A 57,671-nucleotide genomic window follows, 5' to 3' on the forward strand; every position below is an offset into this window, starting at 1 on the left:
GTTTTTGTAGTTTCAACCTTTAGCTTGTAACAGCTACATTAGGCTCTAGTAACTGGAAATTCGGCCAATTGCTCTTTGATCATTTGTTGGTGTAATTCTTCAGCTGTATCGATATCGTTCTTTTCTTCTGTGGATAATGTTTTCTTTTCTATATCAGCCATGTTATTTTCTCCTCGTTTCTATTAATCGTGATAAACGCCTTCCGCCCATTTTTCAGTTTCTTCATCAAGGAAATGAGGGTTATCTTTTTGATCTGGATTTGGTGTCGCGATATGATCAATTTTATCGATTAATTTTTTATTCTCAGGAGTTGGCTTATACTCTGAATTCAAAAATACCGAAACAATATCTTCACAAAGATGCTCGCCAACTGTGGCACCGCCAAAGCCGATTACATTGGCATTTAGCTCTTCTTTTGCATACTTTGCGGCAACCAGATTTGGTGCTAACGCTGCCCGAATCCCTTCGTTTTTATCTGCTGCTACCTGAATTCCAATGCCAGTTCCACAGAGGACAACACCTAAGTCTGCTCGCCCATCAGCAACATCTTCAGCCACACGTTTGCCGTAAATTGGGTAGTGGGTCCGGGTTGTATCATAAGTTCCTTCATCAATAACCGCATAACCGTTTGCCTTTAAAAAATTTGATAATTGAATTTTTGTTTGAGTCACAATGTGATCATTGCCAATTGAAATAATCATGCGTAATACCCTCCTTGAAGTTAATCTTGACTCTTGAATTGATTCTATTTGTGAACTATTGTTTCTCGTTTTATGCCTATTGTATTTTCTAGATCATTTTATTCAGCATATCTAACCGTACCTGATGACGGCCACCCGCATACTCTGTATCCAAATAGTACTGAACAATGTTACATGCTAGCTTTTCACCAACCACGCCGCTACCAATCGCAATCGCTTTTGCACCATTGTGCATAGCCGTCATATGAGCTGTATTTTCTTCGACCACGTTTGCCGTTACCATACCTTTTACCTTGCTGCTTGCCAACGCAGAACCCACACCATATTCATCAAACATCACAGCCTTATCAGCATCACCATTCAAAACTTCTTTAGTGACTGCAAGCGAGGAATCAACAAAATCATCTGCTGGTTTTTCACTAACGTCAATGACTTGATAACTGTGATTCAATAAATATTTTTTTACCAACTCTTTTAAAACAAAGCCTTTTTTATCCGATCCAATTGCAACTTTCATGGTTATCTCTCCTTACATTTTATTTAGCGATCTGTGCAAAATATTCTAAAGTACGAATCAACTGTGCTGTAAATGACATTTCGTTATCGTACCAAGCAACTGTTTTGACCAACTGATAATCGCCAGATGCTGTTATTTCAGTTTGTGTCGCATCAAAAATAGATCCGTGGGTATCACCGACAATGTCACTAGAAACAATTTCGTCTTCGTTATACGCAAAGCTTTCATTTACGGCCGCTTTCATAGCATCATTCACTTGTTGCACCGTCACTTTTTTATCCAAGATCGTAACTAGTTCTGCTAAAGAACCAGTTGGGGTCGCCACACGTTGGGCATGACCTTGCAACTTACCCTTTAACTCTGGTAAAACTAACCCAATCGCCTTAGCGGCACCCGATGTGGACCATCAAGTAACATTTGATCACTTGTATAACTGTGAATTGTCGTCATAGTTCCAACTTCAATACCAAATTGTTTGTTCAAAACATTTGCCATCGGTGCTAGACAATTTGTGGTACATGACCCTGGAGAAATGACAGTTTCTTCACCAGTTAAAGTCTCGTGATTGACGTTATATACGATCGTTTTGACATCATTACCACCAGGAGCAGTAATAATAACTTTCTTAGCACCACCATTTTTATGCAGATGTTTTTCTGCTTTTTTTCGAGTAGCAAAAAAGCCAGTAGCTTCAAGCACTATATCAACACCAGAACTCGCCCAGTCAATTTTTTCTGGATCTTTTTCTTGTGTAACTTTGACAAACCTGCCATCCACTAAGAAACCATCTTCTTTGACCTCAATCGTGCCATTAAATCGTCCCTGTGTTGAATCATACTTGAGTAGATGAGCAAGCATTGCTGGATCAGTTAATCGTTCACTTGAACAATTTGAACACCAGCAACATTTTGTGCACGTCGAAATGCTAATCTACCAATCCGACCAAATCCGTTAATACCAACTTTGCCAACCATTCTTGTTACCTCCTATTAATAATATTTCATAGTTAGAGCTATCCAAGCTAATTCTATAGTTGAAGCTATGTACAACTTTCGAAAAATATCGGTTTTATCTGGGTGATGTCGATTTTTTATTTAAAAAGAATAGTGATAAAACAACTAATAAACCGCCTACTACCAATTGAATTGAAAATTTATCATGCAAACCAAGCACTGAAAAAATCGTGGAGAAAAGTGGGACTAGGAACAGATAGCCACTCGTTGTTGTAGCACCTTTTTGTCGTAAACTGTAAAACCAAAGGCCGAACGAACCGACACTTGCGGGAATAATCAACCATACGAACCAGATCCATCCCCATGCGCTAATATTCATGGGATCATAGTTTTCATGCATAAATCCGGCTAAAATCAACATAAATATGCCGCCTAGAAAAAGTTGCCAAGCTGTAAACAACCACGGACCTTTATCAAACGGAACTTTTTTAGTAATGACGGTATTAACCGACCAGCACAATGAGCCAAGCAAGGCGAAGAATAAGCCAATCCCTACGCCACTACTGTCTAATCCTAAACAAATAATGACTCCAGAAATTCCCAAAACGAGTGAAATAACTTTCCAGCGATTTAATTTATCATTTAACAGAAAATGGGCCATAATGGCTAACCATAAGGGATTTGTAAACAAAATAATGGAAGACATCGACGACGAAACTCCAGCTGCCATCGAAAGATTTAGAAATCCCATCGTTCCTGTTGTTTGTAATAATCCAATTGCTGCAACTAATACAAAGCCTTTTTTCTTGTTTCCAGCACTCTCTGGAATAAGTGCTTTGAAACCATGTGTCATTAAAGTCCAAAGTAACATCAAGAAACCCGCTATTAAGAATCGCCAACCACCCATTAAAAAAGGCGGCACATGTTCAAGTGATATCAAAAATTTGCCTGTCGGAAATGAGGAACCCATAAAAATTGTGGTTAATATGATTGCAATCAAAAAATTACTATCATTTTTCTTAGTTTGATCCATACTCGTTCTCCCTTTCTGTACCCATTTTTAAATATCTTCAATGTGCATCAAATATTCCCCTCTTTCGTGAAGTGGACTTAAAAATATGGTATAGTTGTCTTAATTCAGAGGCAAAAGATATATTAGGTATAATGTTTGTCTCTAATAGAAGCGATAGTACTGTTTAGGAGGAAAGTCAATTGAAAATTTCATCAGGTTGGGAACAATCTATCTACGTATTGCTGATATTATCAAGATTACCTGAAAAAAAAGCGCTTAATTCATTAGCGCTTAGCGAAAGATTAGATGTGTCCCACTCTTATTTAAAAAAAATCATTAAAACTTTGGTAAATGAAGGCCTGGTAAAATCTTCACCCGGTAAATCTGGAGGCTTCTCATTAGCCACTTCACTGGACCAAATTGATTTTTATAAAATTTTTATTGCCATCGAGGGTCGAGGAAGAGTTTTTGCAAGTCAACAACTTTTAGCAAAGGTGCTAAATATTGATAAATCACAAGTTGAAAATTGTGCGGTATCTCAAGCGATGGATAGTATCGAAAATTCTTTAAAGTCCACAATGTCTTCCATAAAATTAGACTCAATGTTAAAACAATTGGAAGGTACTGACGATTTTACAGATCTGGATAATTGGATTAAGGCCCACGTTTAGTAAGGAGTAAAATAAGTATAATTACTTGTTGAACACAAAAAAGCACTTTCGAAACTATCGAAAGTACTTTTACTGTATATTTAAATATCTACCTAAAACGTTAAGCTCTAGTAACTGGAAATTCGGCCAATTGCTCTTTGATCATTTGTTGGTGTAATTCTTCAGCTGTATCAATTTCGTTCTTTTCTTCTGTGGATAATGTTTTCTTTTCTGTGTCAGCCATTTCTATCTACCTCTTTATTTTTGAATTGGCTTAATGTCGATTAATTTACCTTTGACACCAGGTAAGATTCCCTGTGCAATTTTATCTTTTCGAACAGCATGTGCCATCTGAAATTTGTTTTGTTTAACAATCATCTTATTCGTTGCTTTAAAGCCATCTGGTAAAGGTTGATTAGTGCCTTGTAAAACCATGACAATTGCCTTAAAACCGCCGTCATCCACTTTACATGGACTGTAATGCAGTGTATCACTGTACATTTCAAAAACAGTACCACGAGGGACAAAGAATAGTTTGGCATGCTCTTCAGCATTATACTCATAATCATGAATATCTTGGCGTTTACCCAAAACCATCACCACATCTGTAAACGTGATGTTGACTTCACTTCCCTGATGAAATTCAATGGCAGAAAATGAAGTACTTTGGCCCACACAAGGACCTGCAGAGATAGGCATTCCTGCATAAACATCAGCCGCAATTTGCTTGATGGCAGCATCATTTTCAATGTTTTCATCATCAGGAATATAGTCATTATGATCACTTGGAATCTCGATTTTAGAATCCATGTAATTTGTGACTTTACTCAAATCATATTGTTTATAAACTAGTCCAAAATCAGCAAATTCATCACTATTGATATCGTAGATGGTTTTGTCTGGATTGGCCTTTTTAATCTCATCAAAACTACTCATAAATTATCTCCATTTTTAGAAAACAAACTAAAATCACTGTATCAAACAAGAAAAATCCACTGGATTCCGGAACGGATTAGGCTTAGCAGTGAAATTATTGTTAGTGTTTTAACACTTACAATAAGGCCAAGTTTTGAGACAATTCATTAGCTCAAAAATTGTGCCCACTGCGTTCCAGCCCAGTTCCCGTGGAGGAATCCAGTGGAATTTTCTATACATAATATTTCAGTTTATTTAAAGTAAAATCAATTATTTTTGAACCTTGTCAAACCATGAACTTGCAGTTGAGAACAAAACCTTGTTCAATGATTCAATGTTTTCACGGCCTTGTGATTGTAACCATTTACGGCCAGATGCTTCACTTTCACCAGCAAATGGTTCTACAGAATGACGCCAAGTTGCACGGCCACAAAGGACACCGTTGAATTTTGAGCCTGCTTCTTTAGCAAACTTCAATTCGTCTTGGAATAATTCAGCAGAAACACCAGCACTTAAGAAGATAAATGGTAAGTCTGTAGCATCACTTTGTTCTTTGTAATACTTCAAAGCTTCGTCACGTGTATAAACAACGTCATCAGAGCTCTTAGCAAATCCTTCAACGTATGCTTGGTTTACAGGAACTTCAAGCTTCAATACATCAACACCATATTGAGGTTTTGAAAATTCTTTTGTCATTGCAATGACTTTACCTGGTTTTACCTTAGCGTAATCTTTACCAGTTGCATCGTCGTTGTTAGCATCATATGATACTAATTCCAAGAACAATGGCATATCTTCGCCTTTGCATTCGCTACCTAAACGTTCGATAAAGACTTGTTTGCGATGGTTAATATCGCCGCCTTCGTCTGGATCGTAGTAGAGCAAGAACTTGATAGCGTCAGCGCCTTGTTCTTTCAAACGACGAACTGACCAATCATCCAAAATGTCTGGGAAACGGCCAGGCTCAGTAGCGTCATAACCGGTGCGTTCGTATGCAAGCAATAAGCCAGCACCGTCTGCACGAGCTTTTGAAGCTGGAAGTCCGTATTGAGGATCCAACAAGATACCTGTTGAGTATGGTGTTAATTCGCTTGATACAGCAACTTTGAAGTCTTCAATTTCTTTTTGTGAAGCTTCTTTGCCACTAGCAGCACCAATCATTTTTTTCAATGATCCACGTTGGTCAATAGCTAAAGCATCAATGACGCCATCTTTATTTGATAAAGCTTTGATTCCTTTTTCCTTACCTGGTGTTAATTTCAACATAAAATGATTACCCCTTTTTTGTTTTTCATGATTTCTCATGAGTTATTTCAAGAACGCTTTCATTATAAAACGCTTGTCAAGATTTCACAACTAATCGTGATAAACTCCTTCAGCCCACTTTTCATTCTCTTCATCAAAGAAATGTGGGTTGTCTTTTTGTTCTGGGTTTGGAGTTGCAATGTTGTTGATTTTGTCAATCAACTTCTTGTTTTCTGGTGTTTCTTTATATTCAGAATCTAAGAATACAGAGATGATATCTTCGCAAAGATGTTCACCAACCGTTGCGCCACCAAAACCAATGACATTGGCGTTTAATTCTTCTTTTGCGTAACGAGCACCAACTAAGTTTGAAACTAAGGCTGCACGAACACCTTCGTTTTTGTCTGCAGCAGTACTGATACCAATACCAGTTCCACAAAGGACAACACCTAAGTCAGCACGACCATCAGCAACATCTTCAGCCACACGTTTGCCGTAAATTGGGTAGTGGGTCCGGGTTGTATCATAAGTTCCTTCATCAATTACTGTGTGTCCTTGTGCTTTTAAAAAGTTTGAAAGTTGAATCTTTACATCTGTAACAATATGGTCATTACCAATAGAAATAATCATTCGTAATTCCTCCTTGAAGTTAATATTTAGTCTTGAATCGATTCTATCTGTGATATGTTGTTTCTCGTTTTCGTTCTCTAATCTCTTTATGCCTATTGTGTTTTCCAGACTGGATTGAAGCTACTCCGAAAAGTTGCTTCGTTCACTCTAAGTCAATAACCGCACTTTCTAGATCATTTTTTCCAACATATCCAAACGAACTTGGTGACGGCCACCTGCATATTCTGTGTCCAAATAGTACTGAACAATGTTATATGCTAATTTTTCAGCAACAACACCACTACCAATTGCAATTGCCTTTGCACCATTATGCATAGCAGTCATATGGGCGGTATTTTCTTCAACAACATTAGCAGTAACCATTCCTTTAACCTTGTTACTTGCCATTGCTGAACCAACACCATACTCATCAAACATAACAGCCTTATCAGCATCACCGTTCAAAACTTCTTTTGTAACGGCAAGTGATGATTCTACAAAGTCTTCTGCAGGTTTTTCACTGACATCAATAACTTCATAACTATGATCTAACAAGTATTTCTTAACTTGTTCCTTTAAATTAAATCCTTTTTTGTCTGAGCCAATTACGACTTTCATGCAAATCTCTCCTTTTGTTTTGTGTTTGCGTCCGTATAGACGTGCGTTATTTTCTGATACCTATCCAGAACTTGTTTTTCACCACCCTGATCGGTGATTAATCCATCCACTTTATCCAAATGGTAAAAGGTATAGAAATCATTGCGATCGAGTTTGGAATGATCTGCCACCACAAATTTTTGTTGTGACTGATCTAACGCAATGCTCTGTGTTTGGCCTTCATCAGAATTAGCGTTCATAATACTGTTACCATTAATTCCGTTGACACCCACAAATGCTTTATGCATTTTGATGTTCGCAAGAAGCTCGTTAGCCAGGCTTCCTATAAATGCACCACTTCGTTCACGGTATGTTCCACCGACAAGGCATAGTTCGTAATCACTGTGCTTATCTCTAAACTGTTCAAACACTGGCAAGCTATTCGTCACAATTCTCAAGTTTGCCAAGTTCAAATAACTCGCAACAAGCTCGTTGGTAGTTCCCGGCCCTAAAAAAACGGTTTCATTTTCATCAATCATACTTGCTACTTGCTTAGCGATGTCCGTTTTCTCTGTCACATTCAGCTTTCGTTTCTGTATATAGGAAGCTTCTTGTTTATCAGGGAAATGAATACTCTGTGCGCCACCATGAATGCGAACAATTCTCCGTTCTTGTTCTAGTTCATCCAAATCGCGTCTAATGGTCATGGATGAAACTTTCAAATCGTTCACTAATTCTTGGATGGTAACAACACCTGATTGATTGACCGTGCTCAAAATGGTAGCAACTCGTTCATTTTTCAGCACTGGCCTCCCTCCTTTACATAATTTAAGAACAAAAAATGTTCGTTTTTGTTTATTTATGTTTCGATTTATAGAATAGACGGGCTTCCGCTAAAAGTCAATAGGCACGCAACATTTTTTTGCTTTAAATTTTTTGTTGACATTTGGAAGCGCTTCTATATAATTAGATTTGTAAACGAATTCAAACAAAAGTTAACATTATTTAACATTTGTGATTGAGGTGGTGAATATATATGTCAGATAAGATAGCAGAAACTTCTCTTTTTGATAGAGACACAGTATATGTGAGTGATGCAACCTCACGAGCTGATGTTTTTAAGGAAGTTGCCAATGATCTTTACAAGAAAGGTCATGTCACTGAGGACTTTCTGAAGAACCTAAACGAACGAGAAGATAAGTATCCAACTGGAATTGACTTGTCAGTGGTTTCACCAGAATACCCTAACGTTGCCATTCCACATACGGAATCTGAATTTGTTAAAGAACGTAAAGTTGTTCCTATTAAGTTAAAACATCCGATCGCCTTTAACAATATGATTGATCCAAGTCAAGAATTTGAAGTTAGCTTCTTATTCATGATTTTGAATGACGATCCAGAAGGTCAGTCAAATGTCCTCGCACAGATTATGGATTTCATTAATAAGACTCCGCAAAATCAGTTGATGACCTTTTTCAAGAGTACTTCTGAGGATGCAATTTATTCATTCTTGAAATCCAAGTTTTAGTTGTTTGCTTCATTAATTTATGGTAATAAAATTTTAAAAATTTCTAAGGAGGAATTTTACTATGATTAAAATGTTAACTGCTTGTGGTGCTGGTGTTAACTCAAGTCACCAAATTAAGGATGCTGTTGAAGCTGAAATGAAGAAACGTGGTTACCAAGTTCACGTTGAAGCCATTCAGATCAAGGACCTCAACCCTGAAACCATGAAGGGAATTCAAGTCTTTCTTCCTATCAATAAACCAGACTTGAGTTTCGACATTACAGTTCCAGAAATTGATGCTGGTGCTATTCTTTACAGAATGCCTGCTATGGCTGCTCCAGTGTACGATAAAATTGAAGACGCTATCAAAAAGAATCATTTAAGTTAATACGTTCGAAGAGAGTTTACTCTCTTCACATACATATTTTCTTTATGCGTCTTCTTAAACTATTGGTAACAAAATTTAAAAAACTCAAAGGAGTTGAACAAAATGCAGACCATTATCCATTTTGCCAACGTGGTGTTCAAACCAATTATTGATTTGGGTGCTGCGCCAGTTATGTTAATTGTTCTAACCTTGATTGCCTGGGCCTTAGGAGTTAAATTCTTCCGAGCCCTCGAAGGTGGTATTCGTTTAGCGATCGCTTTGACTGGTATTAGTGCTATTATTAATATTCTTACTACTACTTATCAACCAGCCTTAACAGCTTTCGTTAAGTCAACAGGTATCCAACTTTCCATTACCGATGTTGGTTGGGCACCTCTAGCAACTATTACTTGGGGATCTCCATACACCCTATTCTTCTTGCTAATTATGGTTCTATTGAACGTCGGTATGTTGCTCCTCAAATGGACCAACACGTTGGATGTTGATATTTTCGATATTTGGCACATTTCATTTACAGCTTTGATGGCAATTTACTTCGGAGCTAATTTCTGGGTAGCTACAGCACTTATTATCTTGATTGGTGCATTGAAGATCGTTAACTCAGACTTGATGAAACCAACTTTTGATGATTTACTGGAAAATCATGATAACCCAATGACAACTACTCATTTGAATTATATGATGAACCCCGTAATCATGGTATTGAACAAGATTTATGATTTATTATTCCGTTGGTTAGACCGTTTTGATTTTGATTCCGCAAAATTGAATGAAAAAATTGGATTCTGGGGAAGCAATTTCGCTATTGGATGTTATTTAGGTATTTTCATTGGTTTAGTTGGACAACAAGGTATTGAATCAATCTTTACATTGTCATTTACTGGTGGTGTCTGCTTGCAGTTATTCTCACTTATCGGTTCATGGTTCATCAAAGCTGTTGAACCATTATCACAAGGTGTTACTGACTTAGCTACCAAACACTTAAAGGGTCGTAAGTTGAACATTGGTCTTGACTGGCCATTTATTGCTGGCCGTTCCGAAATGTGGGCAGCTGCAAACGTCCTTGCACCTATTCTTTTACTCGAATCATTAGTTCTTCCTGGCAACCATATCCTTCCTTTAGGTGGAATCATTGCTATGGGTGTTACACCAGCTCTCTTGGTTGTAACTCGTGGACGTATCATTCGTATGATCGTTATTGGTACTGTTGAAATTCCTATCTTCCTTTGGGCTGGTACATTGAGTGCTCCATTTGTTACATCTGTTGCAAAACAAGTTGGTGCATTCCCTGCCGGTGTTAAAAGTGGCACAATGATTGCTGAGTCAACTAAGGAAGGTCCTATTGAACAATTCTTAGCTTACGCTGTAGGTAAATCATCTACTGGTGAAATCAAATTTATTCTTTACGCGGTCATTGGACTTGCTGCATATTGCTTAGTATTCTGGTGGTACGCTCGTCAAATGAAGAAACGTAATGCTATCTATGCTAAGGAATTGGCTGCTGATAAAGACTAAGTAATAGTACGGAAATTTAAAACTCTGACTTTGTAAAGGAGGTCAATAAAATGAACGAAAGACCAGAATTGAACGATAAACAAAAAAGGGAAAAGATTACAAAGACAATGCTGTGGGCAGTAGTTGTTATCATCGCTGCTGTAATTGCATCAGCCGCACACCACAATCCTTGGGTTACCCTTGGTCAGCTCATCGTTACCTTCTTTGCTCTCCGAGAAGTTTTAAAGATCTAAACAATTGATGTGTAAATAAAAGAAAACCAATCCTTCCTCCCAAGGATTGTTTTTTTTGTGTTTTGACTAGAATTTGAAACAGCTTTGATTTTACTTGTTGCCTTCAATTACAATGCTTCCTCGGTGCTCAGTAGGAATTGAAATCCGTTTATGACCAATTATGAGTGTTCCTCCTGCTTTTGTCGCATCTATCGTCAACATCCTATCTTTTACCTCTAATGCAATATAATCGCCTTCTGCACTGATTGGAAACTTTCCCTTAAAATTGCCCAGTAACGCCAATTGAGGGTGTATCTCGAACGTTTTATAGCCAGGTTGAGTTGGTTTTAAACCAATTAAATAACGCCCAATTAAATAAATTGGACTTGATCCCCATGCGTGACAAAGACTTTTTCCATATTTATCACCGTACATCGCAAAACGTTCATTACCTTTTTCAGCAGGATCAAAGTATTCCCAAAACGTAGTTGCCCCATTGTCTAGCATCCCACCCCAATAGGTTTTAATCACATCTAGCACTTTTTGATAATAACCAGCTTTAGCAAAAGCTTCAAGTTCCCAAAATTTAAAGTAAGGTGTATTTATTTGAGGAATTTCGTCGTTTAGTAAAACATGCTTAAATATGCTTTCCATTCTTTGCGAATCCACATAATCAAACAAAATTGCAAATATATTGGCATGCCGACTCACTCGTTGTTTGCCAGACTCATAACTATCAACGTAAGCATGCTTTTGATCATCCCAATAATACTTATCGATATTTTTTCTGAGTTTTTGAAAATGTCGCTCATATTTTTGCGAATCTTTATTTAACAGTTTAGATACCTTAATCACACTTTGCAAAGCACGTGCTAATACCATCTGCTCTGCACATAGTGGACCTTGGTGATCAAAGTCAGCCCAATCAATGTAGATCCAATCACCTTTACGTTCATGAATAAACCCATTATCATCGGTAGCCTCTAGGGAAAAATCAATGAGCTTCTTTAATTTGGGATAGACGGCCTTCAAAAAATGCTTATCTGCAAAAGTTTCGTAGTAAAGCTCTATCCCAATTAGCCAATACATAGAATAATCAACAATGGTATCCAAATGCTGTTTAATATTCAGTTCGCCACGCAAGCCTAGAATAGTGCGTTCTACAATTTCTTTGTCAAAAAAATCATATCGATTCATATAAAAACATTGAAAGGCATCTCCAGCCCACACCCATCGGTCCCTTTTAATACCATCAATAAAGAAAATTCCTGAACACAGGCGTAAAGTGCGATCTGCAACCTGCCAAATCTTGGTTAATTTTGAATCTGAAAAAGTAAATTGGCCAATTTTGGGGAATTTAATGAATTTAAAATCAACGGACAGCTCACCGAATTCTTTCGTATTTATAATGTTCGGCAAATAAATATATCGAAAAGCGCGGAGTTTGGTTGTGTAAGTTTTTGATTCAGCATCATAAATCCCAAAAGGATCGTTAATTTGTTTAATCTTATGCTTCAAATATGTATCTTTTACATCCAGTGCTTCAGTACGACTTTCGCCATAACTCAATGTTAATGGCTTAAACACCTGACTGAACCTGATCACCGTTTTAGCTGTCAGATCATGTCCAAAGTCAAATAAGAGTCCTCCCTCAACACACTCTACCTTTTGTGCGTGTCGTATGTCATGCGTGTACGAAAAATGCATTGGATTTTGATTAGCCTTTACGAAATACTTGCTAGTCCCAACAGCAATGGCATCAGCCAAAAAGTTAGAAACTTGCCAACTCTCATCACTTTGAATTACTTTTCCTTGAATATAGGCACAGGGTAAGCCAGATAGATTTGCCACATAAATTTCAATACGATAATGCCCCACTGGACATGTCACTACTTCAAGCAGTGAGAATTTTGTTTCCTCGTGGCTTTCTAAATCAACAAATTTACCGTAACCTTCCCCCTTGAACTTTGACTGTGAAAGTTTCAGGTTGTTTCAGGTAAACTTCTTTACAGAAATAAACATTGTGGTTCCATCCCGAGGTGTACCAATACGCCGGCCACTTCATACCACGCTCTTCGCGATCAAAGTTCTGTTTCATTGCATGATAAATTTCAAAATCACCATGATACCAAATCCATTTAGCCATAACGACCCTCCACTCATAATTTTTGACTCATAAATTTTATACCCTTTATACCTTTGAAAATTTGTGACAATAACATGAAAAAAACTACCTTAATTAATCACCATTAAACCAGTCCAATAACTGCTCTGTGTTGTTCATTTCGCGTTCTGGCAACCGTTTGGCGATTGTAATAAGTTTCTTATCATAAACCAGTTTCACAAACGCCTGTAGATCCTTAACTAACTGGATTGTGTGCATTTTTCCAACTGAACTTAGTACAGAATCTAAGCTCTGATCATTAGTTTCCATTACAGAAGCCTCATATAAGATCTCTAACATATTGTCATTAAGCTTTTGGGTAAGTAGATAGAATTGTTTGTTTACCTTCTGGGCATCCTTAGATACATAATGATAGGTATAGCCCTTTTCCCTAATTTCTACAATTGCTACTAAATGTTTGTACATGATAGCCTACTCCTCCTTTATCCGATTTATCCCTATACTATTCATTATGTAAGGGCTAACCAACACTGTCAAATAAAAGCATCATTCAAATATGGGAAAACAAAAAGGCCAGCTCTCCGATAAAGTTTATCGAAGACTAGCCAAATCATTCATATTCTTACTATCATTGTTTAATGAGCTTTAAAATTTCTTCTTTAGATTCTGCTGATCTCAATTCCTGTACAAACTCACTATGCATCAATAATTTTGCTGTATTAGAAAGATACTTAAGATGCGCACCACTATCATTTTCAGGAATCAAAAACGAAATAATTGTATCAACCGGTTTATCATCAAAAGTTTTCCAATCCACTGGACTTGCTAACTTGATAATCAGCATTTTAGAAGAATGGATCGTGGCATCCTGTGCATGTGGAATCGCGATTCCATCTTGCATCCCTGTTGAGCCTTCCTGCTCACGTTTCAAATACTTAGCTAATATCTTGTCGGCATTGTCAGCTAACTTGTTTTGAACGGCAAAATCTGCTAAATACTTCAAAACTTCATCCCTTGATGATGCCTTCACATTTAATTGAATATTATCAATCGTCAGGATTTCCCCAAGATCGAAATCTTCGGCGGTTTTTGAAGGAGTGGCATCTGCTACTGGCTGTTCTGGCTCAGCTTCCGCTGTTTCTCCTGTCAACACATCAATCGTCCCAACATCACTTGCAACAGCATGTTTTTTAGCCTGACGACCCGCGATAATTGCTAATAGTGCACCAGAAACTAAAGAACCAATCACAATCCAAAGAACCCACAAGAACGGATGATTGACTAAAGGTAAAATGATAAAGCCTCCATGAGGAGCTGGAACTTGGATTCGCGTTACATAGGTCAAAATAGCTGCAATTGAGGATCCCACCATAAATGAAGGAATATTCAATAATGGATTCTTAGCAGCAAACGGAATCGCCCCTTCAGTAATATGTGTAGAACCTAATAAAAAGTTTACATAACCTGCGCTTCGTTCATTACTTGAATATGCTTTAGGGTTGAACAACACAGCAAATCCTGTAGCCAAAGGCGGTGCAATACAGGCAGCCGAAACACCTGCCATGAAGTAGAAGTTTCCTTGCGCTAACAATGCTGTCCCAGTTAAATAAGCAGCTTTGTTAATTGGTCCACCGAAATCAGAAGCGGCCATCACACCAATAATGAGTCCTAACAGTACAGGACTTGTATTTTCCATTCCTTTCAAAAATGTCATCATGCCAGTATTTAAATCTTTCATTGGAAGTGAAATAAACCACATGATTATCCCTGAAATAAACACACCGAGAACTGGATAAAGGAAAATCGCTTTTAAGCCACGAAACTGCTTATCTGGTAGCGGTTTCAAAAGATGCTGTAACAAGATAATTGTATAACCAGCTAAATAACCACCAACAATAGCACCCAAAAATCCAGTTCCCATGTTAAAAGCAATCATCCCGGTTGCAAATCCTACAACTAATCCGGACCGCTTACTAATTGCTTCCGCGATGTATGCACACAATACGGGTACCATTAAGTTCATAGTGGTACTTCCGATGGTGTTTAATAGATATGCAAAGTAATTGTACTCAGCGCTTTTGGGGTCGGCTGAATTAATTCCCCAGAAAAATGAGACAGCGACTAACACACCACCAGCGACAACTAACGGTAACATGTGAGAAACACCATTCATTAATGACACATAAATTGAGTTCCAAAGGGTATCACCATTTTTGCCGCTCCCGGTTTGGCTAGAAGCAACTTTTTCTTTAACGGATCCACTTTTATATGCAGGAACCGATGCATCATTTAAAATTCGATCTACCAATTTATCAGGTTCACGAATTCCCTGAGCAACTGGTACCCGAATCAATTTTTTGCCAATAAATCTATCAGCATCTACATCAACATCAGAAGCCACGATTACACCACTCGCACCATCAATTTCTGCTTGTGTTAAGGGATCATCAACTCCGGTTTGTCCGTGTGTTTCTACCTTAATTTTCACACCAATTTTTTTAGCAGCTTGTTCTAGCGCTTCTTGTGCCATATAAGTATGTGCAATTCCCGTTGCACAACCTGTGGCCGCAATAATTTTATATTTTCCCATGACCTATTTCCCCCGTTCTTCAATTAATTGAATTTGGATTTGTGCTTCCAAGTTGGGTACATTTTTAAAATCGGTTATCCAAGACTGAAAGGCCGTATCACTACCAGCCGCAAGTGCGCGTTTCAAATTAGCGTGACCATCTAAGCCCTTAATTAAACCACCTAAAAATGCTCCTAACATAGTATCTCCTGATCCGGCAGTGTTAACGACTTCGCCTTTAGCTGCGTTACCATAAAGGATTTCGGTATCATTGATAAACAGCGCCCCTTCGGATCCTAGAGAAATCAAAACATTTCTAGCTCCTTTTTTAATCAATGTCTTACCCATATCAATTAGCTTTTCTCGATCAGGTACCTGATCAAGTCCAAACCAACTTGATAACTCATGATCATTCGGTTTAATCAAATAAGGATGATAGCGTAAAGTATCCATTACTTCGCTATAGCTGGTATCCAAAACCAATTTAACATGGTTGGTTTCAGAAATTTTTGCGATTTCTACTAAAATATCAGGCTTAATACCTTCTGAAAAACTACCAGACAACGATAAAACATCGTCTTGATTTAGTTGGCGAAGTTTAGTCAATAATTGTTCAATCTGATTGGCATCGGTCTTCGGTCCTTTATTGACTAATTTATATTCTTGATTTTCATCTTGAACTCTTGTAAACACATTAATCCGTGTTGGATCTTTTACGTGAACAAAATCATTTGCAATTTCTGCTTGATCCAAAACTTCTTCAATATAGTTTAATGTAAAGCCACCGCCAATTCCCAACGCTTTATTCTCAATACCTAAGCGTTTAAGAATGAAGGAAACGTTGACCCCCTTCCCATTTGCTTGAATATCATAACTTTCCGTCCGATTAACTACATTCGGTTGCATCGTCTTCGTATCAATAAATAAATCAATGGCTGGATTCAGCGTCAATGTGTAAATCATTTCATCACTCCTCTCTCTATCTTCATTTTAAGAATAACATTCTCAGAAATGTAAATGTTTTCAAAAAATGCTATCATGAATCTAAACTTGAAAATTCTTTTACAACTTTGGAGGCACTGCTGTGACCGAAACATTAAGTACATCGGAAAAATACCTATGGCAATATGTGCAAGAACACGCTGACGAAATCGTGAACACTTCTATAGTAGAACTCAGCGAAAAAGCTAATGTTTCAACTGCAACAATTGTCAGAACCATGAAAAAAATGGGGTATTCAGGTTACACCCCATTTCGCCAAGAAGCCATTCGAAAATTAACTAACAAAAATCAGGATTTTAAAATTTTACAGGAAACAGACCATGAAATTCGGGCGGCAATTTTAAAGAATCAATACGAGGTCGATAATACTATTGCCAATCTAAATATTGGTGTGATGGAAGATGCCATCCAGAAAGTCAATAATGCAAAGCATGTCTATATTTTTGCGCGTGGGCTATCCAAATTAATTGGAGAAGACATTCTTTTAAAGTTTGAATTACTTGGTAAAGATGCCCAGTTGCACGATGATCCCAATATAATCAAAACATTGAGCAAACAAATAAACGGTAGGGATACTGTCGTTATATTTTTAACCTTAAATGGTAATACCCCCGAGTTAGTTAAGGCTGCACAATCACTTTCTATCAACGAAGTAACCACAATTACTTTCACCTGTAACAACACGGGTGATATAATTCCATATTCTGATTTAATTTTTTTAGGCGTAAAATCTGCCGAATCTTACTTTCCAAAATACGAAATTCGTTCCCGACTGCCACTACAAATTTTGACCAGAATCTTTTTGGATGCATTTGCTATTCGAATTCAGGGTCATCAAACCTAATTTAATCAACTAAAAAAGCATGAATCAAAGCTGCCAAAAAGGCATTTTGATTTATGCTTTCTAAAATTCAATCACTTTGTTTAAGCTTGATACCGAGACTTACCGTCCAAATAGGTTTCTTTCAAGTCCATGTCATGGCTCCAAATTAAGAAGTCCGCATCCCGATCAGGAAGAATACTACCACATTGGTTACCGATTTTGCTACTAATTGCAGCAGTTTTACTTGCCATCTGAACAGCTTGCTCTGGTGTAGAAATATTCCAGTTAACTACGTTTTGAACCGCTTGTTTTAACTGAAGCACACTTCCCGCTAAACTATCCCCGTCCTTTAACCGCGCCATGCCATCTGCGACATACACAGGAAATTCTCCCAAGACATAATCGCCGTCTGGCATCAAACCAGCACGCATACAATCTGTAATCAACGCCACGTGATCAGGCTGTTTATCCTCAATTAAAATTCGAGCAGCCGCTGGTTCAACATGATGTCCATCACAGATTAGCTCATCAATCACATTATGCATGCTCATTGCTGCGCCAACCATACCAGGCGCATGATGACTTAACCCGCTCATCCCATTAAATGTATGGGTAAACACGGTTGCCCCTGCTTCAACAGATGCCCGCGCTTGTTCAAACGTCGCATCACTGTGGCCGAGCGCAACACTAACGCCCATTTGGCTAACTGCCTTGGTAAATGCAACTGCCCCATCACGTTCAGGAGCAATTGCAATCTTCTTAATCAAACCTTTAGCCGATTTTTGCCATCGTTTAAACGTCTCCACATTCGGATCACCAAAGTATTTTGGATTTTGGGCACCCTTATGTTCTGTGGTAAAAAATGGCCCTTCAAAGTAAATTCCTTGAATCTTGGCACCTTTAGCATCCTGATAATTATCACCAATTGTCTTGCAAACTGCATCTAATTGATCAGCTGAAGCAGTCAATGTTGTGGGCAACCATGAAGTGACCCCCGCCTGCAACAAGCCTTCCGACATTTCTTGGATTTTATTCCAGTCATTGTCCATCACGTCATGACCTAAGAGTCCATGAATATGAGTATCAACCAGTCCTGGTGACACATAACAGCCAGAATAATCCACAATCTTGCCAGTTGGTTTAGCACTCGTGTAAGTACCAAACTTGCCATCATCAGTGATTTCTAGGTAACCCCCATTTTCAGTTGTATTATCTAAGAAAAACTTATCTGCATGAATATAATAACTCAAGATTTTGCCCCCTAATCTAATGAATGAATTGTCACACCTTTAACCACACGATTGACTGTTCCCGTAGCAGATGGTGTGTCTGGTGTATTGCCAACCTTAACGGAAGTCATTAACGCCAAAGTTTGAGCAAACATAATGTCTGGAAAGGCCATGTAGCCATCAGGTACTTGGTCATTCCCGTTTTTAAAGGTGAATCCTTGGCCTTCATAATTAAGCTTACTAGAAACGCCAATGCCAAAGACAACGGGAGCAATTTTGTCACCTCGAACTTCATTCAAGATATCCACATCGTATTGACGTGTATAGGGGGCATTACTAATGAAGTCAAAAACCAAGGATTTTTCGTTCACAAAGGACTTAGGGCCATGCCGGAAGCCCATCGAAGAATCAAACATGGTGGCCTTTTGGCCTGCTGTTAATTCCAAAACTTTCAACTGAGCTTCGCGAGTTAACCCTGTTAAACCGCCTGAGCCCAAGTAAATGATGCGTTCAAAGTCAGTATCCACAACAGCTTGAACTTCAGCTTCACGATCGATAACCTCAGAGCCCATTTTGGCGATTTGATCGACATAACTGGCCTTTTGACTGTCTGTGTGTTTCACATCAAAGACAAACAAGGAGGTTAACATCATGCAACTAAAGCTTCCTGTCATGGCAAACCCTTTATCATTTGAACGAGCTGGCTGTAACAACACCAAATTATTGGCATCATTTTCAGCGTGTTGTGCCAATTTTCCTTCGGGGGCACAGGTAATCGTCAACTGCCAGAGATTCTTGACTAGTTTTTCTGCTAAATCAACGGTTGCCACGCTTTCTGGACTGTTCCCACTGCGCGCAAACGAAACTAATAAAGTTGGCGTTTCGGATTCTAAATAATCATATGGTGTTGATACAACCTTGGTCGTGTCAATGGCTTCAAAACGGAACTGTGAACGATCTCCATTTAATTGAAGGTATGGCACTAACGTATCACCTACATAAGCAGATGAGCCGGCCCCAACGAAGACTACTCGAACTGGTTCGCTAACGCTCTTAGTAATAGTTGCTAAGAAATCAGAAACTTTTTGTTTTGCATTTTGATAATTTGCCCAAGCTTCATGCCAAAGTTCGGGTTGTTGCTGAATTTCGCGCGTGGTAATAATCGCGCCTAATTCCTTTAGTTCTGCATCATTTTTTGAAAACATATCTTTTGAATCCCCTTTCATTTTTCCATATGCCAATCGATTAAATATTGGCGTTCTTATACCGAATGTTATAAACAAATTGATCACTGCGTGTGCTACTTAACGTAAATTCGATAATTTCATTTTGCTGATTATAGGTAGTTCGTTTGAGCATCAACCCCGGCGAACCTTGAGGGACTTTTAAGACAATGGCATCCTTATCACTGATTCTTCCTGCAGATAAAGATTCATCTGCAATGTGAAAAATCTCCCCAAAATCTTTGGCAAACACACCATATAATGAACGGTGTTTGACCTCTAGTTCATCAGCTGAAAGCCCCGCAAATTTTGCATATGGTAGATAAGTCCGATCAATCATCACTGGAACTCCGTCTGCGGACCTTAACCGTTTCAGTTTAATAATGCGATCACCTTCTGAAATCTTCAATTTGTCGGCAAAATAATCACTAGCCTGACGAATTGAATATTCCATGATTTTAGTTTCTGGTTTACGTCCCAAAGCTTTCATCTGTTTAGTGAAACTATGTTCATTACCCAAAGTAGCCGGATTATTAATTGCATTGGCTACAAACGTGCCCTTCCCATGTTGTCGAAAAATGAAGCCCAAAATTTCTAGTTCATTTAATGCCTGACGAACCGTATTCCGACTAACCGAATAATCCCGCATAATTTCACGTTCTGAAGGCAATTTATCGCTTGGCTTGTAGTCCTCTTTAATTTTGGTCTTTAGCTTACCCATGAGTTGTTCATATAATGGTTGTTTTTTATCATATTTAATTGTCATATTTATTTTTCTCCTGTGCATTATAAAAGATCTGAGTGTGACTTTATCATACCAGATCTTTCATTTTTATTAACAATCTGCGCAAAGAAATCTTTAATTATGCACAATATGATAACGACAGAGTGCCAAAATAGGTTTTAACACGTTCGATCTATTCAATTAAAGTTAATTTATGCAGCCTTTCCAATCACACCAAGTGCTGAAAGAATAACGGCAACAATAATGACAATAAAGATCGCTCGGGTCGAAGTCATCCGTTTTCTTCCTAATAACCAATAAATACCACCGACAATCAAAGCTGGAATAAGTTTTGGCATAATCATATCGATTTGGCTTTGGAAATTAACTGTCATTTTGCCTAGGTGAGCTACCCAAACAATTTGTGTATTAACCATAGTTGCAGCTAAAGCACCCACAACGTAAACCCCAAGTAACGTTGCTGCATCGGTTAAGGCACTTAGTTGTCCTTGCATGGAAGTAACTAAATTGACCCCTTGTTTATAAGCAAAACGTAACTGAATCCACCGGAACCACATAATCACAAAGTTAACTGCCATCCATAAGAAGGCACCGACTGCATTACCTTGGGTAGCCATATTGGCTGCAATAGCTCCCATAATAGCCGGAACCAATGCGGCAAACAGTGAATCACCAATTGCAGCGAAAGGACCCATTAGTCCGGCTTTTAAACCAGCAACCGTTTCTAATGATTTATAACCTTCACGCTCTTCAACGGCTAAATCAATTCCTTGAATAATCGTATTAAAGAAGTTACTAGTATTAAAGAATTGGTTTTGCATTTTCATGATACCCTTTAATTCAGGGGTATGATCCCCATACATTTTACGTAATTGTGGCATCATAATGTAGAGATAACCGGATCCCTGCATCCGTTCGTAGTTCCAACCTACTTGGTTAAAAAACAAGCTCCGAACATTAATTTGACGAAAATCTTTCGTCGTTAATTTATAAGTTACCTTTGGTGTTTCCTTAGATTTCGTCTCCATGAATTTCACCATCCTGTTCTTGTGTGTCTTGTGTTTCGGTTACTTTATTCGTGCTTTCAACACCGTTCTCTTTTTCAGTACTTCGTTTGTATTCAAGTAAGGCAAATGCAAATCCGATTAAGGCAATGGCTAACATTGACAAACTAGCAAATGTTGTTGTGAATTTAGTGTCAATTCCTGCAACAGTTGTTCCCAACAAACTAATATTTCCATACAATGTGGAGAATAGCGCGGTAATAATAAAGCCAAGAATTAAGTATGGGAAATGCTTCTTTACTGGTAAGTAATGAAGCAAAATTGCAAATCCAACGGCCGGTAACAAAGCCCCAGCAGTTGCAAGACCATTACTCAACCAAGCTAAGTTGGCATTCATGTACGAAACAGCCGTTCGAACGAATGGACCACCAAATGCTAAAGCTAGAAAAACTGGAATTCCACGGGAAAGTGTCCAAGGAAGATAGCCATAAAGGTAGTTTCGTTCAATCCCTTTGTAATTCTCTGTGTCAACCATCTTATCTACACGGTGCTGGAAGAAGGTGTTGGCAAAACGTGCGACAATATCGGTTTGAATCATCAAACTAGCAACTGGAACACCTAAAGCTGCAACCGCAACTTGTGGATCCATCCCAGCACCAATTGCGAAGGCAGTCGCCATAACTGTACCTGAGTTCGCATCGATCTTTGATGCACCACCAAAGGTCCCAACTCCCAAAACAGTTAACTGCAAACTACCACCAATAATCAATCCAGTTTTGACATCCCCCATAACTAAACCAGCAATTAATCCGGCCCAAACAGGTTGACTCAAACTGGTCTGCAATGTTAATTCATCCATGATTTGATACATGGAATAAATCGTTAAGACAATCACTTGCCATAAAGCAATACTCGTGCCCATAACTGAATCCTCCCCTATTTCTTCGGCTTAAACTTTTTCAAAATTTCCATAAAGTCTTGCGCATTATCGCCGGGAACCATTTGTGAAGTTACTTTGATTCCCTTTTCATGCAACGCGTTAAATGCGTCGACATCTGATTGAACCACATTAATTGAGTTTGTTAATTGCGTTGTATCATCTGTTTGTGACATGTTACCAACATTGATCGTGTCTAATTTGACGCCATCATTAACTAAATCCAATAGAATTTGTGGTCGTTTAACGACAATAAAAACTTTTTGTGAATCGTAACCACCACGTTTAATGTGTTCAGCGGCCGTCTTTTCAGGTAAAACACTCAAATCAATTCCTGTTGGGCGAGCCAATTTCAACCCAGATTTTTCAATGTCACTGGCAGCAACCTTGTCATCAATAACCATGATCCGAGAAACACCTAATTTTGTTGTCCATAGGTTTGCTACCTGGCCGTGAATTAACCTACCGTCAATTCGTACTGCTGTAATTGCCATTATCCATCACTCCCATAGCTTTAATAAAAATAAAATAATTGAAGAAATATTCAATCAATTCAGGTGCGCACCTGAATAACATCAACTGGTACCAACCACCTATAATAATAAAGCGTTTTCAATAAAATTCAACAAAAGGTTTTTAAATTTTACTAAACTTCTGCTTCTAGCAAAATGGTCTCCAATCCTTTTAGAGAATAATCAATTGTACCAATCCCATTAGTGTCCCATGAGCAGTGAATCGAAACATCCTTTAGATCTGAACCATTCTTTGCATGCAAAATCCAGTGTGTAAATTGGTATTGTTCTGCTAAATGTAGTTTTATTTTAGGCTGATCATCAATTGTGAAGTTTGAAAGATATACTTTAAACCCAATTTTTTGTTCTGTGACCAGTTTGACACCTGGCATTTCAACAGCAAAACTAACTTGGGTGTGTCTCTCTAAAAAGTGTTTGAATAGGCCTTCCTTAATTGAATAATACTGGGACTCCCAACCATACTTGGGATCCGTGTTCATGGGTAAGATAAAAGTACGCTCATTGATCACAGTCATCATCGGCCCGAGACACTTATGATATTCATTGTAAGCATTTGAGATAACCTCAAGTTGGGCATCCTCGGCGTACGCTAGCTGCAAGTAATCACCAGTATGCCGTAACATGGTAATTCGGGGATTTTCAATTCCATCAATTGTTTGTCCATTAGCCTGTTCAAACGACTGATAACCTGTGCGAGCCTGATACCATTCACCTTCATCAACACTCAATAATGTTTTCGCCAACTTGCGGTCGAGAAGGACCTGCACACATTCGCCATCCAAAAATACCGTATTGTCTTTTAACAATTGACTGATTTGCTCGTTATTTAAATTACGTAAAAATTGACCACTTATTGCGATTGTTTGGTCATGATACTGGGTTTTACGTGCATCTGATTGAGGAAAACTGGCAATCCCTAAACTACCAAATAAGGATAGCCAGTTGGTCTCATTGGGTAACAATTCTTCAGGATCTTTTCCCTGACTCGTATGGATTGTTTGCGCAGAATTTTGATCCATCAGCACCATGACGCCACTGAGCTGTGCCCGATTTAATCGTGTCTTTGAATCACTGACATGGTTTAGCCACGTTTTAGAATCAGACAACATCTGTGCATAGTGATAGCTTTCATCAATTCCGTTTCCCATCATGTCAAACAAGTTCAAAAAGATTCCCGATGCGCCAATTAAAACCGTGCTTTCCAGCTGAAATTGCATAAACCGATTGGATTTAGCGAATGGCGAATACATATAATTTTCCAATTCTGGATAAAATTCACTTTGTGGACTATTAGACACAAACGCAGCTGTAGTTCTGGTAAACACTTCAAAATCGCGACTATATTTCAATGGTGATACTTCGTTATAGGCCGGCAAATGGGGACGATTTACCCGCGGATGCGCACCACTGAATGCGTTAAAAAGACCGGACCAATCACGATCCTCTATAGCGTGCCAGTTAGGAAAAGAGCTCATTAACCCAATTTTGGTCCGTGGCGAAACGCGGCGGACAGCCTCAGCAATCTTTTTTGCAACCTGGATCATTTCTTGTTGGGCCGTCTCCAAATAAACCAATCTTTCCTGGGTTGGTTTTCCTTTCTGCAAAGCAAGCTTGATAAACTCTTTTCGGCTTAAATCTTTGCCAAGCTTTTGATTATAAATTTGCATGTGCCGATCGCAAAAACAGCCAAGCTTTAAGGGTGTGTGGTTATAATGGCGAAAATCATCTTCTACCCAAAGCATATTAGGTTGAATGCTAGCGAACTGGCGATAACAATCGGCAATATAGTTCTGCCAAATGGGGTCGCCAGGACAAGCAATGGATTCAGCTTTTTTTCCTTGATAATCAACCATTGTGCTGAAACCAAGTTTCGGATTTATCTTGCGGCCCCGATCGCTATGCATCAGTGTGGTCCATGGATTCAGACTGGTTGTGATCCCCAACTTTTTTAGGCTTAAACTTACGGATTGAATGGTTTTGAGCCAAACCCGATTCTGTTTTTCATCTAAATGGCTTTGATTTAATTCCTCTGGATTTATAAAAAAGGCCACATCATCAATGCGACCTTTCTTACAGAAATCCAGCAACTTTGCTTCTTTTTTAGCATCCCAACTTTCGGGATCAAGCGTAAAACGAAGTGAATACTTAAAATTTGCTGTCATTTCATGTCCTCATTATTCATTTAATTTAGCGTTAACGTCGATCACACCGGCTTTAGCCTCGTTCATCATCACTGATTTGTCAAAGCCATCCCCCATCATCATTTGGTTGGCATAGTTAATAACCATTGGCAAGTTTAAACCACTAACCACTTGTAAATCTGGATGAGCGGCAATTAAACGAACAACCACGTTAGAAGGGGTTCCACCTAACAGATCAACAATAACCACAACCGGTTCTTGATTTGGATTATCTGCAATAATTTTTTCGGCAGCTGCTTGTAAATCTTCTGGGCCTTGATTAGGCTGCAATCCAATTGCTGCCGCACCACTAATTGGTCCCAAAATCATCTCCGCACTTCTTAACGTTTCAATCGCCATATTGCCGTGACTCATTAATAATAATTTCATTCTAAGCACATCTCCTAATTAGTTTAGTAAACTTTTTTATTTTTACAATTTATATTTTACACACATTTTTAGCTTTGTAAGCCCTTGCAAAAAATCACTTGTGAAAGCCTAAAGATTCTCATATACTTAAATGGTTATAAAAATGAGGTGATTTTATCGCAACGATTAATGATATTGCCAAGTTAGCTGGCGTTTCCAAATCAACTGTTTCACGAGTTTTAAATGGTGACCAGACCCTTTCAGTGAGCCAAAGTACTCAAAAAAATATTTTTGAAGCAGCCGAACAGCTTTCTTACGACAAATACAAAACAAAACACAAAACCAACGGAACTATTGCAGTCGTACTTTCCTATAAAGAATCCGAAGAATTGTATGATGCTTACTTCATGTCATTACGCATTGCAATTGATAATCGCTTAACGGACAGTAATTATCGTTTTAAACATTTTTTCCAAGGTGACTATGACGCTAAGAAACTTGAAGCTCAATCCTATATTGGCATCATTGCAGTTGGCTTTTTTGGTAAGAAAACCATTCAGATTTTAAAAGGCTTACAAAAACCAATTGTGTTTGTAAGCACTGACACCCTCTTAGATAATTTGGACTGTGTCGTTACCGATTTCACCTCTTCCGTAGCCAGAACCACTAATCACCTATTAGATAAGGGAATTAGTGAAATCGGTATTTTGGTGGCCAAACGTTCCCATCATCATTTGATCACCTATGAAAATGATCCCCAACGGTTCTTAGCAAAGAGTTTCCTAGAATGTGAAGAAGTCTTTAATCCGGACTACTTCTTTATCGCCGAAGAATACACGGCTGAGTCCGGCTATCAAGCAATGCAAGAAATTATCCATACTCTAGGTTCAAAGTTACCTAAGGCCTTCTTAATCGGCTCAGATGCGATTGCAATTGGCGCAATGCGAGCTCTATCTGAACAAAGAATTACAATTCCAGAGCAAGTATCAATTATTGGCTTTAATGATATTACATCTGCCAAATACGTAAATCCAAGTTTAAGTACGGTTCATATTTCTCGATATGGCATGGCAAAAGCCGCGTTTAACCTTTTAAATGAACAATTTCAAAAACGTGATATGGTACCACGTAAAGTGACCATTGGCACTTCACTAATTATCCGTAAGAGTAGCGTTTAAAAATAAGCAAGAATAGCAAAAAACGCATTAGATTCTGAGCATAGCATGTTCAAAATCTAATGCGCTTTTTTAACTCTTGTTTTTGCTAACCCGTTTCAGTTGACGAACCGTTCTTTTTCCTGGAATAATGGCAACAGGATAACCATTTCGTTACAGAACTGCACGCAGACACATTACCCAAGGAGGCATGTACCCATGTATTCACAGAAACGCAAAGATGTTGTCAAACAGCTTGAAACTTCACGTCATGATGGTTTGACAACTGAATCGGTAGAGGCCAGATTAACTAAATATGGCCCCAACAAAATACAGCAAGAAAAACATGAGTCCGCTTTAAAAGTTTATTTACAGTCTTTAACAGAACCGATCATCATCATTCTTTGGATCGCAATTGGACTGACTTTAATCAGTGCAAGCTATGATTTTTTTGCGAAGAACGATCCTGCCCATGCACTTTCCTCAGTTTATGAAGGAATTGTGATTTTGATTGTCATTTTGATCAATTCTGGTCTAACTTACTGGCAAAAGTTAAGTGCGAAAAAATCATTAGACGCTTTAAGTTCGGCTTCCCAACATCAAGCAAACGTCTTACGCGACCAAAGCTGGCAAAAAATTGACGCAAGCCAACTTGTCCCCGGTGACATTGTCGATGTTAAAATGGGAGACTTCATCGAAGCTGATCTCCGGTGGCTTTCAGTGAATGAACTTCAAGTTAATGAATCTCATTTAACTGGTGAATCTGATGCCGTTGAAAAAGACTCCAAAGTCCTTCCTAAAAATACCGACCTCGCCGACCGAACTAACATGGGCTTTTCGGGATCAACCGTTGTTAACGGAAGTGGTCTGGGTGTCGTAACCGCAACCGGTACCCACACAGAACTCGGAAAAATTGCCGATCTGCTCCAACAAAACAAAACACAAAAAACGCCGATCGAACAAAATATTACTCAGTTGACCAAGCGTTTAATGGTTGCCGCAATTGGGGTTGTGGTGATTGCGATCACCTATGATTTAGTAAAAGAATACCTTAATACCGGTACAATTCCTATTACAGCTTTGATGGATAGTGTTTCTGGGGCCATCGCGTTAGCCGTTGCAGCTATCCCGGATTCCATGCCGGTCGTCCTTTCTATTGTTTTAACAATCGGTGCACGGGTGCTAGCTCGTAATCGGGGTTTAATAAAGTCCCTTAGTAGTGTTGAAACCTTAGGAGCCACAACCCTTATAGCTTCTGATAAAACCGGTACCCTCACAAAAAATGAAATGACAGTTACCCGTTTTTTTGCAAATGGGATTAATTTCGCGGTGGATGGTAATGGTTATGATCCAGTTGGTGAAATCACCTCGATTGAAGATGGTGAAATAGGCCAAGAATCAGATTATATTCCTTTTATCAAAGGTGCGATTTTGGATAATGAATCTCAAATCCAACGCAATGAGAAAGGTCACTACGAGCCATTAGGCAACCCAACCGATGTTTCCTTAGTGGTTCTGGGTCATAAAGCTAAAATTTCACGTGCCAATCTACTCAGTCAAACAGGCGATCAAGATTATGATATTCTGCGTGTTTTCCCGTTTGAAAGTGAACGTAAAATGATGAGCACAGTCGTTAAAATTGGTAATAACTATAAATTATTTACTAAAGGTGCTCCCGATGTCATTATGCAACACACAACCGACGTCATTTTGGACAGCAAATCTGTTCCAATCAAGGAAGCTCAAGCAACCTTAGAAGACCAGGTTTTAAACTATGCGAATGATGCGCTGCGCACCATTGCTGTGGCTGGTAGGACTTTAACCAAAGAAGAAGCCCTTAATGCCACACAAACGGAACTGGAAGATCAACTCACCTTCCTTGGGATTGCAGGTATTATTGATCCTCCACGACCAGAAGTTCGAAAATCAATTGCGACCTTGCATAAAGCCTCTGTTGAAGTTGTTATGATTACCGGCGATCATCCAGCAACTGCTCGCGCTATTGCCTATCGTCTTGGTATTATCAAGGACAAACAAGCTCGCGTCATTGAAGGGCAAGAATTAGAAAAAATGTCTGATGAGCAACTATTTGAAGTGGTCCCAAACATTCGGGTTTATGCGCGCGTTTCACCAGAACATAAACAACGAATTATTAATGCTCTGCAAAAACACGATCAAGTTGTCGCTATGACTGGTGATGGCGTGAATGATGCACCAGCCTTACGTGCTGCAGACATTGGCATTGCGATGGGAATCAACGGTACCGAAGTCACTAAAGACTCCGCTGATCTCATTTTACTGGATGATCAATTTACCACAATTGAAAACTCAGTCGCTGCTGGGCGGACCATTTTTGCAAACATTAAAAATTTCATGCGTCAGGAACTCACTACTAACGTTGCGGAAGTCCTGTCAATTTTGTTGGGCACGTTTTTCATAACCCATTCAATTGGCCACATTTCCGAATTAACTCCCACTCTAACTGCAATCATGGTGCTGTGGGTTAATATGATCAGTGATTCCCTGCCATCATTTGCACTGGGTTACGATGATGCTGAACACGATGTCATGGCTGTAAAACCACGTAATGTCCATGAATCCCTGTTGGCTAATCACCTGTTATCAAGAGTGATGATTCGCGGCGTGGTAATGGGGTTGTCCGTTTTTATTGCCTTCTATTGGGCCGCTAAATCTGGCATGCAGGTCAATGAAGCACAAACCGTGGCATTCTTAACCCTAGTTTTTGGTCAATTATGGCATGTGTTTGACGCTCGAAGTACCCACACATTATTCCGCCGAAATCCATTCAGTAACCCCTATTTATTGGCCGCTGTATTGTTTGCAGGAATCTCCTCACTGGCAATTACGATGCTTCCATTTTTCAACACATTTATGGGGACCAGTATGCTTAACTGGCAAATCTACATCGCAGTGATTTTCTTACCCGCGATCCCGACCCTAGTGCTGTCTGGTCTAAAAGAACTTTTTAAAATCAAAATATGGTAAAAAAAACGAGGTCAGGCAAAAATTATGTCTTTGCCTGACCTCGTATTTGTATTTAGATAAGTGGTTTCAACCCTGCATCTGTTGCTCGTTTGCGATAAGTATCTAACTCATCTTCACTAGCACGAACAAAATGTTCAGGGGTGATTTCTACCATTTGGCGCTTCTTACCATCAAACTCTGGTGTTGAATCGTAAACAACCTGACGGCGATTACGTTCAAACTCAGGATCTGGCTGAGGAACAGCCGAAACCAAACTCTCCGTGTAAAGATGAAGTGGATTGTTATAGACTTCTTCAGCAGGTCCAATTTCAAGTAATTTACCATAATGCATAACACCAATTCGATCACTGATATATTTAACCATTGATAAATCATGTGCAATGAACAAGTAAGTTAACCCTTTTTGTTCTTGCAATTCCTTCATCAAGTTAACAACCTGAGCCTGAATGGAAACATCCAAAGCAGAGATTGGTTCATCAGCAATGATGAAATCAGGTTGAACCGCTAACGCTCGGGCAATTCCGATCCGTTGACGCTGACCACCAGAAAACTCATTTGGATAACGACTAGAGTGATCCCGGTTCAAACCAACAGTTTCAAGCAAATCTTCTACCTGGTTAGTTCGGTCTTTATCATTTTTAGCTAAATGATGAATATCAATTCCTTCTGCCACAATATCCTTAACCTTCATACGAGGATTTAAGGAAGCATATGGATCTTGGAAAATCATTTGCATTTCACGACGAAAGGCCATCATATCAGATTTACTCTTCAATGAAGCCACATCACGACCATTAAATAAGACCTGACCATCAGTAGGATCCAACAAACGGATAATGGCACGACCAGTAGTGGTTTTACCTGAACCAGATTCACCAACCAACCCGAAAGTTTCACCTTTGTAGATATCAAAGGAAACATCATCAACGGCACGTACTTCATCTTTTTTTCCAACATTAAAGTATTGCTTTAAATGTTTTACTTCTAGAATTTTTTCTCGTGTATCCATGATTAGCCTCCTTTACTCGCCAATTGCGTCATCATCATCGGTTCCAAAAGTTGTATTACCTGTGGAATGAATATGACCTTGGTTGATCGTACCTTCCTGTAATCGCTCCTTGTAAACCTCTTGACGACGTTTAATTTCTACTGGAGGCTCAACATGTGGTGCATCTGGATGCAAGAGCCAAGTTGCTGCATAATGCGTATCCGAAACTTTGAAAAATGGTGGTTCTTTTTCTTCATCAATTTTCATAGCATAAGGATTACGAGCAGCGAATGGGTCACCTGCTGGTGGATCCAACAAATCTGGAGGTGTTCCTGGAATAGATTCCAGTTTTCCTTTGGCAGTATCCAAGGTAGGCATTGAGTTTAGTAGGCCCCATGTGTATGGATGTTGGGGATTATAGAAGATTTCATCAACCGTCCCATATTCCACAATTTTTCCAGCATACATAACAGCTACACGATCAGCCATACCGGCAACAACCCCTAAATCATGGGTAATAAAGATAATTGAAGTCGAAATTTTTTCCTGCAATTCCTTCATTAAATCCAAGATTTGAGCCTGAATCGTCACATCCAAAGCAGTAGTAGGTTCATCAGCAATCAGAATTTCTGGGTAACAGACAAGCGCAATCGCAATCACGATTCGCTGACGCATACCACCTGAAAATTGATGCGGATAATCATTAATTCGTTCTTCAGCATTAGTGATCCCAACTAACTTAAGCATTTCAAGAGCTTGTTTGTTAGCTTTTTCACGACTATAGCCTTTATGAATACGTAATGGTTCGGCAATCTGTTTACCGATTCTCATTGTGGGATCCAATGAAGTCATGGGGTCCTGGAAAATTTCCGCAATATCTTTCCCACGAATATCTTCCAATTCTTTTTGGGACATTTTTAAAATGTCTTTCCCACGAAACTTCACAGTACCTTCAACCACTTCAGCATTGTTGGCTAGTAATCCCATAACTGTTTTGGTGGTAACTGTTTTACCAGAACCAGACTCGCCAACGATCGCTAAAGTCTCTCCTTTTTTCAAATGGAAAGAAACGTCACGAATCGCCTTAACCGTACCTGCATAGGTATGGAAGTCAATGGTTAAGTCTTTTACTTCCAGAATATTTTCATCTGCATTTTCCATTGTATCTTCCTCCTATCTACGAGCTGTCCGAGGGTCAAACGCATCACGCAAACCATCGGCGAGAATATTAAACGCAATCATAATAATTGAAAGCATAATCGCGGGGTACCACATTTGATATGGTAAGAACTGGAAGTTCTTTTGACCATCACTAATCAACGTTCCTAGCGAAGCAGTTGGAGCCTGAATACCAATCCCAATATAACTTAGGAAAGCTTCGAAGAAAATAGCTGATGGAATGGTGAACATTGTTTGAATAATAATGACACTTGAAAGGTTGGGCAATAAATGTTTGACCGCAATTTTAAAGGTTGATTCACCTAGCGTTCGTGCCGCTAACACATACTCTTGTGACTTTAACTGTAGCGTTTGTGCACGTGTGAGTCGGGCCATTGTGGTCCACCCATTAAAGGCGATTGCCAAAATAATTGGTAACATACCACCCTTTAAAACAAGCATTAACAAGACCATGATAACAATATTTGGTACAGATGAAATAACTTCAATAATCCGTTGCAGGATAATATCCGTTATCCCACCTTTCCAGGCCGAGACAACCCCGTACCCAACACCCACAATCAAATCAATTAGGGTAGCAAATAAACCGATTAATAATGAAACCAAAGTCCCTCGTAAAATACGTTCTGCAAGAGAACGACCTAAGTAGTCAGTTCCCAAAGTATAATGAATTTTACTTGGCACATTATTTTGTTTGTAGGCATCAACTCGCTTACCGGCAACCATTGTCGTTCCGTTCAAACCGTTAATATTCACACCAGGAATCTTAGGTGGTAAATTAGCGTAGTTTGGATGAGACACATTTGGGTGTGAAGCTGTAATCGGTGAAGTAAAGGCAATTAACCCAATTACAACAAGGATCCATAAACAAACGTAAGAAGCCTTATTTTGACGAAGACGCCGCCAAGCATCCTGAATAAAAGTCCGAGAAGGGGCAACAATTTTTTCATCATCTAGTTCATCTTTTTTGGAAACCGGCTCAAATGCGTCCGGTGCTAAGTTCATTTTTTCTTCCATTTATTTATTCCCCTTTCCCAGTAATTCGGATTCGTGGATCAATAATTCCATAAACCAAATCAGTTAAAAGCAAGATCGCACATAGCAATGCTGAATAGAGCAATGTCACACCCATGATGGTTGGATAATCATTAACCAAGATAGACTTAACAAACTGTTCACCAATACCAGGTACAGAGAAGATGTTTTCAACAACCATGGAACCAGTCATGATAGCAGCTGTCAAAGGACCGATAACTGTAACCAATGGAATTAAACTGTTTCGTAACGCATGGTGCCAAACAATTCCCATTCGACTGAGACCTTTTGCACGAGCAAGTTCAATATAGTCGCTCCCCAAAACATCGACCATTTCTGTTCGAACAAATCGTGAAGTTTCAGCAAATGGTGAAGCCGCAAGGGCTAACGTTGGTAACACCGTGTATGAGAAACCGCCCCAATCAGCAATTGGGAAAAGCTGTAACTTCAGTCCTAAATAGTACTGAAGTAAAATAGCTAACACGAAACTTGGGATTGAAATTCCTAAAATAGAAATAAATGTTGAAGTTCCATCAATCCATGTGTTTTTACGGATGGCACTCAATGAGCCAACCACGATTCCGACAACGACACCAACTACCATTGCTTGACCACCTAACTGCATGGATGGTCCAATTCGGCTTGAGATCAAATAAGATACAGGTTGATCACTAAATTGGAATGATAATCCGAAGTTACCGTGAGCAGCATCTAGGATATAACTTACATATTGCTGCCAAACCGGCTTATTCAAACCGTAATGCTCATAAATCACTTTGATTTGTTGTGGTGTTAGTTTTGCCTGGTTATTCAACGGTGTTCCGGGCATCAGCTTCATTAAGAAGAAGGTGATACTTGCAATCAAAAACAGCGTTAAAGCCAGATAAAAGATTCGTCTTGCTAAATATCTTGCCATTTATATTCCTCCCTATCTTTTCCTATCTCAAACCAACATTGCCTTTATAACAAAGGGGTAAGAGTCAGCAGTTACGCGAACCCTTACCCTTCGTCCAAAATTAACGCTTAATTTTATGCCGCATTATTTTGTCAGATTCAAATTCTTGTAGTCAAAGTTAACACCGGCACTGTTATAGACAACACCTTTTAACTTAGAACTCCAAAGCTGTGATTGTGCTTGCTGGAAGACTGGTGCAATTCCTTGTTCGTTCATCAAAATCTTTTCTGCCTTAACCATGTCATCCCAACGCTTCTCAGGATTAGTAGAATCGGTAGTATTTGAAGCCTTGATCAACTTATCATATTGTTTGTTGCTGAAACCACCGCTGTTTTGAGCGTTTCCGGTAACAAATAACTGTAAGAAGGAAATTGGATCAGAGAAATCAGCACCCCAAGCAGAAAGAACAACATCAAACTTACCATCTGATGAGTTTGTCAAACGGGTCTTGAATGGCATGTTTTGAAGACTAACTTTCACATTTGGTAATTTTCCAATTTGTGACTGGAGGTATTCAGTGATTTGCTTAGTAGAAGCTGTATCATCACCAAGAAGTGTAAATGACAAGCTTGACTTGCCCTCTTCTTTAAGTCCTTCAGCCATTAATTTCTTAGCTTCTGTCAGGTTTTGGTTAACTGCTGATTTGACTTCTGCTTCAGAAGCGAAATCTTCGCCAGTCTTAGGATTACTTGCTAAACCAGTTGAAACAAGGCCTTTAGGATTACCAGAACCATCAGCTAAAACTTTGCTAGTCAACTGTTTACGGTTGATTGTCATGGAAATAGCTTTTCGGATCTTAGCATTACGGAATACTTTTTCTTTCTTCATATTGTATTGAAGATAGAACATTGAGGATTGCTTACGCAAAACGTAATCTTTGTTGTTCTTGTATTGGGCAACTTGGTTACCAGTGATGTTTGCAACGTCAAGTTTTTTACTATTGTAAAGATTCAAACCAGTGCTGGCATCTTTTACAACTTGGTAATTGATGGTATCCATCTTGACATCTTTTTTATCCCAGTAATTGTTGTTTTTAACAAGTTTCCAACTCAAGTTAGTTCCTGTCCAACCAGTTTGCTTGTATGGACCATCGTAGACGAGCTTATCAGATGATGTTCCGTACTTAGAACCATACTTTTCAACAACTTTTTGGTCCTGTGGATAGAATGTTGGGAAGCCCATCAACAACTTGAAGTAAGGGATTGGGCGATCTAAGCTAACAACCAGCTTGTAGTTGCCATCTGCTTTAATGCCCAATGTCTTATAGCTTGCTTTACCAGCAGCAATCTTGTCGGCATTTTTGATTCCTGAGAATAAGTAAGCATATTCGGAAGCTGTCTTTGGATTGACTGTCCGTTGCCAAGCATAAACAAAATCTTTGGCAGTTACAGGATCGCCATTGCTCCACTTAGCATCTTTACGAATTGTAAAGGTCCAAGTCTTGCCATCCTTTGATTCTTTCGTACTCGTAGCAAGTGCATTGTTGACTTTACTTTTAGCACCTAATCGGTAAAGTCCTTCTTGCGTATTGCCTAACTGAGTAAACCCAACAACATCTGTAACCTTCGACTGATCCATAGTAGCAATTTCAGCACTTTCTTCAAAGTTAACTGATTTTTTTGACGAACTACTATTCTTGGATCCACACGCAGCTAGTACGAATGTTGAAGCTAGCGCGACCGCCCCAACCTTCACAGCTGATCTGACATTCATAATTTTTCCAACCCCTTTGTGAAATCTTAACTGACTTCATTGTATGTACTTTCTTAACAAAAGTTGTTCTCATTATATATTAGAAGAAGATTAAATTCAATTGCTTGTTCTAATTATATTAAGAATAACGGACCTTTTTGCCAATAATTGTCCATCATGAAAGCTTGTTATCTTTGAATGTATGCGCTTTTTGTTACATTTTTAAAATTGCTCATTTTCACCTCATGAAATTTCTTATAAAGTTGAAACTTTCGGCAATTTTACCCACACAATTCTTAGAGAGATCACATCTAGGAAAAATTAAGGAGAAGAGCGACTAAAAGCACGCCCTTCCCCTCAGTTTTTTAATTAAGTTGTTAATTTGAACTATTCTGTAAGATTAAGACCAGAGTAATCGAAGTTAATACCAGCACTATTGTAAACTTCACCCTTCAACTTCGTGTTCCACAATTGTGAAGCAGCCTGTTGATAAATTGGTACGATACCTTGTTCTTGCATCAAGATCTTTTCAGCTTTAACCATATCGTCCCAACGCTTTTCTTCGTTGTTGGCATCAGTTGTGCTTGAAGCCTTGATCAACTTATCGTATTCCTTGTTACTCCAACTTCCGTTATTGTTTGAATTTCCAGTAACAAAGAGTTGCAAGAAGGAAATTGGATCAGCGAAGTCAGCACCCCAACCAGTAACTACAGCATCGAATTTACCATTTGTCGAGTTTGTCAAACGCGTCTTGAATGGAATGTTTTGAACAGTAACTTTGACGTTGCTACCCAATTTTTCGATTTGTGATTGTAAGAACTCGTTGGTTGCTTTCCCAGCAGGTGTATCATCTGCCATTAAAGTAAACTTAAGGCTAGACATCCCCTCTTCTTTCAAACCTTCCTTTAATAACTTCTTAGCTTGAGTGAGGTTTTGGGTAACAGCCGATTTAACTTGTGCTTCTTTAGCAAAATCTTGACCTGTCTTAGGGTTCTCAGCTAATCCAGCTGAAACGTAACCCAAAGGATTTTGTGACCCATCAGCTAGCACTTTAGATGTTAACTGATTACGGTCAATTGACATTGAAACAGCTTGACGAATCTTCTTGTTCTTAAAGTAGCTCCGTTTTTCATTCAATTGGAGGTAGAATGTTGAAGCTTCTTTACGTAACTTGTAAGCTTTGTTGTTTTTGTATTGGGCAACTTGGCTACCAGTAATCGTTGTTACGTCAAGTTTCTTACTATTATATAAGTTCAAAGCAGTTGATGAATCTTTAACTACTTGATAATTAATAGTGTCCATCTTGATGTTCTTCTTGTTCCAGTACTGAGGGTTTTTCACTAACTTCCATTTCAAGTTAGTTCCGGTCCAACCAACAGACTTGTATGGTCCGTTATAAACCAGCTTGTTTGAAGCTGTCCCGTATTTTGAACCATATTTTTCAACAGCTTTTTGGTTTTGTGGGAAAAAGAGTGCAAATCCCATCAATAACTTAAAGTAAGGTACTGGACGATCAAGGGTAACCGTTAATTTGTAATCACCATCGGCTTTGATCCCCAATGTCTTGTAATTAGCTTTACCTGCTGCAATCTTGTCAGCATTCTTGATGCCAGAGAACAAATAAGCATACTCGGAAGCAGTCTTAGGATTTACAGTACGTTGCCAAGAATAAACGAAATCTTTAGCGGTAACTTTATCCCCATTACTCCATTTAGCATTCTTGCGTAATGTAAATGTGTAAGTCTTTTTATCTTTGGAAACAACTGTCTTTGTTGCTAATGCATTGTGAACGGAACTGTTTTTACCTAAACGATAAAGTCCTTCTTCAGTATTGGCTAACTGAGTTAAACCAATTGTGTCGGTTACTTTAGAGGTATCCATAGTAGGAATTTCAGATGCCACCATAAAGTTTACAGATTGTTTCTTTGCACTATCGCTTGTTTTAGATCCACAAGCGGCTAATACAAAAGTTGAAGCTAACGCAACCGCGCCAAGCTTAACTGCGGATTTGATTTGCATACACTAACACTCCTTTTCCAATTAACTACTTAACATCATTTTTACTTTCGTTCTCAAAAGTTGTTATCATTGTACATTAAAACAAGATTAAACGCAACTAAGAATCTCTAATTTTATTTAATTGATTTTTAATTCACAAATAATAGCAACTATTACTGTTCCTGAACCTACTCTACGTCACACTCAATTACTAATGAAGCGGTTCATATTTTCTTATGAAAATTTTTTCTAGTTGATTAATATCTTATTTTCATAGTTAAACAGTTTCATAAGTTCAACCGGGTTAGGCAATTCACTCATCTTCGTTTAATCTATATTAAACTAATTTACCGGTTATATTTTCGAAAAATCAAAGTTGAAAATTAACAAGATTTTCCACTAAAAAAGGTTATCAAAACCTTTTACAGTTTCAATAACCTTAAAAATTATTTTTTTATTAACCTATTTTACATAAAGTTTCGAGTAATCAAAGTTGTTACCAGCAGTGTTGTAAATAACACCCTTAACTTTGCTGCTCCACAATTGTGACGTTGCTTGTTGATAAATTGGGACAATTGCTTGATCGTTCATCAAGATCTTTTCAGCTTTAACCATATCACTCCAACGTTTTGTAGGATTTGTGGCATCAGTGGTGTTAGAAGCCTTGATCAACTTGTCGTACTCTTTATTGCTCCAGTCGCCGTTGTTTTGAGCGTTGCCTGTTACAAATAATTGTAAGAATGAAATTGGATCAGAGAAATCAGCGCCCCAACCAGTAACAACGGCATCAAACTTACCATTGCTAGAATCTGTTAAACGAGTCTTAAATGGAATGTTTTGAACGGTAACCTTAACATTGCTACCCAATTTTTCGATTTGTGACTGCAAGAACTCGTTGGTTGTCTTACCAGCAGGTGTATCATCAGCCATCAAAGTAAACTTAAGACTAGACATACCCTCTTCTTTCAAGCCTTCCTTTAATAACTTCTTAGCTTCAGTCAAGTTCTGCGTAACCGCTGATTTAACTTCGGCCTCTTTGGCAAAGTCTTGACCAGTCTTAGGATTCTTAGCTAAATCAGTTGAAACATAACCTAAAGGATTTTGCGAACCATCTGCCAAAACTTTAGATGTTAACTGATTACGATCAATTGACATTGAAACAGCCTGGCGAATCTTTTTGTTCTTAAAGAACTTGTCTTTCTTTTGGTTCAACTGGAGATAGAATGTGGAAGCTTCCTTACGAAGAACGTAATTCTTGTTGTTCTTATACTGAGCAACTTGGCTACCAGTGATAGTTGTCACATCAAGTTTCTTACTATTGTAAAGGTTTAATGCAGTGGAGGAATCCTTCACAACTTGATAATTGATGGTGTCCATCTTAACGTTCTTCTTATTCCAGTACTGCGGGTTTTTAACAAGTTTCCATTTCAAGTTTGTTCCAGTCCAACCAACTTGTTTGTATGGACCATCATAAACTAACTTGTTAGAAGCAGTTCCGTATTTAGAACCGTACTTTTCAACAACTTTTTGATCTTGTGGGAAGAAAATACAAAAGCCCATTAATAACTTAAAGTATGGAATTGGTCGATCCAAAGTAACCGTCAACTTGTACTTACCATCAGCTTTAATTCCTAAGGTCTTGTAATTAGCCTTTCCTGCTGAAATCTTATCAGCATTCTTAATTCCTGAGAACAAGTATGCATATTCAGAAGCAGTCTTTGGATTAACTGTTCGCTGCCATGAATAAACAAAATCTTGAGCGGTAACTTTGTCGCCATTACTCCACTTTGCATTTTTACGAAGTGTAAATGTCCAAGTTTTACCGTCTTTAGATTCTTTCGTGCTCGTTGCTAAAGCATTATGTACAGAACTGTTTTTACCCAGACGATAAATTCCCTCTTCAGAGTTGGACAATTGTGTCATCCCAACAACATCAGTAACTTTCGATGTATCCATAGTTGGAATTTCAGATGATTCCATAAAGTTTACTGTTGATTTCTTGGCACTACTTGTTTTAGATCCACAGGCAGCTAATACAAAAGTCGAAGCTAACGCAACTGCTCCTAGCTTAACAGCCGATTTTACTTTCATAACCTATTACCCCTTTTATTTATATATATGTACATATGTACTTCTTCTCAAAAGCCGACCTCATTATAGGTTAAACGAATATTAAATACAATAGAATTTACTAATTTATTTTTAATAATATTAACGTGTCTCTATTTTTTCTCGTCAAATTGCTGGCAACCCAGTTTTCATAAAAAAGGGCTCTCTCATTCTTTACACATTATAGAGAAACTTATTAACGGGTAGAATAGGACGTATTCCCTTATAAACCCCGGCAGCTATGCTATACTTGGGGTATTAAAGAATTCGAGGTGTTAGTTATGACCGAAAAAGTTATTATCGCCGGCCTAGAGCTGCCTAATCAAGACTTGGATTATGCCATGCAGGAATTAGCAGCTTTGGTTGAAGCAAACAATATGGAAGCAACCGAAAAAGTCATTCAAAAATTAGACCGTCCCAATCCAGCTACCTATTTTGGTAGTGGGAAAGTCGTTGAACTTCATGAATTAGGTACCAGCATTGATGTACAAACATTGGTCGTAAATGCGGAACTTTCTCCCAGCCAAATTCGTAATTTGGAACAAGAATCTAAGCTTTCTGTAATTGACCGTACTGGTTTAATTTTGGAAATCTTCGCTAACCGTGCAAAATCACGCGAAGCAAAACTCCAAGTAGAAATTGCCAAACTCAATTATCAGATGCCAAGATTACGAACTAGTTCGTCACAAAGGCTTGATCAACAATCGGCGGGTGATGCTGGTGGTGGTTATACCAACCGTGGTGCTGGTGAAACAAAACTCGAAATGAACCGGCGAACCATTCAGCAACGGATTAACAATTTAAATCACGAGTTGAAAGAAATGACAACTTCGTCCGCTGTTCAACGGCAAAAACGAGATCAAACTGGTTTACCCAGCGTCGCTTTAGTTGGTTACACAAATGCTGGTAAGTCCACCACCATGAATGGGTTAGTTCGGATGTATGGTGAAAGTGATGAGAAACAAGTTTTCGAAAAGAATATGCTCTTTGCAACTTTGGATACAAGTGTCCGAAAACTTACTTTTCCAGATCAAAAACAACTTTTACTTAGTGACACAGTTGGATTTGTGAGTCATCTTCCTCATCAATTGATTAAAGCATTCCGTTCCACTTTGGCAGAAGCAGCTCAAGCAGATCTTTTGGTCCAAGTGGTTGACGTTTCTGATCCCCATTTCAGAGAGATGATTCAGACCACGAACGATACTTTGCAAGAAATTGGTGTGACAAAGGCACCAATGATTGTGGCATTCAACAAAGCCGACATGGCGGGCGTAGATTTTCCAACCCTAGAAGGTAATGAAGAAATTACTTATTCTGCAAAGGATAAACGATCGCTAGTGATGTTAACCAACATGATTAAACAAAAAGTCCTTACTGGTTATCGTGAAGCCACCTTTCTAATTCCATTTGATAAAGGACAAGTTGTGGATTATCTTAATCAGCACACTAACGTTTTAAAAACAGACTACAAGGCTGAGGGGACCGAAATTACTGCGGAGTTAAGCAGTGAGGATTACCAACGTTTCCATGATTATTTGGTGGCCGAAGTCGAAGAATAAGTTCTAATACAACTACTGCAGAAAACTGTGGTAGTTGTTTTTTTGAACAAGTAACTAAAGTTTGAATGTATCAAAATCACTTCAATAACTAGTATTAAACGACTTGGTTCAAAAGCAGTAGTTTAATTGCCATCCTGCGGCTCACTTGGTCTGGAACGGGGTGCGAGTTCTTGCGGCTGATTTTTGCCACAAGAATCGACATCGTATGAAACATTGAAGTTTTCGGCACGAAAACTAACCCTTATGTGTAATAGTGGGCACGATTTGAAGCCAAGAGGAACACTTGTCTTTAAACTCGGCCTTATCCTAAGTAATGAATTACTAAGGATAATTTCCCCCTTGAGACCAATCACCTCCGGATTAAAAACGTTTGCTGCTTTAATAATGCGCAGCAACAAGATAAGTTTTTGTGGTTTCAACCTTTAGACAAATAAAAATCGTTAACTTTGAATTTGGTAAAAATACCGCGAATACCAAACTAAATAGCTAACGATTTTTTATTACTTCGTGACATTGAGGTTCTTATAATCATAGTAAATGCCTGCCGAGTTGTGCACAAGACCCTTCACATTCTGATTCCACAGTTGTGCTTGCGTACTCTGATAGATCGGGGCTACTCCTTGATCCTGCATCAAAATTTTCTCCGCTTGAATCATATCCTTAAATCGTTTCTCAGGATTAGTGGCATCGGTAGTATCAGCTTTTTCAATTGCCTTATCAAAAGCTACATTCTTCCAGCTCCCATTATTCTGCGCATTATCAGAAGTTAGAATTTGGAGAAATGAAATTGGATCGGAAAAGTCAGCCGCCCAACCTGACAGAGCTAGATCAAACTTCTTGTTGGCTTCATCAGTTAAAAATGACTTGTACGGGATATTCGTCAAAGTGATTTTAACCCCCGGCAATTTTTTCCAGTCAGATTGTAAAAACTCAGATGCTTTTTTACCCACGTCACTATCATTATTCAGTAAGTCTAAAGTTAAAGTCTTTTTGTTTTCTTCCTTCAGACCCTCTGCCATGAGTTTTTTAGCTTTCTGCAGATTATATGAAACACCTGAAGGTACGGAAGCTTCTGCAGCAAAATCTTTTCCGTTGTTGAGGTCAGTCATCAAACCGCTTGAAACAAAACCTGTTGCGGAGACAGAGCCATCAGCAAGCACCTTTCCAGTAAGTTGATCTCGGTCAATCGCCAAAGATAGTGCTTGACGAATTTTCTTATTCTTCAAAACTGTATTTTTGCTTTGGTTAAATTCAATGTATGATGTCTGTGCTAATTTACGACTCATAAAGTTTTTGTTGTTCTTATATTGGGCAACTTGACTTCCAGACAACGTTGTTTCATCCAACTTCTTGCTGTTATACAAATTCAGGCCTGTAGTTGTATCTTTAATTACCTGAAAATTCATTTGCGTGAGTTTGACACTGGTCTTATCCCAGTAATTAGGATTTTTAATCATCTTCCAACTCAAATTACTACCTGTCCACCCTTTTTGTATAAATGGTCCGTCGTAAACCATATCCTTGGAACTTGATCCGTATTTACTACCATACTTTTCAACCACTTTTTGATTTTGTGGGAAGAAACTTGGAAATCCCATCAAGAGTTTAAAATACGGAATCGGTGTATCTAAAGTAACAGTCAATTTGTACTTGCCAGTGGCTTTGATGCCTAGCGTTTTAACTGACGCTTTCTCTGCCGAAATTTTATCGGCGTTATGAATTCCTGAGTACAGGTAAGCAAACTCAGATGCCGTCTTCGGATTTACTGTTCGCTGCCAAGCATACACAAAGTCTTGCGCCGTAACTTTATCACCATTACTCCACTTTGCATCTTTTCTCAGAGTAAATATATATTTTTTTCCATTCTTCGATTCCGTTACCTGTTTCGCGATCCCTGGTAAAATCTTACTTTTGTTTCCTATCCGGTATAGTCCCTCATTAAAATTGAAAATTTGGGTTAAACTCGTGTCATCAATCGCTTTTGACGAATCAAGCGTTGTGATTTCCGTCCCCGTTGACATATTCACAACTTCTGTTTGACTGGCCTTTTTACTTCCACAACCCGCTAATGTGAGTGCGATTAAAACCCCAATTGCCGAAATTTTTAAATTATTTTGTTTTTTCATACGTTTTAACTCCCCTGTTTTTATTAACAGGATTTATTATATACACGTTTTTTGGATATTTCAACTAATATCTGAATATTTATTCATATTTTTATATTAATATGAAAATATACTCATTTCGGCGTACTAATCAGCTTCACGGGCGCATTGTTTTTGTGACCTGCAGTAAGCTTGAACGCAGCGGTCTACCAACTTGTGACTAATTCACATTTAAGTTACAATATTACTTAAATTAAATTTTAAGGAGGTTTTCTTAATGAACAATGAAAAAGACGAAGTAACCCTTAACCGGTCACTCGGCCTTTGGTCCGCACTCGCACTTGTTATCGGAACGATCATTGGTTCTGGCGTGTTTGTCCGCCAGGCCGCCGTTTTGGATGATGCAGGTTCCACCACAAATGCCATGTTAGCTTGGCTTGCAGGTGGTATCATCACCTTGACTGCTGGCCTTACCATTGCTGAGATTGCCTCCCAAATGCCTAAAACTGGTGGTCTTTACTACTATATGGAAAAAATTTACGGGAAGGTTTGGGGATTTCTCTCTGGCTGGATGCAAATCATTATCTATGGTCCGGCCATGATTGCTTCACTAGCGGCTTACCTTGGCATTCTCCTCGTTGATTTCTTTGACATGCCGCAAAACTGGACGGTGCCAATTGCACTAATTGCGGTTGTTCTCGTTGCTGGCCTTAATCTTCTTTCCAACCGATACGGTGCCACTTTTGCCATTGTCACAACAATTTGCAAATTAGTTCCTGTTATTGCACTTATTTGGTTTGGTTTATTCTATGGTAAAGAAGACGCCTTTGCACAAACTTTCTCCAGTGTTCATCAATCAGCTGGAAATTTCGGTGTGGCAATTCTGGCCACACTATTTGCTTTTGATGGCTGGATTTTGGTTGCTAACCTAGGTGATGAAATCAAGAATCCAGAAAAGCGCCTACCTCAAGCCATTACGTTAGGAATTGTATTGGTCCTTGGAATTTACATGTTAGTAAGCTTCGGCGTTTTTCGGAGCATGCCTGCCACTCAAATTCACAAACTAGGAATTGGTGCAATTCCTTATATGGCAGAAAAAGACTTTGGTGCGATTGGCGGAAAAATCTTGAGTATTGGGATCATCATTTCCATTGTGGGTTGTATGAACGGCAAAATTATGACGTTTCCGCGAATTATGTATGCCATGGCCCGCGATCATGAGTTACCCTTTGCAAAACAACTTTCATACCTCAACCGAAATACTCAGACACCGATTATCTCTGTTTTGACTACGGTCTCAATTTCGGCCATCATGATTCTCTTTTTCAACGCTGACCGGCTATCTGAATTGTGTATTTTTACCGTTTATTGTTTCTATGTCATGACCTTTGTTGGTGCGTTCCTTCTTCGCAAACGTAACCCAGATTTAAAGCGACCATTTAGCACACCACTATTTCCGTTTACACCAATTGTGGCTATTCTTGGCTCTTTGTTTGTTATTGTCAGCGAAATTCAATCTGACATTGTTGGTGTCCTCTTCTCCTTTGTATTTGTTTTAGTTGGTTTTCCAGTATATTATTACTGTAAGCATCATTATCGAAATCAAGTCTAACACTGGAGGTTCTCACATTGCTCAATAGCTATTCAGCAGATCAAAAACATAAATTTGATTTAACTTACGTTCAAGATTGTAGTGAATCGGAAAAGCATCAAATAATAGATAAATTTGGTGTTCCCGCACCTCTGCTTGAATATGTGGATGATAAGGACGAACCGGCACGCATCGAAATTGGCACGGAAAATAATTATGTCCTCATGGTTTTCTGGGCACCTATAAAAGGTTCGTCTCATTCTGAGCCAGTTTCTGTAATCTTTTATGATCATAAACTTTTTATTTTTACCAGTTCAGAAATGGAAGTCATCAATGAAACCATTGAATCGTTGTGGCAACAAAGTTATGAAAAGCGGATGGCTTTCCTTTTAGATCTTATTTTACCGATCGTGCGAAAGTATATCGGTCGTGTTTCAAAACTGGAATACCAAGCCGACCAAATTCAAAGTCATTTAAGTGCAAGAAGTAAAATGAAACATCTTGATGATTTAACTTTGATTAATCAAGATGCTGTGTACCTTCGCTCGGCTATCCAGGAAAATGCCAGTTGCTTTGAAGAAATTAAATCAATTCCACAAGGTACGGATGTCCCGTTTGATAAAAAATGTAATCGTAAATTGCATAACGTACAGTTGGAAACTAATCAAGCCGATCGAATGATTGGGCTGATTTCTGAAAGTGTTGAACAATTAAGTGACACCTTTGATCGCTTGATCAATAATAATTTGAACGAAATTATGCGATTCCTGACAATTTGGTCGCTCTTATTGGCCGTTCCCCCTATTGTCAGTGGCTTTTACGGGATGAACATGCATTTACCACTCGCTAATGGTTCATTAGCCTGGTTGGCGTCCTTAGTTCTCACTGGCATTTTGATGCTGGCCTTGCTTATTTATTTGCATAATCATCATTCCGTATAAAATTCGTATTTATTATCAAAAAAATAACCTGCCGGAGATCAAGTTAATCTCTGGTAGGTTATTTATTTTTCATCTAACAGCTGTGTCATTCAGGGGTTGGCTAAACTTATTTCGATAAGCTGTTAGATGTGACTTCAACTTTGGCCCAGTTGGAGTCCTTAGTCGCATTACTCAAACTGAAGTTCTTAACACGGTTATTAACTGCGTAAGATTGAACAACTTCAATTTCGGGAACGTAAGCAGCTTCTTTATTCATGTAATCTTGCCATTTCTTGAAGGCATTAACACGATAGCTTGTGTTAAAGGCCTTTTGTGAATCGATATCGTTCAAAAGCTTTGTATTTTCTTTTGAAACAAAACGACCCATGTTAAATGGTGCATTTTCACTATACAAGTCCATTGGTGATGGCTCGCTTGAAAGACCCCAAGCAGCTTCGAACATATCAACATCACTTGAGTTGGCTTGAACTTTTTCATAGAAGTTATTCATATCCAAGAGACGGCCGTCAGTCAATTTGACGCGAAGGCCAACCTTCTTCCATTGTTGAATATAGTTCTTAACAATAGCTTGAGTGTTAGAATTCCCCTGCATTTCAGCAAGGTGAATCGTTAACTTCTTACCTTTAGGATCAGTCCGGTAACCATCCTTACCCTTCTTATATCCAGCTTTATTCAAAAGTGCATTGGCTTTCTTAATGTTTAGAGGAAATCCTTTAGCACTCTTATCTTGATACTTAGAGAAAGCAGATGGAATAAGGGTTGTCAATCGACTACCTAAACCATAGCTAAATTTCTTCTCAACAGCATCAATATTCATAGCATAAGCAATAGCTTTACGAAGACTTGGATCAGCCATCTTTGAGTTCTTGTTCATCACATTTTTACCAGTCTTAGCATCATATTTGCCTAAGTTGAAACCAAGGTAATCATAAGATAATGCCTGTTTTCCAGTAAATGTATACCCAGAGGTGTTCTTAACCTTCCCATATGTCGAGGAGCCAAGTCCATAAGTAACATCATACTTATGTGCTTTTAAAGCAGCCGCAATAGAATCAGGTGAAACAACCTGCATATCAATTTCCTTCAACTTAGGAGTACCCTTGTAGTAGTAAGTATTTGGTACCCACTTAACAGATTCACCAGAAACTTCTTTTGCAAGTTTAAATGGTCCGAAGAACAAAGGATGTTTACGAATCTGGTCAGAACTTGCCAATTTCTTAAATGGTACATTCTTGATATAGTGATATGGTTCCGCATTTTCCCAGAAATAACCATTTCCAGAAGTCTTCATTCCAGGTTTCATGACTTTAAAGTGGATAACTACAGTGCGCTTGTTTTTAATCTGAACACCAGAAATATCTTTTGCTTTACCAGCGTGATAAGCAGCAATTCCTTTAATATTTGCAATACTCCCAGTATAATATTGAGAAGCAGTCCCTTTATTAGCTAAAACTTTATAGGCATAAGCCACATCCTGGGCAACTAAAGGCTTGCCATCTGACCATTTAACTTTTGGATTAATCTTAATAGTTGCCGTCTTAGCTTTTTGGTTAAGTTTTAAGTTAGCAGCACCACCATTAACAATCTTAAAGTTTTTATCTGTCGCAAAAAGACTTTCATTCCCATACTGCATCATGTCCGCATCTTCAACATTAGTGGTTAAAGCATTGTCCCAGATTCCTTTAAATGCGGCTGTGTTAACTTCAGCGACCTTCAAAGTACCACCCTTAATTGCTGATTTCTTTGATGAATAGCTAAGTGGCAATGTTGGTTTGCTTGAACTTGTACTTGAGGCTGACTTGCTATTTCCACAAGCTGCCAAAGTGAGTGCTGCCAATACAGCAACTGCACCTACGCTCCATTTTTTACTCATACGTATCTCCCCTTTTATGTAATTTTTTACATCATTCCTCTAGTAAAACGAATAACTCTTTTATCTCTTTAATTTGAGCATCCCTTCTCTCAGTGAATTTACAAACCTAACTACGCCGCTGCTGAGCATCGCCTGCCCGTCTTAAGGCTTGACCAATGTAACTGATACTTAGTGTCAAAACTAAAATAATAACAGCCGCCGGTAACCACACCCAAGGCTTACTACCAATGACATCTGAATCCTGCGCGTAACTAATTAAAGTTCCTAAACTAGGTGTACTGTCAGGCAGCCCAAATCCTAAGAAACTTAATCCTGTTTCAATTCCGATATTTCCTGCAAAACTTAGGGTCGTATCAACGATAATAATGGAACTTAAATTAGGTAAGACCTCCCGAAACAAAATTTTAAAATCACTGGTACCTGACGTTCGCGAAGCCGAAACATAATCACGTTTTGATTCAGCTAACGCCTTACTCCGAATTAATCGGGCGGTGCTTAGCCACATAAAGCAAGACATGATGATAATAAATGTCCAAGAATTATATTTTGGGACGATTGTGACTAACACAATGATGATCATGATTTCCGGTAAAATATTGATGAAATCGTAAATTCTCATCATCCCGTTATCCAACCAACCACCATAAAAGCCTGAAATCATACCGTAAATAATTCCAAAAAGTGATGAAATAACTGTAACCGCAAAACCAATCATAATTGAGTTTCGAGCTCCAATAACTAACATTTTCAGGCCATCACGGCCACCCTCATCAGCACCGAGAAGAAAACCATCCTGTCCAGGTTTATCATACTGGGCAAAGATATTAACATTCGTCACTTTTTCAAGATTCAAACTTGCTGCATAGATAAAAATACCTAAAATCAACACAATTGTGAAAACCAGTGAAAACATAGCCACACGATCATGGCGAAATTCTTGCCAAATCACCTTCATCGTTGAGGGAGTTTTGACAGCTTGTGTTTCCTTTGAATTTGTCATATTAGCTCCCTCCTATTTAATCCGAATTCTTGGATCAACAATACTCATAATGATGTCTGACAACAAAGTTCCAAATAATGCCAAGATTCCATAAATCATAACTAAGGCCGTGATCACTGAAAAATCACGATTACTGATTGAGTTTAGGAATAGCTGTCCCATCCCGGGATATACGAAGATCTGTTCAACGAAGACAGAACCGCCTAACAAGCCTGTAATGGAATATCCCATAAATGCAGCAATTGGCAAAAGCGAATTTCTTAGAATATGACGTGAAAACACTTTTCGCTCGGGAACACACTTTGCTCGAGCCGTTGCAACCATATCTTGATGCTTTTGATCTACAATTTCACTTCTAAGGTATTGAACGGTACTTGTCGTTGATAGTAAGGCTGTCAAAACACCAGGTAAAATCATATGATAAAGTCGACTTAGTGCATTTCCGAAAAATCCATTAGCACTCAGTGAAATGGAACCACCACTTGGAAACCACCCTAACACATAGCCAAACAACCAAAGGCCCAGAACCAAGAAAACAAACAGTGGAATGGCATACGTCACATAGTTAAAAAACATGATTCCCCGATCCAAATTTGTATCTTCGTAACGTCCCGCTAGTAATCCTAGTGGGATGGCAATTAGATAGGTTAGGATAACTGTGAACAATGACAGCCATAAGGTATTAACCGCACGACCACCAATTACGGCCATGACCGGTTCTTTGAATTGATAACTTGTTCCAAAGTCACCATGGAACATATTTACCACCCAACGAACATACTGGGTGTACCAAGGATCATACAGTCCTGCTTGAACCTTCAGCGCATGTAACTGAGAGGCATCGGTTTGCGGTGTGATGGATCCAGTAAACGGATCACCAGGCATAAACTTAGCTAGAATGAATACCAACAAACTCAAAATGACAATTTGCGGAATCATAATTACAACCCGTCGTAAAATCGTTTTCCACATAAGCTCACTCCCCCTTCACTTGATCTTCTGGCAGAGCTACCGAATGTGTTTCTGAAATCTGTTGCAATGGTAAAACTCGTCCGTTCTTGTCATAGTACCTACTTTGTTCCGTATCAAACACCTTTTCAACTTCTTTTCGATGTTTACGATGATCCTCACGTTGGTCCACGTTGATATCCGGAATTGCTGCTAACAAGCGTTTGGTATAAATATGTTGTGGATGATTATAAATATCATCCCGCGTTCCTAACTCAACGAAACGGCCACGATGCATAATCGCCATGCTGTCACACATGTGACGCACAACCCCTAAATCATGGGAAATAAACAAATAGCTAATATTGAATTGCTTTTGAATTTCTTGCATGTAATTCAAAACCTGTGCTTGAACCGAAAGATCCAACGCAGAAACAGGTTCATCAGCAATGACTAACTTAGGATTGGTACTAATTGCTCTGGCGACCCCAATTCGTTGTCGTTGACCACCTGAAAATTCAAATGGATATTTGAAAAGGTCGTCATCTCCCAAACCAACTGTATCTAGTAATTCACGAACACGATGCTTTTCTTCTGTATCACTTAATTTTTCCAAATTTCGCAAAGGTTCTGCAATAATATCGTAAATTCGTTTTTTAGGATTCAAACTTGATAAAGAATCTTGGAAAATCATTTGCACATCGCGATTGTAATGAACGGCTTTTCGTTCTCGTTTAGTCGAAACATCTTTTCCATTAAATAAAATCTGACCGGATGTTATTTTTTCCAAACCGATTATGGAACGACCAATCGTCGTTTTCCCGGATCCCGTTTCGCCGATTAATCCGTACGTTTGCCCCGGTTCAATTTCAAAATTGACACCATCAACCGCATATACATAGTCATGAATACGATTAAAAAAACCGGAACGAATTGGATAATGAACTTTTAAATCTTTAATTTCAACTAAACTCATTAGATGGCCTCCCCATTCTCAAATTTAAAACTTTGATAACAGGTACACAAAACATAGTGACCCTCTTCTGGTTCATGCATTGTTGGCTTCTTTTCATGAGCACTCTCAGGAACCCATGGAATTCTTGGTGCAAAACGACAACCATCATGTGGCATCTTTGTTAATGGTGGTACTGAGCCTTCAATCGCATACAAGCGATCTCCTGGATGATCTGCTTGTGGAATTGATTTCAGTAATGAGCGCGTATATGGATGCAATGGATGATTAAAAATTTGAGAAACACTTCCTCGTTCAACCACCTGGCCCGCATACATGACGACAACTTCATCTGCTGTATCAGCCACAACTCCAAGATCATGGGTAATTAAAATGATACCTGCATGGTTTTGTGTCTGAATCGTTCGAAGTAGATCCAAAATTTGAGCCTGTATCGTCACATCCAAAGCTGTAGTTGGTTCATCAGCAATAATTAATTCAGGTTTGCACGCAATTGCAATCGCAATAATAATCCGTTGACGCATCCCACCAGATAGCTCATGGGGAAATTGACGAGCAACACGTTCTGGATTCTCCAATCCAACTTGGTCTAATAACTCCAACACAATTTTGTGTTTCTTTTCTGCAGAATAATTTGTATGATAATCCAGCACTTCACGCACCTGATCTTCAACACGCATTAAGGGGTTCAACGCAGCTAATGGATCTTGAAAAATCATCCCCATCTCACTACCGCGTAATTTATCGAACTTTGCAGGTGAAGCACCAACTAGTTCTTCATTTTCAAACCCGATATGTCCAGAAATTTTTGTTCTTTTTAAATCATGTAGTCCAATAATACTTTTAGCCAGGGTTGTTTTTCCACAACCTGATTCACCGACAATTGCCAGAATTTCATCTTTATGTATTTTTAATGAAACATCATCGATAGCATCATAATATTCAGTCCCATGTTTGAACGCTGTGTGTAAATGATCGATCGTTAAAAGTTCTTCTCCCATACTTCGCTGACTCCTCCTTCTAGCAATTAATTAGAAAACAATTAATAAAATTAAGATTTGATAATATTATAGTTCTTCTAAATGAAAATTCAACCCTTATTTTGTATTTAACAATCAACTATGCCTTATATAAATTCGCCAAAATCCCGTTAACAATAGGAAATTTCAAATGATTAGATACAACAAAAAGACTCATAATAAATTAATATTATGAGTCTTGTTACAAAAATATGATAATATTTTTAAATTTTTACGCCAAACGTTTCTCCAAATAGTGTGACAAAATCGAAAGGAGATAACAGACCACAAAATACATCACTGCCAAGGCTAAAAACATTGGCAAAATGTAATTACTGTTTTGCCCATAGATAATCTGCGCGTGATACATCAAATCTGGCAAAACGATGATTGTTGCCAATGACGTATCCTTAATCAGTGAAATAAACTGGCTTACAATCGTTGGAATCATTTTTATCTGAGCTTGGGGTAACACAATGTGCCACATTGCTTGCCAATAAGTTAATCCATTGGCACGAGCACCCTCCATTTGGCCTGAATCTACGGCGCCAATACCACTTCGAATAATTTCCGCTAACATTGCTGACTCGAAAATACTCATTGCCAAAATGGACGACCAAATTGGATTTAAACGAATGCCAATATTTGGCAACCCAAAGTAGGTGAAGAAAATGATCAGTAACAGTGGCAAATTTCGGATTAAATCAATAACAAAACCGACAACGGCGGATAAATATTTCACCTTAATGTACCGAATCAACCCCAGAATAGCACCTAAAATATAGCTAAACACAATTGAGATGACCGAAACTTCAATTGTAATCCACAGACCCTCTAATAAATAACGGAGGTCAACCCAAGAATACGCATTAATAAAGTTTTGCATTTTTCTTCACCCCCTAATCCAATCGTTTTTCGAGATAGCGCATGTAATAACTTAACGGCATGGTGATGATTAAATACAAAACACCCACCACAAAATACGCGTTTAACGTATCAAAACTTGTAGAAGCAATTGTATTGCCTTGATACATCAAATCAAAACCAGCTACGAAGGCAAGTACAGAAGAATTCTTCACCAGATTAATAAACTGATTACCCAATGGTGGAATGACAATTCTAAATGCTTGTGGTAAAACAATGTAACGCATAGCTTGAGTGAATGTCATCCCGTTTGCGCGAGAGCCTTCCATTTGTCCAGAATCCACGGATTGAATCCCTGAACGCACCGTTTCTGCAATAAATGCCGAAGTGTAAATGGTTAGCCCAATTGTTCCGGCAGTGAACCCATTTACCTTCACAAAAAACATGGGAATGACTACGTAAAAGAACATGGTAATAACCAATAAAGGAATGTTCCGGAAAACTTCAATATAAATTCTGGCGATCACCCGTAAAGTTTTACTTGGCACCACTTCAAAAATAGCGAAAAACGATCCGATGATCAAACTAAAAAATAGGGCTAAAATACTACACAATAGGGTTTGGCCTAAACCATACAGAAGATCTTGCCAATGATTTGCGATTATACTAATCATTTTTCTGCCTCCTTATAGTCAAATCCAGCGATATTACCAAACCACTTTTTAACAATTTTGTTATACTGCCCGTTTTTACGAAGTTCTTTCAAAGCCACATTAATTTGGTTAACAAAGGATTTTTGCCCCTTATTAACTGCAATTCCATATGGCTCTTTTGTAAAGGCACCACCGACAACTTTATACCCAGGATTTTCAACTGCCATCCCTAGCAATATGCCGTTATCCGTAGTTAATGCCTTCCCTTGCCCAGATTTCAATGCCTGTAAGGCTTGGGCATAATCTTGTAATTCCAGAACCTTAGCTTTAGGCGCTACTTTTTCAAAATTAGCTACAGAATTAGCGCCAGTTACCGCCAGAACTTGGGTACCCGATACATTTAAATCTTTGACACTTTTGATTGAACTTCCCTTTTTGACCAACAATGACTGGCCGGCATTGAAATAGTGATTAGAAAAATCAACCACCTTTTCCCGATCTGGGGTAATGGTCATGGTTGCAATTACGGCATCAATATTACCGTTTTTTAACAGAGGAATTCGAGTTTGACTAGATACCTGAATAAAGCTGGCTTTACCTGAAGGTCCCAAAATTTGTTTGGTAATTGCTTTGGCCATGTCAACATCAAAACCCTTAATTTGAGAATCCTGAACATCCATCAGTCCAAACAATTTGGTATCTGCTTTAACTCCCCAGACAATCGTGTTTGTTTGCTTGGCGCGGCTCAAAACACTTTGGTTAGCAGCTTTTTTCGTCCCACAACTACTAAGTACTAAAACTAGTAAGCACAGTGAGGTGAGCAAGCCTAAATAACGTATTAATTTTTTCATGCTTAATGCCCCCTCTAGTGCTTAATAATTTTGCTAAGGAACTGACGGGCACGCTCATTTGTTGGCTGGCCATCAAAGAAACTTTCTTTAGAGTCATCTTCCAAAATCCGACCATCAGCCATAAAAATAACACGGTCTCCCACTTCACGGGCAAATCCCATTTCATGCGTAACCACCAACATGGTCATACTGGAATCGCGAGCAATATCCTTCATAACATTCAAAACATCATCAATCATTTCAGGATCCAGTGCGGACGTTGGCTCATCAAATAAAATACACTTAGGATGCATAGCTAAACTTCTCGCAATCGCAATTCGTTGTGATTGTCCACCAGATAGTTGTGCAGGATAGCTATCCGCTTTATCCGCCAAACCAACCTGATCTAAAAGCTCCATTGCCACTTTTTTATTCTCAGTTTCATTACGTTTCAAGACAATTCGCGGTGCAATCATGATGTTTTCAAGCACCGTCTTATTTTGATAGAGGTTAAAATGCTGGAAAACCATCCCGACATTTTTCCGAATCTTGTTCATATCCGTTTTTCTGTCGGCTAAATCAAAGCCATCAACGATTAATTGCCCACTATTAATAAGTTCCAGACCATTAACTGTTCGAATCAAAGTACTTTTACCTGAACCAGAAGGACCGATTAAAACCACAGTTTCTCCCGCTTCAATCGTTAAATTAATATTATGCAGTGCGTGAAATTTTCCATAGTACTTTTCGACATCGTGAAATTCGATCATTGACATTAGTCTTACCTCTTTTTCTTTCTATGTATTACGTTAGCACTCTGCGGTTGGAATACCAGAAAATTTGTGTTCATCCCCAGATTACATACTGTAATACATACTTCCATTATATCAATTTTAAAGTACAAAAAAGAACCTGTCAAAATTTTGGTCAATTCAACAGATTCCCTTTTTTATTTATCAAACAATAACCAAAATCTAGTACGATCTACGTCTTGTTTGAGTTCCATTATTATCTCGTTTTTGATACGCCATTTGAATTTTTGCAGCGTATGGTGACTCCTCGGTCATCAAGGTTGAGCGCCCGGCAAATTTACGTTGACCGCCAATCAAAACGGCCTGTGCCAGATAAAGCTGATACTGTTTTTTCGCATCAAAATAATTAGACAATCCTACACTAGCAACGTGACCGATCCGGTATAAATTCATTTGATTCATACCTGCATAAATATTTGCCTCGCCGTTTTCTTCACGGAGCTCAAAATATGGAAACGGAATTCCTTCGCCAATTGCATAAACTGCTGAATCATTTGAATCCTGCAGATGCGTAATAATTTCATCATCCGAAAGGCCTTCATAATCTGCCATTGCAAAATTATTTTGAATCATTTGTTCAGCCAACTGATTAATATTGTATACTTCGCGTTGCGTCGACTTAATTGTCGCAGGTAAAATTGTGTTTTTTTCAAAGATACCAGTTGATGGCACAATTGCGCGACGACCACGTTCATGTTGATGCAAACGTTGACGTAACTCTTCATTTTCTGAAACTTCACGTGGTTTTCCATCTAATAATTTTTCGATTTTAGGCGAAATATCAAATGGCGGTGCCTTTTTTGTGAAATAAAAAAAGATATTCATGATCAGGAAATATAGAAAAATCAGAAAAATCGCAATAAATCCTAAACCTCGCACCCAACGACCATTTTCGAAGAAACGGAAAGCCAGGTACAACATATAGAAATTACCAACAAATCCGATAATTGTATAAATCCGGTTTTTTAGTTTTAAGTTGACATTAATATACCCTAAATAGTGGTTAATCATATCAATGACTGTAAACAATTTCCATCACTCCTTCCAATTAATCGTCTGTATTATCCTGCGTTGTAGTTGTGGGGGTGCTACTACTTGACGAACTTGCTTTAGTGGTTGAACTAGCAGCACTAGACGACTGGGTAGCCGCTGAACTACTTGCCTTTTTGGCTGTAGACGCACTGCTTGAATAAGTGCTTGAAGCAGAATTTGCGGATGAACTATCCGTCGAACTACTTTGCATCGCATCAGAGCTTGACGAACTAGACGAACTACTTGGATCAGAAGAGCTACTGGAACTATCCTCGCTGGAACTACTTTCTTTGCTACTATCTGAACTTTCCTTTTTTGAAGAATCTTTATTACTCTTGCTTGATGATGAAGCCTTATTGACTGATTCTGTTTGCGCACTCACAGCTCCACCGTCTGTTGTGCCAGTCACCTTATTTACCACAACATTAGTGGCACTCAGTGCAATCAAAATACTTACAATTGCAAATGGTGTAATAAATGGTGGCGTTCGATATGCCATAGCCTCTTCTCCTCCCCTTTTTAAATGGTTAGTTAAACTTTAACAAATTCACTGTCATTTTAAAGACTAAACATTAAATCCATATTAATTCTTTAAATTTGTAAACAAAGCCTTAAACAGTCCCAATTTTTTTTGCACAATCTGCACATAAGCCGTAAAGTTCGAAGCGATGACCAGAAATTTGGTAACCCGGTAGTTGACGCTCAAAAAAATCTAAAGGACACATTTCAACTTCTTCAACCTTGCCGCAGTTGGTACAGATAAAATGATGATGATGTTGATGCGTCACATCACATTGGTATTTTACCTGAGCGTGTTCACCTTTAATAATTTGTTCCACTAAACCAATCTGTTCGAATTCCTTCAAATTACGATAAACCGTATTATGACTCATCTTCGGATAATTGGATCGCATTTGTTCATCCACTTGGGTCACATCCACATAATGATTTTCATGTTGTGCCATAATTTCAATAAGTGTCTGTCGCTGTTTCGTTATTTTAAAATGGTTTTGTTGTAAAATTTCAATGGCTTGTGCTACTTTTGTATCCATGTTTGTTCCCCTAACTTTAAATAGTAATAATTACTCTTTAGAAAGCTTATCATAATTAGCCCAAACATGACAGATTATTGATTGGCTACCGAATTTGTTAATTCTTGCATAATCACATCAATCTGTTTGCGTGCGTTTTCCCAATGATCATTTAGTATCACATGGGCTTTTCCTTTTAATTCCTGTGGCAATTGCAAATCACGCTGATATTCTTCACTTGCAATTCGTTTTTGCACCATTTCAGTATCATCGCCTCGTTTTTTCAGTCGATTGACCAAATTAGTATGATTGGAAACAGTTAAATACAAAACAACGACTTGCTCACCCAACTGTTGCTCATAAGTCACGGCACCTTTGGTATCGAGAACGATACTGACTAGCGGATTTCGTTGCCAACCAATCTCCAATCCTTCATAAGAAGAACCATAATGATAACCCGAATACACGACGTTTTCAAGATAATGGTTATCAAAAAAACTGCGATCTGTTTCAAAATAATAATCTTTTCCGTTCACTTCGCCCTTACGCGCCGGTCGCGTCGTATGCGTAATGACTTGTGGCACGCGATAATAGGTTTTTAAATAGTCACTAACTGTTGTTTTACCAGTCCCAGTTGCCCCAGTAATTACAATGATTTTATTAGTCAATTTTTTCACTCCATAAGTATATGTGTTGTCTTTTATTGTAACATGCTGTAGAATAAAAAAAAAAGTTTGATGTAAGCGATTTCTTGATTTTCTGAA

General features: G+C 38.6%; 55 protein-coding genes and 1 pseudogene. 11 read left to right on the forward strand and 45 right to left on the reverse strand.

The window, feature by feature from the left end; genetic code table 11:
* Positions 1-38 precede the first annotated feature (38 nt).
* The 5 genes and pseudogenes from DD627_RS06030 to DD627_RS06055 form a co-directional block, all read right to left on the reverse strand.
* Positions 39-161 (reverse strand): hypothetical protein, encoded by a 123-nt coding sequence (locus DD627_RS06030; protein ID WP_260274491.1) that lies wholly within the window; start codon positions 159-161, stop codon positions 39-41.
* A 21-nt stretch (positions 162-182) separates the two neighbouring features.
* Positions 183-701, reverse strand: coding sequence for a galactose-6-phosphate isomerase subunit LacB (lacB, locus tag DD627_RS06035; protein ID WP_260274493.1), 519 nt, complete (start codon positions 699-701; stop codon positions 183-185).
* Positions 702-789: 88 nt separating this feature from the next.
* Complete coding sequence (gene lacA, locus DD627_RS06040) at positions 790-1,218, reverse strand: galactose-6-phosphate isomerase subunit LacA (protein ID WP_260274494.1); 429 nt, start codon at positions 1,216-1,218, stop codon at positions 790-792.
* A gap of 19 nt (positions 1,219-1,237) precedes the next feature.
* Positions 1,238-2,192 (reverse strand): annotated as a pseudogene (locus tag DD627_RS06045) (type I glyceraldehyde-3-phosphate dehydrogenase).
* Positions 2,193-2,286: 94 nt separating this feature from the next.
* Entirely contained in the window at positions 2,287-3,204 is a 918-nt protein-coding gene (locus tag DD627_RS06055; RefSeq protein WP_260274496.1) for a DMT family transporter, read from the reverse strand.
* 179 nt (positions 3,205-3,383) lie between these two features.
* On the opposite strand from DD627_RS06055, the gene DD627_RS06060 reads away from it, so the two are divergent.
* On the forward strand, positions 3,384-3,854 hold the full coding sequence (locus DD627_RS06060; protein WP_260267035.1) for an RrF2 family transcriptional regulator: 471 nt from the start codon (positions 3,384-3,386) through the stop codon (positions 3,852-3,854).
* A 100-nt stretch (positions 3,855-3,954) separates the two neighbouring features.
* On the opposite strand, the gene DD627_RS06065 is transcribed toward DD627_RS06060, so the two are convergent.
* From DD627_RS06065 to DD627_RS06090, 6 genes are all read right to left on the reverse strand, one after another.
* The gene (locus DD627_RS06065) at positions 3,955-4,077 is read right to left on the reverse strand and encodes a hypothetical protein (RefSeq protein WP_260267034.1); all 123 of its coding nucleotides are present in this window, start codon (positions 4,075-4,077) and stop codon (positions 3,955-3,957) included.
* Between the two features lie 14 nt (positions 4,078-4,091).
* Positions 4,092-4,769 (reverse strand): DUF4867 family protein, encoded by a 678-nt coding sequence (locus DD627_RS06070; RefSeq protein WP_260267033.1) that lies wholly within the window; start codon positions 4,767-4,769, stop codon positions 4,092-4,094.
* Between the two features lie 249 nt (positions 4,770-5,018).
* Complete coding sequence (gene lacD, locus DD627_RS06075) at positions 5,019-6,014, reverse strand: tagatose-bisphosphate aldolase (RefSeq protein WP_068478950.1); 996 nt, start codon at positions 6,012-6,014, stop codon at positions 5,019-5,021.
* Positions 6,015-6,104: 90 nt separating this feature from the next.
* Positions 6,105-6,623: a galactose-6-phosphate isomerase subunit LacB gene (lacB, locus tag DD627_RS06080; RefSeq protein ID WP_260274497.1), complete on the reverse strand. Its 519-nt coding sequence runs from the start codon at positions 6,621-6,623 to the stop codon at positions 6,105-6,107.
* A gap of 168 nt (positions 6,624-6,791) precedes the next feature.
* Complete coding sequence (lacA, locus tag DD627_RS06085; protein ID WP_260267032.1) at positions 6,792-7,220, reverse strand: galactose-6-phosphate isomerase subunit LacA; 429 nt, start codon at positions 7,218-7,220, stop codon at positions 6,792-6,794.
* Entirely contained in the window at positions 7,217-8,005 is a 789-nt protein-coding gene (locus DD627_RS06090; protein ID WP_260267031.1) for a DeoR/GlpR family DNA-binding transcription regulator, read from the reverse strand. The genes lacA (DD627_RS06085) and DD627_RS06090 overlap by 4 nt, the downstream gene beginning before the upstream one ends.
* Positions 8,006-8,235: 230 nt before the next feature.
* Here DD627_RS06090 and DD627_RS06095 point away from each other — a divergent pair, with 230 nt between their 5' ends.
* The 4 genes from DD627_RS06095 (at position 8,236) to DD627_RS06110 (ending at position 10,842) form a co-directional block, all read left to right on the forward strand.
* The gene (locus tag DD627_RS06095) at positions 8,236-8,727 is read left to right on the forward strand and encodes a PTS sugar transporter subunit IIA (protein WP_260267030.1); all 492 of its coding nucleotides are present in this window, start codon (positions 8,236-8,238) and stop codon (positions 8,725-8,727) included.
* Between the two features lie 61 nt (positions 8,728-8,788).
* Positions 8,789-9,094 (forward strand): PTS sugar transporter subunit IIB, encoded by a 306-nt coding sequence (locus tag DD627_RS06100; protein WP_260267029.1) that lies wholly within the window; start codon positions 8,789-8,791, stop codon positions 9,092-9,094.
* Positions 9,095-9,196: 102 nt separating this feature from the next.
* Positions 9,197-10,609, forward strand: coding sequence for a PTS galactitol transporter subunit IIC (locus DD627_RS06105; RefSeq protein WP_260274498.1), 1,413 nt, complete (start codon positions 9,197-9,199; stop codon positions 10,607-10,609).
* A 50-nt stretch (positions 10,610-10,659) separates the two neighbouring features.
* The gene (locus tag DD627_RS06110; protein ID WP_260274499.1) at positions 10,660-10,842 is read left to right on the forward strand and encodes a hypothetical protein; all 183 of its coding nucleotides are present in this window, start codon (positions 10,660-10,662) and stop codon (positions 10,840-10,842) included.
* A gap of 90 nt (positions 10,843-10,932) precedes the next feature.
* Here DD627_RS06110 and DD627_RS06115 read toward each other — a convergent pair whose 3' ends face one another.
* The 5 genes from DD627_RS06115 to pfkB all read right to left on the reverse strand — a co-directional run bounded on the left by DD627_RS06115 (position 10,933) and on the right by pfkB (position 16,478).
* Complete coding sequence (locus DD627_RS06115; protein ID WP_353744031.1) at positions 10,933-12,807, reverse strand: alpha-L-rhamnosidase-related protein; 1,875 nt, start codon at positions 12,805-12,807, stop codon at positions 10,933-10,935.
* Positions 12,764-12,967, reverse strand: a complete 204-nt coding sequence (locus tag DD627_RS06120; RefSeq protein WP_260274501.1) for a hypothetical protein — start codon at positions 12,965-12,967, stop codon at positions 12,764-12,766. Before DD627_RS06120 ends, DD627_RS06115 begins: the two co-directional genes overlap by 44 nt.
* A 93-nt stretch (positions 12,968-13,060) precedes the next feature.
* The gene (locus tag DD627_RS06125) at positions 13,061-13,411 is read right to left on the reverse strand and encodes a hypothetical protein (RefSeq protein ID WP_260274502.1); all 351 of its coding nucleotides are present in this window, start codon (positions 13,409-13,411) and stop codon (positions 13,061-13,063) included.
* Between the two features lie 163 nt (positions 13,412-13,574).
* Positions 13,575-15,536, reverse strand: a complete 1,962-nt coding sequence (locus tag DD627_RS06130; protein ID WP_260274503.1) for a fructose-specific PTS transporter subunit EIIC — start codon at positions 15,534-15,536, stop codon at positions 13,575-13,577.
* 3 nt (positions 15,537-15,539) lie between these two features.
* Positions 15,540-16,478, reverse strand: a complete 939-nt coding sequence (pfkB, locus tag DD627_RS06135) for a 1-phosphofructokinase (protein WP_260267023.1) — start codon at positions 16,476-16,478, stop codon at positions 15,540-15,542.
* A gap of 121 nt (positions 16,479-16,599) precedes the next feature.
* On the opposite strand from pfkB, the gene DD627_RS06140 reads away from it, so the two are divergent.
* Positions 16,600-17,361, forward strand: a complete 762-nt coding sequence (locus tag DD627_RS06140) for a MurR/RpiR family transcriptional regulator (protein WP_260267022.1) — start codon at positions 16,600-16,602, stop codon at positions 17,359-17,361.
* Positions 17,362-17,441: 80 nt separating this feature from the next.
* Here the strand turns inward: DD627_RS06140 and nagA are convergent, their stop codons facing one another.
* The 8 genes from nagA to DD627_RS06180 all read right to left on the reverse strand — a co-directional run bounded on the left by nagA (position 17,442) and on the right by DD627_RS06180 (position 25,581).
* The gene (nagA, locus tag DD627_RS06145) at positions 17,442-18,590 is read right to left on the reverse strand and encodes an N-acetylglucosamine-6-phosphate deacetylase (RefSeq protein WP_260274504.1); all 1,149 of its coding nucleotides are present in this window, start codon (positions 18,588-18,590) and stop codon (positions 17,442-17,444) included.
* Between the two features lie 11 nt (positions 18,591-18,601).
* Positions 18,602-19,774: an SIS domain-containing protein gene (locus tag DD627_RS06150; RefSeq protein WP_260274505.1), complete on the reverse strand. Its 1,173-nt coding sequence runs from the start codon at positions 19,772-19,774 to the stop codon at positions 18,602-18,604.
* Positions 19,775-19,814: 40 nt separating this feature from the next.
* Positions 19,815-20,558 (reverse strand): GntR family transcriptional regulator, encoded by a 744-nt coding sequence (locus DD627_RS06155; RefSeq protein WP_260274506.1) that lies wholly within the window; start codon positions 20,556-20,558, stop codon positions 19,815-19,817.
* Positions 20,559-20,728: 170 nt separating this feature from the next.
* Positions 20,729-21,565 (reverse strand): PTS system mannose/fructose/sorbose family transporter subunit IID, encoded by an 837-nt coding sequence (locus tag DD627_RS06160; protein ID WP_260274507.1) that lies wholly within the window; start codon positions 21,563-21,565, stop codon positions 20,729-20,731.
* Positions 21,549-22,463, reverse strand: a complete 915-nt coding sequence (locus DD627_RS06165) for a PTS mannose/fructose/sorbose/N-acetylgalactosamine transporter subunit IIC (RefSeq protein WP_260274508.1) — start codon at positions 22,461-22,463, stop codon at positions 21,549-21,551. The genes DD627_RS06160 and DD627_RS06165 overlap by 17 nt, the downstream gene beginning before the upstream one ends.
* Before the next feature lie 14 nt (positions 22,464-22,477).
* Entirely contained in the window at positions 22,478-22,972 is a 495-nt protein-coding gene (locus tag DD627_RS06170) for a PTS sugar transporter subunit IIB (protein ID WP_260274509.1), read from the reverse strand.
* 152 nt (positions 22,973-23,124) lie between these two features.
* Complete coding sequence (locus tag DD627_RS06175) at positions 23,125-25,173, reverse strand: hypothetical protein (protein WP_260274510.1); 2,049 nt, start codon at positions 25,171-25,173, stop codon at positions 23,125-23,127.
* Positions 25,174-25,185: 12 nt separating this feature from the next.
* Positions 25,186-25,581, reverse strand: coding sequence for a PTS sugar transporter subunit IIA (locus DD627_RS06180; RefSeq protein WP_260267015.1), 396 nt, complete (start codon positions 25,579-25,581; stop codon positions 25,186-25,188).
* Between the two features lie 173 nt (positions 25,582-25,754).
* Between DD627_RS06180 and DD627_RS06185 the strand changes: the two genes are divergently transcribed.
* Both DD627_RS06185 and DD627_RS06190 read left to right on the forward strand, forming a co-directional pair.
* Positions 25,755-26,738, forward strand: coding sequence for a LacI family DNA-binding transcriptional regulator (locus DD627_RS06185; RefSeq protein ID WP_260267042.1), 984 nt, complete (start codon positions 25,755-25,757; stop codon positions 26,736-26,738).
* Between the two features lie 195 nt (positions 26,739-26,933).
* Positions 26,934-29,720 carry a cation-translocating P-type ATPase gene (locus tag DD627_RS06190; RefSeq protein WP_260274511.1) on the forward strand — a complete coding sequence of 929 codons (2,787 nt, stop codon included), beginning with the start codon at positions 26,934-26,936 and terminating at the stop codon, positions 29,718-29,720.
* A gap of 52 nt (positions 29,721-29,772) precedes the next feature.
* On the opposite strand, the gene DD627_RS06195 is transcribed toward DD627_RS06190, so the two are convergent.
* From DD627_RS06195 to DD627_RS06225, 7 genes are all read right to left on the reverse strand, one after another.
* Positions 29,773-30,732, reverse strand: a complete 960-nt coding sequence (locus DD627_RS06195) for an ABC transporter ATP-binding protein (protein ID WP_147206709.1) — start codon at positions 30,730-30,732, stop codon at positions 29,773-29,775.
* Between the two features lie 9 nt (positions 30,733-30,741).
* A complete protein-coding gene (locus tag DD627_RS06200; RefSeq protein ID WP_057784953.1) occupies positions 30,742-31,869 on the reverse strand; it encodes an ABC transporter ATP-binding protein in 1,128 nt (375 codons plus the stop codon).
* Between the two features lie 12 nt (positions 31,870-31,881).
* Positions 31,882-32,904 carry an ABC transporter permease gene (locus DD627_RS06205; protein WP_057784952.1) on the reverse strand — a complete coding sequence of 341 codons (1,023 nt, stop codon included), beginning with the start codon at positions 32,902-32,904 and terminating at the stop codon, positions 31,882-31,884.
* Between the two features lie 4 nt (positions 32,905-32,908).
* The gene (opp3b, locus tag DD627_RS06210) at positions 32,909-33,838 is read right to left on the reverse strand and encodes an oligopeptide ABC transporter permease (protein ID WP_260267012.1); all 930 of its coding nucleotides are present in this window, start codon (positions 33,836-33,838) and stop codon (positions 32,909-32,911) included.
* Positions 33,839-33,961: 123 nt separating this feature from the next.
* On the reverse strand, positions 33,962-35,590 hold the full coding sequence (locus DD627_RS06215; RefSeq protein ID WP_260274512.1) for a peptide ABC transporter substrate-binding protein: 1,629 nt from the start codon (positions 35,588-35,590) through the stop codon (positions 33,962-33,964).
* Positions 35,591-35,956: 366 nt separating this feature from the next.
* Positions 35,957-37,588: a peptide ABC transporter substrate-binding protein gene (locus DD627_RS06220; RefSeq protein ID WP_260267010.1), complete on the reverse strand. Its 1,632-nt coding sequence runs from the start codon at positions 37,586-37,588 to the stop codon at positions 35,957-35,959.
* A gap of 441 nt (positions 37,589-38,029) precedes the next feature.
* Positions 38,030-39,658 (reverse strand): peptide ABC transporter substrate-binding protein, encoded by a 1,629-nt coding sequence (locus DD627_RS06225; protein WP_260274513.1) that lies wholly within the window; start codon positions 39,656-39,658, stop codon positions 38,030-38,032.
* Positions 39,659-39,957: 299 nt separating this feature from the next.
* Between DD627_RS06225 and hflX the strand changes: the two genes are divergently transcribed.
* The gene (gene hflX, locus DD627_RS06230) at positions 39,958-41,235 is read left to right on the forward strand and encodes a GTPase HflX (protein ID WP_260274514.1); all 1,278 of its coding nucleotides are present in this window, start codon (positions 39,958-39,960) and stop codon (positions 41,233-41,235) included.
* A gap of 500 nt (positions 41,236-41,735) precedes the next feature.
* Here the strand turns inward: hflX and DD627_RS06235 are convergent, their stop codons facing one another.
* Positions 41,736-43,361 carry a peptide ABC transporter substrate-binding protein gene (locus DD627_RS06235; protein WP_260274515.1) on the reverse strand — a complete coding sequence of 542 codons (1,626 nt, stop codon included), beginning with the start codon at positions 43,359-43,361 and terminating at the stop codon, positions 41,736-41,738.
* Positions 43,362-43,617: 256 nt separating this feature from the next.
* Here DD627_RS06235 and DD627_RS06240 point away from each other — a divergent pair, with 256 nt between their 5' ends.
* Positions 43,618-44,952, forward strand: coding sequence for an APC family permease (locus tag DD627_RS06240; protein ID WP_057783261.1), 1,335 nt, complete (start codon positions 43,618-43,620; stop codon positions 44,950-44,952).
* Positions 44,953-44,969: 17 nt separating this feature from the next.
* Positions 44,970-45,872: a magnesium transporter CorA family protein gene (locus tag DD627_RS06245; RefSeq protein ID WP_260274516.1), complete on the forward strand. Its 903-nt coding sequence runs from the start codon at positions 44,970-44,972 to the stop codon at positions 45,870-45,872.
* Between the two features lie 106 nt (positions 45,873-45,978).
* Here the strand turns inward: DD627_RS06245 and DD627_RS06250 are convergent, their stop codons facing one another.
* The 13 genes from DD627_RS06250 to DD627_RS06310 form a co-directional block, all read right to left on the reverse strand.
* Complete coding sequence (locus DD627_RS06250) at positions 45,979-47,745, reverse strand: oligopeptide ABC transporter substrate-binding protein (RefSeq protein ID WP_260274517.1); 1,767 nt, start codon at positions 47,743-47,745, stop codon at positions 45,979-45,981.
* 106 nt (positions 47,746-47,851) lie between these two features.
* Positions 47,852-48,745, reverse strand: coding sequence for an ABC transporter permease (locus tag DD627_RS06255; RefSeq protein WP_260274518.1), 894 nt, complete (start codon positions 48,743-48,745; stop codon positions 47,852-47,854).
* Between the two features lie 12 nt (positions 48,746-48,757).
* The gene (gene opp4B, locus DD627_RS06260; RefSeq protein WP_260274519.1) at positions 48,758-49,717 is read right to left on the reverse strand and encodes an oligopeptide ABC transporter permease; all 960 of its coding nucleotides are present in this window, start codon (positions 49,715-49,717) and stop codon (positions 48,758-48,760) included.
* Between the two features lie 4 nt (positions 49,718-49,721).
* The gene (locus DD627_RS06265; protein WP_260274520.1) at positions 49,722-50,669 is read right to left on the reverse strand and encodes an ATP-binding cassette domain-containing protein; all 948 of its coding nucleotides are present in this window, start codon (positions 50,667-50,669) and stop codon (positions 49,722-49,724) included.
* A complete protein-coding gene (locus tag DD627_RS06270; RefSeq protein ID WP_260274521.1) occupies positions 50,669-51,667 on the reverse strand; it encodes an ABC transporter ATP-binding protein in 999 nt (332 codons plus the stop codon). The genes DD627_RS06265 and DD627_RS06270 overlap by 1 nt, the downstream gene beginning before the upstream one ends.
* Before the next feature lie 250 nt (positions 51,668-51,917).
* Positions 51,918-52,571 (reverse strand): amino acid ABC transporter permease, encoded by a 654-nt coding sequence (locus DD627_RS06275; protein WP_260274522.1) that lies wholly within the window; start codon positions 52,569-52,571, stop codon positions 51,918-51,920.
* A gap of 13 nt (positions 52,572-52,584) precedes the next feature.
* Positions 52,585-53,223, reverse strand: coding sequence for an amino acid ABC transporter permease (locus DD627_RS06280; RefSeq protein WP_057783244.1), 639 nt, complete (start codon positions 53,221-53,223; stop codon positions 52,585-52,587).
* Positions 53,220-54,053 carry a transporter substrate-binding domain-containing protein gene (locus tag DD627_RS06285; RefSeq protein ID WP_068807670.1) on the reverse strand — a complete coding sequence of 278 codons (834 nt, stop codon included), beginning with the start codon at positions 54,051-54,053 and terminating at the stop codon, positions 53,220-53,222. Before DD627_RS06285 ends, DD627_RS06280 begins: the two co-directional genes overlap by 4 nt.
* Before the next feature lie 14 nt (positions 54,054-54,067).
* On the reverse strand, positions 54,068-54,808 hold the full coding sequence (locus DD627_RS06290) for an amino acid ABC transporter ATP-binding protein (RefSeq protein ID WP_057783240.1): 741 nt from the start codon (positions 54,806-54,808) through the stop codon (positions 54,068-54,070).
* A 198-nt stretch (positions 54,809-55,006) separates the two neighbouring features.
* The gene (locus tag DD627_RS06295; protein ID WP_260274523.1) at positions 55,007-55,873 is read right to left on the reverse strand and encodes a DUF6681 family protein; all 867 of its coding nucleotides are present in this window, start codon (positions 55,871-55,873) and stop codon (positions 55,007-55,009) included.
* Positions 55,874-55,892: 19 nt separating this feature from the next.
* A complete protein-coding gene (locus DD627_RS06300) occupies positions 55,893-56,375 on the reverse strand; it encodes a hypothetical protein (protein ID WP_260274524.1) in 483 nt (160 codons plus the stop codon).
* A 112-nt stretch (positions 56,376-56,487) separates the two neighbouring features.
* Positions 56,488-56,928 (reverse strand): Fur family transcriptional regulator, encoded by a 441-nt coding sequence (locus DD627_RS06305; RefSeq protein WP_057783234.1) that lies wholly within the window; start codon positions 56,926-56,928, stop codon positions 56,488-56,490.
* A gap of 74 nt (positions 56,929-57,002) precedes the next feature.
* Positions 57,003-57,575, reverse strand: coding sequence for a guanylate kinase (locus tag DD627_RS06310; protein WP_057783232.1), 573 nt, complete (start codon positions 57,573-57,575; stop codon positions 57,003-57,005).
* Positions 57,576-57,671 lie beyond the last annotated feature (96 nt).

Origin of the sequence: Pediococcus sp., from assembly GCF_003533255.1 — a bacterium.
In the GTDB taxonomy this organism is placed as follows: Bacteria; Bacillota; Bacilli; order Lactobacillales; family Lactobacillaceae; genus Pediococcus; species Pediococcus parvulus.

What these genes read in the sequence shown, in the direction of transcription:
- DD627_RS06030 (WP_260274491.1), bottom strand. Translation starts at nt 161, where the DNA reads ATGGCTGATATAGAAAAGAAAACATTATCCACAGAAGAAAAGAACGAT.
- lacB (WP_260274493.1), bottom strand. Translation starts at nt 701, where the DNA reads ATGATTATTTCAATTGGCAATGATCACATTGTGACTCAAACAAAAATT.
- lacA (WP_260274494.1), bottom strand. Translation starts at nt 1,218, where the DNA reads ATGAAAGTTGCAATTGGATCGGATAAAAAAGGCTTTGTTTTAAAAGAG.
- DD627_RS06055 (WP_260274496.1), bottom strand. Translation starts at nt 3,204, where the DNA reads ATGGATCAAACTAAGAAAAATGATAGTAATTTTTTGATTGCAATCATA.
- DD627_RS06065 (WP_260267034.1), bottom strand. Translation starts at nt 4,077, where the DNA reads ATGGCTGACACAGAAAAGAAAACATTATCCACAGAAGAAAAGAACGAA.
- DD627_RS06070 (WP_260267033.1), bottom strand. Translation starts at nt 4,769, where the DNA reads ATGAGTAGTTTTGATGAGATTAAAAAGGCCAATCCAGACAAAACCATC.
- lacD (WP_068478950.1), bottom strand. Translation starts at nt 6,014, where the DNA reads ATGTTGAAATTAACACCAGGTAAGGAAAAAGGAATCAAAGCTTTATCA.
- lacB (WP_260274497.1), bottom strand. Translation starts at nt 6,623, where the DNA reads ATGATTATTTCTATTGGTAATGACCATATTGTTACAGATGTAAAGATT.
- lacA (WP_260267032.1), bottom strand. Translation starts at nt 7,220, where the DNA reads ATGAAAGTCGTAATTGGCTCAGACAAAAAAGGATTTAATTTAAAGGAA.
- DD627_RS06095 (WP_260267030.1), top strand. Translation starts at nt 8,236, where the DNA reads ATGTCAGATAAGATAGCAGAAACTTCTCTTTTTGATAGAGACACAGTA.
- DD627_RS06100 (WP_260267029.1), top strand. Translation starts at nt 8,789, where the DNA reads ATGATTAAAATGTTAACTGCTTGTGGTGCTGGTGTTAACTCAAGTCAC.
- DD627_RS06105 (WP_260274498.1), top strand. Translation starts at nt 9,197, where the DNA reads ATGCAGACCATTATCCATTTTGCCAACGTGGTGTTCAAACCAATTATT.
- DD627_RS06110 (WP_260274499.1), top strand. Translation starts at nt 10,660, where the DNA reads ATGAACGAAAGACCAGAATTGAACGATAAACAAAAAAGGGAAAAGATT.
- DD627_RS06120 (WP_260274501.1), bottom strand. Translation starts at nt 12,967, where the DNA reads ATGGCTAAATGGATTTGGTATCATGGTGATTTTGAAATTTATCATGCA.
- DD627_RS06125 (WP_260274502.1), bottom strand. Translation starts at nt 13,411, where the DNA reads ATGTACAAACATTTAGTAGCAATTGTAGAAATTAGGGAAAAGGGCTAT.
- DD627_RS06130 (WP_260274503.1), bottom strand. Translation starts at nt 15,536, where the DNA reads ATGGGAAAATATAAAATTATTGCGGCCACAGGTTGTGCAACGGGAATT.
- pfkB (WP_260267023.1), bottom strand. Translation starts at nt 16,478, where the DNA reads ATGATTTACACATTGACGCTGAATCCAGCCATTGATTTATTTATTGAT.
- DD627_RS06150 (WP_260274505.1), bottom strand. Translation starts at nt 19,774, where the DNA reads ATGTTTTCAAAAAATGATGCAGAACTAAAGGAATTAGGCGCGATTATT.
- DD627_RS06155 (WP_260274506.1), bottom strand. Translation starts at nt 20,558, where the DNA reads ATGACAATTAAATATGATAAAAAACAACCATTATATGAACAACTCATG.
- DD627_RS06160 (WP_260274507.1), bottom strand. Translation starts at nt 21,565, where the DNA reads ATGGAGACGAAATCTAAGGAAACACCAAAGGTAACTTATAAATTAACG.
- DD627_RS06165 (WP_260274508.1), bottom strand. Translation starts at nt 22,463, where the DNA reads ATGGGCACGAGTATTGCTTTATGGCAAGTGATTGTCTTAACGATTTAT.
- DD627_RS06170 (WP_260274509.1), bottom strand. Translation starts at nt 22,972, where the DNA reads ATGGCAATTACAGCAGTACGAATTGACGGTAGGTTAATTCACGGCCAG.
- DD627_RS06175 (WP_260274510.1), bottom strand. Translation starts at nt 25,173, where the DNA reads ATGACAGCAAATTTTAAGTATTCACTTCGTTTTACGCTTGATCCCGAA.
- DD627_RS06180 (WP_260267015.1), bottom strand. Translation starts at nt 25,581, where the DNA reads ATGAAATTATTATTAATGAGTCACGGCAATATGGCGATTGAAACGTTA.
- DD627_RS06190 (WP_260274511.1), top strand. Translation starts at nt 26,934, where the DNA reads ATGTATTCACAGAAACGCAAAGATGTTGTCAAACAGCTTGAAACTTCA.
- DD627_RS06200 (WP_057784953.1), bottom strand. Translation starts at nt 31,869, where the DNA reads ATGGAAAATGCAGATGAAAATATTCTGGAAGTAAAAGACTTAACCATT.
- DD627_RS06205 (WP_057784952.1), bottom strand. Translation starts at nt 32,904, where the DNA reads ATGGAAGAAAAAATGAACTTAGCACCGGACGCATTTGAGCCGGTTTCC.
- opp3b (WP_260267012.1), bottom strand. Translation starts at nt 33,838, where the DNA reads ATGGCAAGATATTTAGCAAGACGAATCTTTTATCTGGCTTTAACGCTG.
- DD627_RS06215 (WP_260274512.1), bottom strand. Translation starts at nt 35,590, where the DNA reads ATGAATGTCAGATCAGCTGTGAAGGTTGGGGCGGTCGCGCTAGCTTCA.
- DD627_RS06220 (WP_260267010.1), bottom strand. Translation starts at nt 37,588, where the DNA reads ATGCAAATCAAATCCGCAGTTAAGCTTGGCGCGGTTGCGTTAGCTTCA.
- DD627_RS06225 (WP_260274513.1), bottom strand. Translation starts at nt 39,658, where the DNA reads ATGAAAGTAAAATCGGCTGTTAAGCTAGGAGCAGTTGCGTTAGCTTCG.
- hflX (WP_260274514.1), top strand. Translation starts at nt 39,958, where the DNA reads ATGACCGAAAAAGTTATTATCGCCGGCCTAGAGCTGCCTAATCAAGAC.
- DD627_RS06235 (WP_260274515.1), bottom strand. Translation starts at nt 43,361, where the DNA reads ATGAAAAAACAAAATAATTTAAAAATTTCGGCAATTGGGGTTTTAATC.
- DD627_RS06240 (WP_057783261.1), top strand. Translation starts at nt 43,618, where the DNA reads ATGAACAATGAAAAAGACGAAGTAACCCTTAACCGGTCACTCGGCCTT.
- DD627_RS06250 (WP_260274517.1), bottom strand. Translation starts at nt 47,745, where the DNA reads ATGAGTAAAAAATGGAGCGTAGGTGCAGTTGCTGTATTGGCAGCACTC.
- DD627_RS06255 (WP_260274518.1), bottom strand. Translation starts at nt 48,745, where the DNA reads ATGACAAATTCAAAGGAAACACAAGCTGTCAAAACTCCCTCAACGATG.
- opp4B (WP_260274519.1), bottom strand. Translation starts at nt 49,717, where the DNA reads ATGTGGAAAACGATTTTACGACGGGTTGTAATTATGATTCCGCAAATT.
- DD627_RS06265 (WP_260274520.1), bottom strand. Translation starts at nt 50,669, where the DNA reads ATGAGTTTAGTTGAAATTAAAGATTTAAAAGTTCATTATCCAATTCGT.
- DD627_RS06270 (WP_260274521.1), bottom strand. Translation starts at nt 51,667, where the DNA reads ATGGGAGAAGAACTTTTAACGATCGATCATTTACACACAGCGTTCAAA.
- DD627_RS06275 (WP_260274522.1), bottom strand. Translation starts at nt 52,571, where the DNA reads ATGCAAAACTTTATTAATGCGTATTCTTGGGTTGACCTCCGTTATTTA.
- DD627_RS06280 (WP_057783244.1), bottom strand. Translation starts at nt 53,223, where the DNA reads ATGATTAGTATAATCGCAAATCATTGGCAAGATCTTCTGTATGGTTTA.
- DD627_RS06285 (WP_068807670.1), bottom strand. Translation starts at nt 54,053, where the DNA reads ATGAAAAAATTAATACGTTATTTAGGCTTGCTCACCTCACTGTGCTTA.
- DD627_RS06290 (WP_057783240.1), bottom strand. Translation starts at nt 54,808, where the DNA reads ATGTCAATGATCGAATTTCACGATGTCGAAAAGTACTATGGAAAATTT.
- DD627_RS06300 (WP_260274524.1), bottom strand. Translation starts at nt 56,375, where the DNA reads ATGGCATATCGAACGCCACCATTTATTACACCATTTGCAATTGTAAGT.
- DD627_RS06305 (WP_057783234.1), bottom strand. Translation starts at nt 56,928, where the DNA reads ATGGATACAAAAGTAGCACAAGCCATTGAAATTTTACAACAAAACCAT.